Origin of the sequence: Macellibacteroides sp. (assembly GCF_050251695.1) — a bacterium.
Lineage (GTDB): Bacteria > Bacteroidota > Bacteroidia > Bacteroidales > Tannerellaceae > Macellibacteroides > Macellibacteroides fermentans.
On the sequence record NZ_JBFWMI010000012.1, the window covers coordinates 1 to 51,397 of the forward strand.

Sequence of the window (51,397 nt, forward strand, 5' to 3'; positions counted from 1 at the left end):
AATTTAAATTAATAAAGAATTGTCAGGGGTAATTATTTGATTACCCCTGACAAAAGATTTACTTATCGCCAGTTCCACAAGAGGAGCCGCAAGCCGAGGGCTTTGGCTGTTCATCAGATGCACCGCATGCTGAAGACTGAGGTTTCTTATCGTCACCTCCACAAGAAGAACCACAACCTGATGTTGCAAACGACATTTGTGATCCGGCAAAGAAACTTTGAGCACTACGACGGGTGAAATAACTATTGATTCCTGCCCAGCCATTTAAAACATTAAGTCTACTCATAATAATTACTGTTTTAACGATTACGAGGTAAAAGTAAGCTAAATGAAAAAAGTGGGCTATATGGTGTGTTACTTACTATTAAGGTTAGTAATATTGATTAATAAGACTTTATATCAATGTTAAATATAATTAATTGTTAAAATCTAAAATACTGACATCCAAAGTATTGTCTCAATGGAATTTTATATACCTTTGTGGCTAAATATACATATAAAATGTATGAGACAACTAGATTTGAAATATCCGACATGCCCGATTCGTAATATATTGAGTCGGTTTAGCGATAAGTGGTCTTTATTAGTATTATGCTCTTTAGAAGCAAATGGTACACTGAGGTATAAAGAATTGAATAAAGCAATACCTGATATATCTCAGAAGGTATTAGCTGGGACACTCAGAAAACTCGAAGAAGACAAACTAATTGTTCGCAAGGTATATGCAGAAGTACCACCAAGAGTTGAGTACTCATTAACTAAAATGGGGATGGATGTATTACCTGCTATTCAAATGATGATAGGTTGGGCCCAAGAACATTTTGATGAAATTGTTAATGAATAAATATATTGTAATGTCAACAGTAGTTCAAGACGATAAAAGAAAAGTTACAACACACCGCCTGAAAGAGAAGAAAGATCGTGGTGAAAAAATATCTATGCTCACAGCATATGATTATTCTATGGCTTCAGTAATTGATCAGGCTGGAATGGATGCCATATTAGTTGGAGATTCTGCTTCAAACGTTATGGCGGGTAATGTTACAACTTTACCAATGACATTGGATCAAATCATTTATCATGGTGTGTCGGTAATGAGAGCCGTTAAACGAGCACTAGTGGTTGTGGATATGCCGTTTGGAACTTGTTCAGGTAATCCTGAAAGATCTTTAGAAGCCGCCATTCGTATAATGAAGGAAACTGGTGCTGATGCCCTTAAAATCGAAGGAGGAGAAGAAATAATAGAAGATATTAAAAAGATTATTAGTGCAGGAATTCCGGTGATGGGACATTTGGGATTAATGCCACAATCCATTAATAAATATGGTACTTACACTGTAAGGGCCAGAGAAGAGGAGGAAGCTAATAAACTTGTACGTGATGCTAAATTGTTAGAACAAATTGGATGTTTTGGAATCACATTGGAAAAAATACCGGCTCAATTAGCAAAAAAAATAACAGAAACAGTCTCTATTCCAATAATAGGTATCGGAGCCGGATCATTTGTTGACGGACAAGTTCTTGTGATGCATGATATGTTGGGGATAAATAATAGCTTTTCTCCTAAATTCCTAAGAAAATATGAGAATTTGAATGAGATTATAACCAATGCTGTTAAGCATTATATTGCGGATATAAAAAGCAATGACTTTCCCAATGAAAATGAGTCGTATTAGAAGAATCTATATTGCAGCTTTGGCAGTTGAGAGGTTATTACCTGCAAGATTCATTTCTTCCCTTAAAATTTAAAATCTCAGCCTAATGCTGGGGCTTTTCTAGATACCAGCCATCATGGTGAAACCATGGCGATGAGCCCTTAGAGGTCACCGTATTCTACATCACTAAGGATGGCCAGGCCTTTTCCATACCTGAGAAATAAATTAAGAATAACTAAAAGAGAGAAAAGTAACAGTCAACATCCAAATGAAGTTCGAGAGATTTCCAGATACGTTCATCCAGGGTACCTGTGTTACCAATCCGATCCAGCTTGACGGCGGTGCTGTGATGGAGTCCAGCACTCATTGTTATGAGGAGGAGGGATACATGTTCCTTCAAGAACACCTGCTGCTCATGCTCCTTGAAGGAGAATTCACCTATTATTATGGTGACGAGACATTCGAGCTCCATCCTGATGAGATGATCCTGTTCCAGAAAAATACTCAGATACGCTATAAGAGGGTTGGTAACCATCAAAATGCTGACCGGATAGACTGTCTTATGTTTGCCATCAAGGATGATTTGCTTAGAGAATTTGTTTCTACCCAGCTGGTGGAGATAGAAAAAGACCGTGAGGACTATACCAATGGCGTATGCCGGATGGATGATCGTCTGATAGCAGCAGTTCACTCGCTCCGCCCGTTCTTTGAACTTCCATCTGGTATCAATCCCGGACTCATCCGCCTAAAGGTCATGGAAATATTATATGACGTAATGTTGTGCAGTGCGACGATGTTCAGTCGAATTCTGCAAATGCGAGAGCCTGTCAAGACAGATATCCACCGTATAGTGGAACTGAACTACACCTCCCCTATAACACTGGATGAACTTGCTTATCTCTCGGGAAGAAGTCTGTCAAGCTTCAAACGTGATTTTCAGGGCATTTATAATGAAACTCCGGCCAAATGGATCCGGGAGCGCAGGCTGGATCGGGCATATCACATGTTGAAGGAGACATCCATGACAGTAGCTGATGTATGCTATGCAGTAGGTTATGAGAACCCGAACCATTTCTCTCGGCTGTTCAAAAACAGGTACGGGAAAGCACCTTCAGAGGCCAGAAAATCGGGAAAAGAAGATTGATCGAAATAGTGAGAAAGGTTGAACCGAATAGTCACGTTGCATGAGCCTTGAGTTAGTACCTTTACATCCGTAAACTAAAGAAAGAAATTAAAAACATGCACTTTTCAAGTGACATCAACCGTCCGCCTTACGAGGCTCAGGACGCTTATCTTGAGGTAACAAGTGGTAGTAGCCACGACACATGTGATTTCAGTTCTTTCTACAAGGACGCACGCCTCAAGCCTGAGCATGTGACCATGCCTGCACCTATCCGTGGCTACCTTTCTAAGGGCCTAAGCCTTAAGATAGGCGAGCTTTAGCAGCTCATTGACCATGGTGAAACTTGGCTGCGCTACTGTCGTGATCGTGTCATGGACTGTAAACTATAATAAAAGAGTGGTATCTCCCCTGACTATGTCGATGCCATTATCATAGTGGACAACTGGCTGCCAGGGTTTGATATGAACCGCCAGATAAGTATAGACCCAGTCAAGCATGTCAACGAACGGTAGCAAGGATAGCTGAGGATTTGGATGAGCAAGTTGTTTTTACTCAACACTGTGTTTCCAACTTCTAGCATGGTCCGCATTTCCCAGTGGAAGCCCGGGCCAATTCACCATCACGGCTGCCTGTGTCGGCTGCGGTAGATGTACCAAAATCTTTTCATGGGGTAATTACAGGTTGGTTAATGGTAAGACAGAGGCCAGTGGTAAATGCGAATATTGTTTTGTCTGAGTGCAGAACTGTCCGCAGAAGGGCGATGTCCTGACTGATGGCGAAGTCAATCCGAAGACCTGTTATCGCAATCACAACATTTCATTAAATGAAATTATAGAATCAAATAATCAAAATTAAAAATTTAGAATTATGCCACACATTAACATTAAGTGCTATCCAAAGCACCTTTCAGAACAAGAGTTCAAGAACTTCATTACAGACTTAACCGAACTTGCAGAAAAGCATCTCAATGCTGGTGAGGGTGATATCTCTATCAACTATACAGAGGTTCCTGCAGAGAACTGGAAAGTCGAAGTATACGATAAGGATATCAAACCAAATCTCAACCATCTAGCCAAGAAGCCAGGATATGAGATATAATGATAGCCTTGCATCTGTTAAGCAAATTCCGTAACATTAAAAAAGACAATATTATGATCAGATTAAATGTAGTATTCACATTAAAGGGCAATGTAAATCCTAAGGATGTACTTGAAATCACCAACGAACTTGTTGCCAAGTCACGTCAGGATGAAGGTAATATCTCTTATGATCTCTACCAGAGTTCGACTGACCCGAAGGTCATGCTCTTCGTTGAAACGTGGGAAAATCAGGAAGTACTCGACAAGCATTCAGCAGCCAGTCACTTCATTTCAGCAGTACCAAAGATTTCTGCCTTGACAGTAGACGGACTGAAGATAGACCGTTTTGAGTTTTAAGTTATAAGATGATAACTTGGCTTCTAGCCCAACAGATAGCAGTACTCTTCCTGATGATGGGATTGGGGCTGCTGCTTGTGCTCTTCGGACTTAACCAGTCCGAAGACAGCTGTGTATTATCCCTTATCACTATCTATCTGATAACCCCTTGTGTAATACTTAAGGCTTTTCAGATAGATTATACACCAGAGGTACGTGATGGTTTTCTACTGGCCATAATAGCTGCCATAGCCATCCATGCCATTCTATTTATAGTTGTTTGGCTGCTATCGTTCATCTTTCATTTCGATGCAGTCGAGAAGACATCCATCATCTATTCCAACAGTGGTAATCTGATCATTCCGCTGGTGGTTTCTGTGCTGGGCAATGACTGGGTTATTTATGCAAGTGCGTTTCTTTGCGTGCAGCTGTTTTTCATTTTCACACACTGCCAGTCCATGATGAAAGGGCAGACGATGTTTAATTTTAAGCGTCTGCTGACCAATATCAACCTCATAGCTATCATTATAGGATTAGGACTGTTCATCGGTGGAGTACACATGCCAAAGATACCTTATGATGCCGTAAGTAATATTGCGGTATGTATCGGACCAGTCAGCATGATAATGTTAGGTATGATCATTGCCTCCGTGGACTGGAAACAAGTGATGACCTATAAGCGCCTGTATCTGGTAACGCTGATGAAGATGATTTTTATCCCTTTAATCATACTCCTATTTCTGAAATACTCGGGTATGGATGCAATGGCAAAAGAAGGCCGGATGATACTGCTCATATCCCTTCTGGCAGTCATCACACCGTCAGCCACCATGGTTACGCAGTTTGCCCAGATTTATCAAAGGGATGAGAAATATGCAGGTAGTATCTGTGCCGTGACAACTATTATCTGTATTATCACGATGCCGCTCATGATATGGCTGTATATGAACTAAAAAATTAATTTGACTAATAAGAATAGAATACAAGGCATGATTTATCGTTGATGGGGACAAGTGCATCAGCTGTGGAAAATGTGTGAACGTCTGCTCTGGAATGATTCTTGAGTTGCAAAATGGTATGATCAGGTAGACAGATCCGGATTCCTTTCTTTTGGTACTATTGTCAGAACAATTCAAACCCATTACCTGGAAATTGTAAACTTCTTTCATAACAGGGCAACCAATGCTGCCAGTGAATCTTTCAAAGCAAAGATTAAAGCTTTCAGAAGGGTATTTAGAGGTGTAAAGGACAAAGCTTTCTTTTTATTTAGAGTATGTAAATTAAATGCATAATATTAATCCCTCAACTTTTTACGTTGATCCGAGGGAAGGGGATAGGAGAGATGGATATACTAAATAAAAAAAGAGGAATCCGTTTGGATTCCTCTTTTGAGAGCGGAAGACGGGGCTCAAACCCGCGACCCTCAGCTTGGAAGGCTAATGCTCTATCAACTGAGCTACTTCCGCAAGTAGTTAGTGGGCAGTGATGGATTCGAACCACCGAAGACGAAGTCAGCTGAGTTACAGTCAGCCCCATTTGGCCACTCTGGTAACTGCCCCCATTATTTTCTATTGCGTTGCAAAGGTACGATTAATTTTGTAACTTGCAAGAAAAATCTATCATTTTTATTGCAGTAATTGCAGCTTCATCACCTTTATTTCCATGCTTACCTCCGGCACGGTCTTCAGACTGCTCCATAGTATCGGTAGTTAATAGCCCGAAAATGAATGGAATATCATACATAAGATTGAGTTCGGTAACCCCCTGAGTAACTCCCGAACAAACGTAATCAAAATGCGGTGTATCACCTTTTACTACACATCCAAGTATAATTACAGCATTTAAATCCTTGCTTTCGGCCAATCTTTTTGCTCCGAAAGTCAATTCGAAGCTTCCGGGTACGCGTCCAACAATGATGTTTTCTGATTTTACACCATGTTTTTCCAACGTGCTGATAGCTCCTACAAGTAATTTCTCTGTAATATTTTTATTCCACTCAGCCACTACTATACCAATAGTCATCTCCGATGCATCGGGAACGCTGTCGAAGTCGTAAGCTGATAAATTTTGATAAGCTGTTGCCATTCTTTTTTTTATTAAAAATTAGAGGATGCCCTGATAAAAGACATCCTCTGTTTATAATCTGTTTTTTATAATTATTTTGCCGATGCGCGGGCAATATACTTGTCTATGTCTGCTGCTTCAAGAGAATTGAAATATTTTTCCTTGATAGTAGTGTATGCCTTAACAGCATCCTTCGGTTGATTCAGGCTTTCGTAAGCTAAACCGGCCTTTTTCAGATAAACCGGACTGATAACTTCATTGTCTGCCTGTGAAGCTGCTTTTTCGAAATAGCCGATTCCATCTTTTACTTTGCCTTCGTTAACAAGACAATCGCCAATCAGACCTGTTACAGAAGGAGCAATCATTTTATCGCTTCCGTCGTACGATTTTAAAAGATCCAATGCTTTCTTAGTGTCTCCTAATTTAAAATAACAGATACCTGCATACGCCTTGGCAAGGTTTGCTGCGTCTGTTGTACCGTAATCGTCAATTATAGCTTCAAAGCCAGGATAATCAGCCCCGTTGCCGTTTAAGGCCAATGCAAAAGAATCCTGTGCGAAATATTGTTCACCTTTAAACATGGCTGCATTTGCTTTCTTTTCCTGAGGAACCAAATATGCATAGTTAAAGCCAACAAAAGCGCCAACAACAACTGCTATTGCAACAACGCCGTAAATAATTTTTTTAGTGTTCTTTTCGATGAATTCTTCAGTGCGCGAAACGATTACTCCGATTTCCGCTTCTGTGTGGGTGCCATTTCCGTTAGTAGCCATAATATTTTTTTGTTATTTATTAGTTTGCCTAATCGCATCAATTACTTTATTCAAAGCGCAAAAGTAAATTTTTTTAATGAAATAAGCTAAACTTATAGTATATTTTTTACGTATAAGATTAAATGCTCACTTGTTGGCATCTCTTTTTATTTTAACTTTGTAAATCAAAACGAGCAACAGATGATACTTAAGAGGCTTTCTATCCTAAATTACAAAAATATACGGCAGGCAGAGGTTGCTTTTTCACCCAAAATGAATTGTTTTTTTGGAAATAATGGAATGGGAAAAACAAACTTGCTGGATGCCATTCATTACCTTTCCTTTTGTAAAAGTTACCTGAATACTCCCGAAAGTCTACTTGTTACAACCGACGAAGAATTATGTGTCCTTCAGGGTGCTTATTTATATGAAGGGCGTGATGAAGATATTTTTTGCTCCATCCGCAGGAAGTCACGCAAACAATTTAAAAGGAATAAGAAAGAATACGATAAATTATCCGATCATATCGGATTACTGCCATTGGTCATGGTTTCGCCGGCCGATTCAGAACTGATTCAGGGTGGGAGCGACGAACGTCGTAAATTCCTTGATATGATCATCTCCCAACAAGATAAGAATTACCTGCATGCCCTTATTCAATATAACAAAGCATTGATGCAACGGAATGTGCTGCTTAAAAATCAGGTTACAGATTATTCGTTGTTCGAAGTTTTGGAAATGCAGATGGAGCTTTACGGCTCAAAAATATATAAGGATAGAGTCCGGTTGGTTGAAGAACTCACGCCTTTGTTCAACTCATATTATCAGACCATATGCAGTTCGTCCGAATGTGTGGGACTTACCTATATTTCGCAGTTGTCGGACTGCGGACTGGCCGAATTGCTTCAGCAATCCCGCGAAAGGGATCGTTACCTCGGTTATACGTCGTCTGGTGTACATAAGGATGATCTGGAAATGACATTAAGCGGGCAGCTGATTCGCCGTGTGGGGTCGCAGGGACAAAATAAAACATTTCTGATTGCTTTAAAACTGGCTCAGTTTGCCTTGTTGGCCAAAAAAGGAAATACGCTTCCGGTTTTATTGCTGGATGATATTTTTGATAAGCTGGATGCAAGCAGGGTGGAACAGATTATAAAGCTTGTTTCGGGCGAAGGCTTCGGTCAGATTTTTATTACCGACACCAACCGTAAATACCTCGACGAGATACTGGAGGCGATGGATCATGCGTATTGTTTGTTTAAAGTGGAACAGGGTGAGGTGTGCCCTTTGGAAGAAGAAAATGAAACGAAATAATACACAGAAGCTGGGCGAACTGCTCCGTGATTTTTTCGAAGATAATACGGAGCTTTACGAAAAGATGATGGAAATACGCATCCGGCGGGCCTGGCAGGAGGTGCTCGGTCCGATGGTTTTGCAATATACACGTAATGTATATGTAAAGGACAAAGTGCTTTATGTATCCCTTACATCCTCTGTATTACGGAGTGAACTGGTGCTGTGCCGCGAAAAATTAGTGAAGAGTCTGAACGACTATGCCGGTTCTCAGGTGATAAGAGATATCGTAATCCGTTGAATTTACTGTTATATAACCTTCGATTCGGTAATCACAACATCCATAGGAACATCGAACGACTCGGAGGGAACTTCTTCTATAAGCTGAAATTCGTAGCAGATTCCTATTTTACATGCCTGCGAATGTTTCAACAGCTTATCGTAATACCCTTTACCTCTTCCCATGCGGTTCCGGTTTTTATCAAATGCAACACCGGGAACAATTATGAGTGAAATATCACTTACATCTACGGGGTGATTACTTGCCGGTTCCAGAATTCCGAAAACTCCTGCTTTCAGGTTATCCGGACCGTGATAGGGTTGCAGCTTCAGGAAATCGTTCTCAATTACGGGCAGATATAATTGTTTTGTTTTGTGCCATTTGTTGATAAATGATTCGGTTTGTACTTCACCCGGTATGGCATGGTATATAGCAATCGATCTTGCATTTCTGAATTGGTCGGTTTCTTCCAGTTTAGAAAGAATCAAAGCCGACATCTTTTCCTGCCATTCCATTGTATGATTCTTTTTCAAATGGGCGATCTCTTTCCGAATTGTCTTCTTAATCTCTTTCTTATCCATTGACTATAGCATTTAATTTTATTTGTACGAAAATATAAAGGAGAGGGGTGATCCTCTCCTTTATACTGATATACTATTAAAAACAAATAGATGTCCTTATTGTTTTGCCTGCTTGGGTGCCTGCGGCATCGATTTTCCTTGCTCAATCACTTCAACAGCCTTAAGCAGGGTTACATCGTCCTTCAAAAAGATTGGGTAGAACCCTTCGTCATTAAAGAAGTTACGTACAATATACGAATGCAGCTGGTTCTCAATAAGCTTGGCCGAGATATTGATCAGGGTAACGCGCTTGCGAATGCCTTTGGATACTGCATAGTTTGTAAACTTGTCTAATAATGGCTGCTTTTTCAGGTAGTTATATAATTCCTGATAGGTTTTGAATGATGATAGTTTTTCTCTGTTATTATCAGAATATTCCAATGTAAAGAGATTCAATACGCCGGAATTTATCACATTGCTGAAGTAGGAGGTGACTCCCGAAGTATCGCGTGGAATAAAGATATCAGGCATGATACCTCCGCCACCATATACCGTTCGTCCCAGCGAGGTCTGATATTTCAACGAATTGTTAATCTTGATACTGTCGGCCGAATCAAACTCTCCATGCATGAAGCGGTTGAAAAGATCCTGATCGTATTCGTCAGTCTTACCCAGTTCGTAATCCTTTTGTATACATCTTCCCGAAGGGGTATAGTAACGGGCGATGGTAAGGCGCAAAGCCGATCCGTCACTCAGCGGAATCTGAGATTGAACCAAACCTTTACCGTAGGTACGTCTGCCGATTATAAGTCCCCTGTCGTTGTCCTGGATTGCTCCGGCAAAGATCTCGCTGGCAGAACCGGAGAATTCGTCCGTAAGTACAACAATAGGAGCATCCTGGCAAGTTCCGGTTCCGTTTGCATACACATCGTTTCTTGGGAAGGCTTTACCCTCTGTGTAAACAATCAGTCGGCCGTTTGCCATAAATTCGTTTATCATGTTGATAGCCGCATCCATATATCCTCCGGTATTACCCCGAAGATCTATAATGAAACTCTTGCAATTTTGCTGCTTCAGTTTTGCTATGGCTGTAATAAATTCGTTGTAGGTTGTTCTTGCGAATTTATTTACCTTGATGTAACCGACACCTTCGCGAACAACATAAGCTACATCTACCGAGTTAACCGGTACATCGCCGCGGGTAACATTAAAATAAAGCAGATCCTGTGAGGTGCTTCGCTTGATACCCAGTTTTACGACACTATTCTTTGCCCCACGCAAGGTTTTCATGATTTTACCCTGACTGCTGTTGTTGCCTGCAAACAGAGAGTCGTTGATGGTTATGATACGGTCGCCCGCCAATAATCCTGCCTTCTCGGAAGGACCTCCCGGAATAACACTTATCACCAGAATTGTATCGGTCTGCAGATTAAAAGACACGCCGATGCCGCTGAATGAACCTTCAAGCTCTTCGTTCACCATCTGTGCATCCGCAGCAGGTATATAACCCGAGTGAGGATCCAGTTCGCTGAAAATCTTTGGAATAGCTCCTTCCACCAGTTGACTCATATTTACCGTATCCACATACTGTTCGTCAATGATGTCCAGAATGGCATTGATCTTATTTCCGCTGGCATAGCTGCGGAATTTTCCGGTTGAAATGGAAAGATAGTGGTTCCCGATAAATATACCCAAGGCAATGCTTGCGGCAATGATGACAGGCAACCAGATAGCAATTCTCTTATTCTTATCCATAAGATTGTATCTATTATTCGTTTAAATCAATATAGGAAAGTTCAATGCCGGCACGGGATAGCAGATTGCATCCATCTTCTACGCGGTATTTCTCTGAATATACGACGCGCCTGATACCCGACTGAATAATGAGTTTGGCACATTCTATACAGGGGGCGGAGGTGATGTATATGGTGGCATCCTTGCTGCTGTTTGACGAAGCCGCTACCTTGGTGATCGCATTTGCCTCGGCATGAAGAACATAAGGTTTGGTAACATTGAATTCGTCTTCACATACATTCTCGAATCCGGATGGTGTGCCGTTATAACCATCCGAAATAATCATCTGGTCTTTAACAATCAGAGCGCCTACCTGTCTGCGTTTGCAGTATGAATTTTCAGCCCAGATGGCAGCCATTCGCAGGTATCGTTTGTCTAATTCCAGTTGTTTATCAGTCTTTTCGCTCATATGATCACATATTTTAAGGTACAGGTTAATGGTTGAGAGCGTACCATTATGAAAGAATAACGGTACGCTATTGAATTCTCTGTACATTCAAGCCACAAAAATAGCGATATTTAGCTTAGTTGTAGTCAGTTTTAGTATTAATTTTTAATACCATTCCTTTTTAACAATGCGTTAATTTCGGGTTTCTGACCGCGAAAGCGGATATACAGTTCCATAGGGTCTTCTGTTCCACCTTTTGAAAGTATGTTTTTGTAGAATGAGCCTGCCACCTCTTTGTTAAATATTCCGGCTTCCTTAAAGGCCGCAAATGCATCGGCATCAAGTACTTCGGCCCATTTGTATCCATAGTATCCGGCTGCATAACCTCCGGAAAAGATATGTCCGAAACTGCTGCTCATCAAAGTACCATCCACTTCCGGAAGTATAGAGGCTGCCGACCAGGCATTCTTTTCAAATTTAGTTACGTCTCCGTCAAAAGGTTGGGTTAGCGTATGCCAGGCCATATCGAGCATGCCGAAACTTAGCTGGCGGCAGCATTGATAGCCTGTATTGAAATTCGAAGCGTCTACCAATTTCTGTACCATCTCCTGAGGAATCTTCTCTCCGGTCTGATAATGGATAGCGATCTGGTCGAGGAATTCCTTCTCCGTAAGCCAGTTTTCCATTATCTGCGATGGAAGCTCAACAAAATCTCTGTAAACATTGGTACCCGACAGACTTGCATAGGTTCCCTTGGCAAGCATACCATGGAGTGCATGTCCGAATTCGTGCAAGAGTGTATTCACTTCATCGAAAGAGAGCAGCGATGGTTTCGTATCCGTAGGCATGGTGAAGTTCATCACGATCACAACCTGTGGACGGCTGTCTTTACCATTTTCGAAATATTGTTCTTTTACACTGTTCATCCAGGCACCGGACTGCTTCCCTTCCCTTGGGAAGAAGTCGGTATATAATACGGACAGAAATTTTCCATCGGCATCATATACTTCGTATGTATTTACATCGGGGTGATAGACCGGGATGTTTTTGTTTTCCTTAAATGTGATGCCATACAGTTGGGTAGCCAATCCGAACACACCCTTCTGAACCTGCTTCAGCTCAAAATAGGGACGGGTCATCTCGTCGTTGATGTTAAACTTAACATCTTTGAGTTTTTCAGAATAATAGCTCCAGTCCCAGGGCATGATGTCGAAGTTTTTCTTTTCCATTCCCAATGCAAATCCCTGTACCGCATTATATTCGTTCACTGCTACCGGTTTGTAAGCTGCCAGTAATTTGTCTGTCAGCTCGTATACCGCTTCCGGTTTTTGGGCCATTCTTCTTTTTAAGGTATATTCTGCAAAGGAATTATATCCCATCAGCCGGGCAATGGCAAGGCGCGTGTTTACAATATTCTTGATGTTTTCCTTGTTATCATACTCATCCCCTTTATTACCCACAGCCATATTTGCGAGGTAAAGTTCTTTGCGCAGCTCTCTGTTGTCTGCATACCGCATAAAAGGAACATAGCTGGGAGCGGACAGCGTGAACATCCAACCTGTCTTACCTTTCTCCTTTGCCTTTAGTGCAGCCGCATCAATCACTCCCTGAGGCAATCCGGCTAACTGATCCTCCGAGGTTAGCAACAGCTCGTATCTGTTTTCGTCTTTTAATACGTTCTGATCGAATTTAAGGGTGAGTTTACTTAATTCGGTACTTAGTTCCCTGTATTTTGCTTTATCTTCGGCCGAAAGGTTTGCTCCACGTACTGAAAACGCATAATAGGTCTCTTCCAGCAGTTTAGCCTCTTCTGTGGAAAGATGTAGTTTGTCTTTCTGTTCGTACACAGCTTTTACCCTGGCAAATAGCTTTTCGTTGAGGTAGATGTTGTTAGAGCTTTCCGACAACTTGGGTGAAATGCGTTCGGATATCTCCATCATTTCATCGTTGCTTTCCGCACTCAGTACATTATAGAATGCCGAACTTACTTTGGTTAATAATTTACCGCTGTATTCGAGCGCTTCTATGGTGTTCTTGAATGTAGCAGGCTGGGGATTGCCGGCAATGGATTCAACCTCCTGTGCTAATTGTTTTATTCCCTCATCAAAAGCCGGTTCGTAATGTTCCGTTTTGATTTTGTTAAAAGGCGGCGTTTCAAATGGCGTTTTATATTTACTGAAAAAAGGATTTGAAGCCGCTTGTGTCATATTTGTCATAGTTAAAAATAATACTAGGATAATAAATAATTGTCTCATAAGATATTGTAATTAAGGAAATGAATGCAAAGATGCGAAAACCTTTTCAAAAAACCGCCATATGTTCATACTATGTATTATCTCTCAATTCTAAAAAAAACTGAAAATGAATTTGTTTATTCTACATATTAGTGATATATTTGGTACATAAATAAGAAGAAAACCAGTTAGCATCTAACTTAAAACCAACTATCAGTATGAGTTATCTTAAATTCGATAAGACAGTAATGATAAACCTCGAGGAGTCTCTTAGACGGGAAATTCTGCGGACGAATCGAAACGGTGCTTATCATTGTACGACTGTGGTGGATTGCAACACTCGAAAATATCATGGGCTGCTTGTAATGCCCTTGCCCGAACTTGATGATGATAACCACGTTTTGCTATCGTCATTGGATGAAACTGTTATTCAGCATGATGCACCCTTTAATCTGGGGCTTCATAAATATGCCGGAAACAATTATAATCCCAAAGGTCATAAATATATCCGCGAATTTACATGCGATACCGTTCCCAGAACAGTCTATCGTGTGGGAGGTGTGGTGCTTGCCAAAGAAAAGGTGTTCTCCCTTTATGAGAACAGGATAATGATAAAATATACCTTGGAAGATGCCCATTCGGATACAACATTACGTTTCAAACCTTTCCTCGCATTTCGTAACGCAAACAGCCTTGCGCAGGAAAATGGATCTGTAAACAAACTTTATCAGGATGTGCCCAACGGAATAAAGACCTGTATGTACAAAGGGTATCCCGATTTATACATGCAGTTTAATAAGAAGGTGAAATTTGTTTTTGAACCCTATTGGTACAACGGCATCGAATACCTGAAAGAGCAGGAGAGAGGATATCCATATAAGGAAGATCTGTATGTGCCAGGTTATTTTGAAGTTCCGATCAAGAAGGGTGAAACAATCATATTCAGTGCGGGAGTAGGTCCGATTGCAACCAATCAGTTGAAGAAATTATTTGTGCAGGAAGCCGAAGCCCGTACACCGCGTACCAGTTTTTATAATTGTTTGAAAAATTCGGCACAGCAGTTTTATTTCCGTCCCAAGGAAGAAGATGCCTATTTGCTGGCCGGATATCCGTGGTTTAAAGTCAGGGCCCGTGACTTGTTTATATCGTTACCGGGATGTACCTTGTCTATCGACGACCCGGTGAGATTTGAAAAAATAATGCATACGGCCATGCCGGCTATACGGAACTTCATGCAGACCGGCAAGGGGGATGGAGTAATCAGGGAGATTGAGCATCCGGATGTATTCCTGTGGGCGATATGGGCCATTCACCAATATGCGAGAGCCATGGGAATTGACAAAGCGCAAACGCTTTATGCCGATTTCGTGGGAGAGATCATAACCTATTTCCGGGATCAAAAGCATCCGGATATGAAACTCATGGAAAACGGGTTGCTTTTTGCCGAAGGACGGGATAAAACCATTACCTGGATGAATTCAACTATAAACGGCAAACCGGTTGTGGCAAGATCGGGATATATTGTAGAGTTTAATGCCTTATGGTACAATGCGCTTAAGTTCTACAAGGAGCTGGCCGGGGATAAAGCGGACGAGTCTGCAGATGTTCTGATTAATAAGATGGATACCTCTTTTGTAGAGACATTCCTGAACGGATATAATTACCTGCTGGATTCGGTTAGTGGCGGGTATGTGGACTGGAGTGTGCGCCCGAACATGATTTTTACAGTTGCGTTTCCATATTCGCCTCTTAACCGTGTACAGAAAAGAGCGGTTATCGATATTGTAACCAAAGAACTTGTTACACCTAAAGGACTTCGCTCCCTCAGTCCCAAAAGCGAAGGTTATAGACCTAATTATGTCGGGACTCAGAATGAACGGGATTTAGCTTACCATCAGGGTACTGCCTGGCCGTGGTTGTTTGGTGCTTACCTCGAATCGTATCTGAAGATATTTGGAAAAGGTGGAATTTCGTTTGTAGAGCGCATGTTGATAAGTATGGAAGAAGAGATGTCTTTACATTGTATTGGAACCTTGGCGGAAATTTTTGATGGGAATCCTCCCTACACGGGAAGGGGTGCAGTTTCTTTTGCAATGAATGTGGCTGCCATTCTGAGGGTTCTGGAAATGTTGAAAAAGTATAACGCCGAATAAAAATTAAACGATTATGAAAGCACTAATGTTCGGTTGGGAATTTCCTCCGCATATTCTAGGAGGATTGGGAACCGCCAGCTATGGATTAACCCGTGGAATGGCGTTGCAGCCAGATATGGATATTACATTTGTAATTCCTAAACCCTGGGGTGATGAGGATCAGAGTTTCCTGAAGATTGTAGGGGCCTGTAATACGCCTATAGTTTGGCGGGATGTTGATTATAATTATGTGAAGAACAGATTGGGAGAGAAGATGTCTCCCGAGGAGTATTATAAATTAAGAGATAATATCTACGCAGATTTCAGTTATCGGGGGGTGAACGACCTGGGTTGCATTGAATTTTCGGGACGGTATCCCGATAATCTGCTTGAAGAAATAAATAATTATTCCATTGTAGCAGGCGTCATTGCCCGTGCTGAATCTTTTGACGTGATTCATGCACATGATTGGTTGACCTATCCGGCAGGGATACATGCTAAACAAATTTCCGGCAAACCCATGGTTATACATGTGCATGCTACAGATTACGACCGCAGCAGGGGGAATGTAAATCCGGAGGTGTACGCTATTGAGAAAAATGGAATGGATTTTGCCGATCATATTATTACGGTTAGTAACCTCACACGAAATACGGTGATCGAAAAATATCACCAGGATCCGTCTAAAGTAACCACGGTGCATAATGCGGTAGAGCCTTTAAGTCAGGATATTGTTTCCATTCAGGATAAACGGGGTGTGAAAGATAAAGTTGTCACTTTTCTGGGGCGTATCACCATGCAGAAGGGACCTGAATATTTTGTAGAAGCTGCAGCTAAAGTATTGGAAAAGGCTGATAATGTGCGTTTTGTTATGGCTGGCAGCGGAGATATGATGGATCAGATGATAAGACTGGCGGCTTCACGGAATATTTCCGACCGTTTTCACTTTACCGGATTTATGAAAGGGAAGCAGGTTTACGAGGTGCTGAAGTCGAGTGATGTTTATGTGATGCCTTCGGTGTCTGAACCTTTCGGAATCTCTCCCCTTGAAGCTATGCAATGCGGGGTGCCTTCTATTATTTCTAAACAGTCGGGTTGCGCCGAGATCCTCGATTACGCTGTTAAAGTGGATTACTGGGATATCGAAGCCATGGCAGATGCCATATATGGCATTATTACCTATCCGGCCATGTATCAATTCCTGAAAGAGGAGGGAAAAAGGGAAGTCGACAATATTAAATGGGAATACGCCGGACAAAAAGTGCGTCGTATTTACGATCAGGTAATGAATAAATAAAATACTAAAAATATAGATATGAAGACGATCTGCTTTTATTTTCAAATACATCAGCCGTTTCGACTTAAAAGATACCGCTTTTTTGATATAGGGAACGACCACTATTATTATGATGATTTCAGTAATGAGGAGATAATCCGCCGCATTGCCGAGAAGTGCTACATCCCTGCCAACCGGACAATTCTGGATATGATAAAAAGTAGCGGCGGAAAGTTTAAAGTGGCTTTCTCCATTTCGGGTACTGCTATCGAACAGATGGAAATCTACGCTCCGGAAGTGATTGATAGTTTCAAGGAGCTGGCTGCAACTGGTAATGTGGAGTTTCTTGCCGAAACTTATTCGCACTCTCTGGCATCGTTGGCCGACAAAGAGGAATTTAAGGACCAGATACGGATGCATAAAGAAAAGATACATTCATTGTTTGGTGTAACTCCTAAAGTATTTCGTAATACCGAACTGATTTATTCGGATACAATATCCGAATGGGTTTACAAGGCTGGATTTAAAGGAATGATCACCGAAGGAGCCAAGCACGTATTAGGATGGAAAAGTCCAAATTATCTATACACATCCAAGGTACAGCCGTTGCTAAAGTTATTACTCAAGAATGACCGGTTTAGTGAAGATATCTCCGACCGATTCAATAACTATGCCTGGAATGAATATCCGCTGACAGCCGATAAGTTTATTTCATGGATTGCAGAGACTCCACCCGAACAACAAATAATAAATTTATTTATGAATTACGAGGTTCTCGGATCATACCATCCCGCTGAATCCGGAATTTTTGATTTCTTTAAGGCATTGCCTCGTTTTGCTGCCGAAAAAGAAATCGGATTTATTTTACCGTCGGAAGCATTCAATCTCCTTAAACCGGTAGATTCGATTTCGGTTCCTTACCCAATGTCGTGGGTTGACGAGGAGCGCGACTGCAGTGCATGGCTGGGTAACCTGCTGCAACAAGAAGCTTTTACCAAGCTGAAAGAAATTGTTGAACGTGTTCGTTTGTGTGAAGACCGGCGCATCAGGCAAGACTGGAATTATCTGCAGAGCAGCGACCATTTTTACTATATGAGCACCAAACATATGGGAGGCGGTGCATTTAGTCCGTACGATAATCCATACGAGGCTTTCAATAACTACATGAATGTTTTATCCGACTTTATTTTACGGGTTGAAGCCCAATATCCAACATCTATAGAAAACGAAGAGCTTAATTCTTTGCTTACAACTATTAAGAATCAGGGATTGGAGATTGAATCACTAAAAAAAGAATTGGATAAATTTAAAAAGAAAGAAACCGTGACTGAAGTAAAGAAGGGTAAGAAATGAATCCTTTCGAACTCTTTTTGCTATATACAATAAAAGGATGAAACCATAAGTTTCATCCTTTTATTGTATATACAGTTGTCTCTTACTTTATGGCTTCGCGGATGCGAACCAGACGAGTGAGCAATCCTTCCAATAGATCGAGCTGCAGCATATTGGCACCATCGGATTTAGCAACAGATGGTTCAGGATGAGTTTCTATAAACAGGCCGTCTGTTCCAACTGCTATTGCTGCTTTGGCAATGGTTTCAATCAGCTGAGGTAAACCTCCGGTAACACCCGAAGTCTGATTCGGTTGCTGCAATGAATGGGTGACATCCATTATGACCGGAAATCCAAACTCCTGCATTTGAGGTATTCCCCGGTAATCGACCACCAGGTCGGTATAACCAAATGTAGTTCCTCTTTCGGTAATCATTACCTGAGGATTACCGGCGTCTACCACCTTCTGAACCGCAAAAGACATTGCGCCCGGCGAAAGAAATTGTCCTTTCTTAATATTAACTATTTTACCGGTTTGGGCGGCAGCAATAAGCAGATCGGTCTGTCTGCAAAGAAATGCCGGAATCTGCAACACGTCTACATAGTTGGCCGCCATAGCCGCTTCTGCACTTTCATGTATATCTGTTACAGTAGGAATACCGAATGTAGTTCCAACTTTTTGCAGGATTTTCAACGCTTTTTCGTCGCCAATACCTGTAAATGAATCGATACGCGAACGGTTTGCTTTACGGTATGATCCTTTAAAGATATAGGGAATCCCTAATTTGTTTGTAATCGTAACTACCCTTTCGGCAATGCGAAGGGCCATATCTTCTCCCTCAATCACACAAGGGCCGGCCATTAGAAAGAAATTATCGCCGGAAGTTAAATCCTTTACAGAAATCATATGTTTGAAGTTTATTGATTTAACAATGTTATAACAGCCTGGATGTTTTGTTCGGCCGGTAAGGTGGCATCCAGCCAATGGATGGTGAAACCTCGTCGTTCCATTCCCCTGAACCAGGTCATCTGTCTTTTGGCAAATTGATGAATCGCTATTTCAAGCTGCGACACCATTTCTGTATAGGAAAGCTCTCCCAGTACATAAAGGGTGAGGTATTTATATTCCAGACCATAATAAATAAGATCGTCCGGTTTCACACCCTTAGCCAGAATCCCTTTCACCTCGTCCACCATCCCTTCATCCAGTCGGCTTCGTAAGCGTCGGGAAATCTTTTCCCTTCTCAATTCGCGGGAAATATCCAAACCCACTATAAGGCTGCGGATTGGGTCATATCCGGTTGCATCCGGAGCCTGCGTCTTGTAGTATTCTTCAATCTCAATAGCTCTGATAGCCCGTTGAGGCGAATCTACATCCGTTTTATTATGTAATGTTTTGTAAGAGGAAAGCAGCTGTTCAAGTTCGGCAAGCGACTTCCCCTTCAATGATTCACGCAAAACCGGATTGGCAGGAACATCAAGGAGTTTATATCCTTTCAGCACAGCTTCAATATACATCCCTGTACCTCCGCAAAGGACAGGTAGTTTACCCCGATTGCGAATATCCTCGAATGCCCGGAAAAAGGCATGTTGATATTCGAATACATTGTACTTATCACCCGGATCGCAAATGTCAATCAGATGATAAGGCACAGGTTTGCCGTTAATGGTGTAATCGGCCAGGTCCTTTCCTGTACCAATATCCATCGAACGATAAATCTGGCGCGAATCGGCACTGATAATCTCCGAATCGAGACGGGCAGCCAGTGCTGCGGCAAATGATGTTTTGCCCGAAGCGGTTGGCCCTAAAACTGTAATTAATTGATAGCTTTCCATAGCGGAACAAAGGTAATAAAAAAAGCCACACCCCGGAGGATGTGGCTTTGAAACTATATAATACGATGATTATGCGTTTACTTTAGCCATGTGCTGGATCAATTCAACAACCTTGTTTGAATAACCCCACTCATTGTCATACCAGCTAACCAATTTAACGAAGTTTCCGTTCAATGCGATACCTGCTTCTGCATCAAAGATAGAAGTACGAGCGTCGCCAGTGAAGTCTGTAGAAACAACAGCATCTTCAGTATAACCAAGGATACCCTTCATTTCGTTTTCAGAAGCTGATTTGATAGCAGCTTTGATTTCTTCGTAAGTAGCAGCTTTTTCCAAACGAACTGTCAAGTCAACAACAGAAACGTCCAAAGTTGGAACACGGAAAGCCATACCTGTAAGTTTACCGTTCAACTGAGGAATTACTTTACCTACAGCCTTAGCAGCACCTGTAGAAGAAGGGATAATGTTGCCACCAGCAGCACGACCACCTCTCCAGTCCTTAGCAGAAGGACCGTCAACAGTCTTTTGAGTAGCTGTTGTAGCGTGTACTGTAGTCATCAAACCTTCAACGATACCAAATTTATCGTTGATAACCTTAGCCAAAGGAGCCAAACAGTTAGTTGTACAAGAAGCGTTAGAAACGATCTTCTGACCAGCATAAGTATCGTTGTTAACACCCATAACGAACATAGGAGTAGCATCTTTTGAAGGAGCAGACATTACTACATACTTAGCACCAGCCTGGATGTGAGCGTTTGCTTTTTCTTCTGTAAGGAAAAGACCAGTTGATTCAACAACATATTCTGCACCTACAGCATCCCATTTCAAATCAGCCGGATTTCTTTCAGCAGTAACACGGATTACGTTTCCGTTTACAACCAAGTTACCATCCTTAACTTCAACTGTACCATCAAACTGGCCGTGAACTGAATCGTATTTCAACATGTAAACCATGTAATCTACGTCGATCAAGTCGTTGATACCTACAATTTGAACATCGCTCTTAGATTGAGCAGCACGGAAAACTAAACGTCCGATACGGCCGAAACCGTTAATACCTACTTTAATCATTTTTATAAATCTTTATTTGGGTTTTTAAAAAAACTACGCAAAATTAGTGATTTCTGTAATATATGCAAAGTAACAATGTACAAAACGAATGCAAATTGTAACTTATCATCAACAGCCACAAGGAGTGGCACAAGACGCAAACACAACTAACATCAATAGACACAACACCCAGATTTTACTTTGTTTCTCCATATTTCATTCTTTGTATTACAGAAGTTATCTCGTATGCAAAGGTAGGATGTTTTTTGTTTATTTATGCTTATTCAGATAAAAAAATATGTCCTATAACATAAATTAATGGTATGGATTACATTTTTTTCTTAAAGAGAACTTTGGATAAAACAGAACCGGCTTTTTTAATTCCCCAAGAGATAAGAATCGGCTTGATAATATCCCATGCCACCGGCATCATACTCCTGCCCAGAGACAATATATCAGTCAGACCAAGTGTCTCAATATTTTGGTCTTCTTTAGTATAGGCCGTTTGCCCGGTATTGGGTGACGCCTGCTTTTGTTTAGGAAAAACCAGTGCAGAGAATCCAGACAATAAAAGTGATGCTGCATTTTCCTGTATATAGGTAAAGTCTGCATTTAATTTTTGTTCCTGTAAAAGGCAACGTTCCTGTAACCGGTTTTTGTCAGAAATCAGTTTCTCCAGCGGTGTCTGTTGTTTGTTCATTGTCGGACTCCTTTTTTTTATCTTCAATTGCTGTAAGTACAGAAATTATTTCATTTACAATTGCTTCACTAATTTTGTTTTTGTTGAAAATGATAATGGCAAATAATATCATATAGAGTAATGCTACGATAGCAAAACCTCCTGCCACATTGTCCAGAATATCGCCTAAAAAGAATCCCAGGGCAAGGAAAATAAATAAAATGGCGAAGAAAGCCAGAAACAGTAAAATTAAACCATACGAAAGAACGGAGACCAATTTCCCCGTCCTTTCGTATGCAGTTAACTTTAGGAGTTCAACTTTCAACTCCACATAAGCTGATAGATCCTCTTTAAGCTTCCGGAAGATTTGTTCTGCGTCTTTTCCCATAATTGCTTATTCGGAAACTACATCTTCAACCGCCTTTTCACAACCGCCTTTGGCTTCTTTGATTTTGGCCATTGCACCACTGAAGCCTTCTTTTACCTTGCCAACTACATTGTTTAGCTCATCCAGTATTTGTTCCTTCTTATCGGTTGCTACCAAATAACCAACAGCGGCACCTACTGCAGCGCCAACAACTAATCCCAATAACAATTTTGAATCGATACTTTTCATAACTTGTCTATTTTAAGAGTTACTACTATTGTAACCTTTTTTTTTACGGGTTAGTTCAATGTCCCGGCGATTTTTATAGATAATTTTCTGGATTATTGTTTTTCGACACGTACGGCGACCCAATTATTTTTTTCGTTGAACGAAACTAATTTTAATCCGTTGTTTGTGCAAGATTCCGCTATAACCGGAATGTCTTCACTATAAAACCCACTCATATACAAGATGCTTCCCGGCTTCATGCAGGCGCTGTAGGATGCCATATCGTTCAATAAAATATTTCGGTTTATATTGGCAAAAACAAAATCGAATCTGCCAAGTTCTGCAATTTTCTCGGCTCCCCCTAAATGAATGCTTACGTTAGGCGTATGATTTGTTGCAATATTCTCAAGTGCATTGTTATATGCCCACTCGTCGATGTCTACAGCCTCAATGCGCGACGCCCCTTTTTTCGCGGCAAGAATGGCTAATACTGCTGTTCCGCATCCCATATCAAGTACCTCTTTGCCTTCAAGATCGAGTTTGAGTATCTCGCTGATCATAAGAAAGGTTGTTTCATGATTCCCGGTCCCAAAAGCCATCTTCGGATCTATGATGATGGTATGAGTAATATCCGGAACCGCTTCGTGGAATGAAGCTCGTATGATACATTCATTTCCGATCCGGATGGGTTGGAAGTAATTCTTCTCCCATGCTTCGTTCCAGTTTTTGCTTACAATAAACTTTTCGATGTAAGCGAAAGTTACAGGCCCCAGAGGAAAAGAGGTAATTTTATCTTTAATAGCTTCCGTATCGTAAAGTTTCTCTGATATATAAGCTGTTAGTCCGTTTTCGTTTGAAGTAAAGCTTTCAAAGCCAATTTCACCCAATTCGGAAGCAAGCACATCGTTTATAATTTCGGTATCTATAGGAGATGTATATGTAAATTGTACTTCGTAATAGTTCATACTGCTTCTTATTTAATGTTTTACGCGTACAAAGGTAGTGAAAAAAGTTTGGCAAAGTTTGTTTGTTTTACAAACTTGTACTACTTTTGCAGTCTGAATTCTGCAGAGGGTAAATAAGCGAAGCCTGAAGAGGCATCCACCCCCGGGAGATAACCTGTATAATTAAAAGACAGATGTACGTAATCGTAGAAATTAACGGTCAGCAGTTTAAAGCCGAAGAAGGCAAAAAATTGTTTGTTCACCACATTCAGAATGTTGAAGGTGGAGCAGTTGTTGAGTTTGACAAAGTTTTGTTGGTCGACAACAATGGTGATGTAAAAGTAGGTCTTCCTACTGTAGAGGGAGCAAAGGTTGTTTGCGAAGTTCTTTCTCCGCTTGTAAAGGGTGACAAAGTTCTGATTTTCCACAAGAAAAGAAGAAAAGGTTACCGTAAGTTGAACGGTCACCGTCAGCAGTTCACTGAAGTGAGTGTTAAAGAAATTGTTGCATAACGATTAAAAAGGAAAGAAAATGGCACATAAAAAAGGTGTAGGTAGTTCGAAGAACGGCCGTGAATCACAAAGTAAACGATTAGGCGTTAAAATCTTTGGTGGTGAAGTTGCTAAAGCCGGTAACATTCTTATCCGTCAGAGAGGAACACAACATCATCCGGGTGAAAACGTTGGTATTGGTAAAGACCACACGTTGTATGCTTTGGTAGACGGTGTTGTAAAATTCCGTAAGAGAAAAGATAACAGATCATTTGTTTCAGTTGAAGAAATCAAAGCTGAAGCATAACATATCTTTCGCTAAAAAACAAAAAGCAGGGTATTCATCCATTGAATATCCTGCTTTTTTTATGCTTTAATGTTGCTTCTGTATGCCATATCAATAGGGATGATATATAAGGTGAAAAACTGCAGATGTTAAGGATAAATAATTAACATCTTTCAATTCAACAATATTATAGGAAAATAGGTTATACATTCAATTTATTATATTGTCTGTACTTATAAACTATTTTATTATGATTAAAAGGATTGCCTTTATATTCTTTGTTATATTTATCGCTTCAAGTGTTAATGCACAGGTTGCAAATCTGAATGAGGCACAGACCCAGGCAAGGAGTGAGAATAAATTGATTTTAGTTAAATTTTCGGGCTCAGATTGGTGCGGACCCTGCATCATGCTGAAAAAATCAATCTATGACACCCAGGAGTTTATATCATTTGCCAACGAAAAACTTATTTTACTCAATGCCGATTTTCCACGTCAGAAAAAGAATCAACTATCAAAAGAACAACAGGAGTGGAATGATAAACTTGCAGAAAAATATAACCCGGATGGACTTTTCCCTTTTATGGCGTTGCTCAATGCTGACGGAAATGTACTCTATACCTGGGATGGATACAATAAGAAGTTGGCAGTTTCTGACTATATATATGAGATAAATCAGCACATTAAATAAGCCGGGAATGAATTTGGTAAAGGTGCAAACCAAGTTAATGGGGAATGCGTTTGAATTTATCGCATTAAGCGAAAACGAACGTTTAGGAAAAGACCAGATAGCATGTGCTATTGATGAGGTTAAGCGCATAGAGAAATTGTTCACAACCTTCAGCGACGATAGTGTAACAAATAAGGTAAATGAAAATGCCGGCAAAAAACCAGTTGAAGTCCCGGAAGAGTTTTTTAGTTTAGTTTACAGGGCTCAAAAAATATCCGCTCTTACCCAAGGTTATTTTGACCTTTCTTATGGTTCTCTTGATAAAGATTTTTGGAATTTCAATCAAGAGATGACCTCATTACCCAATCCCGCAGATGCAAAGAAATCTGTTCATTTGATTGACTACCGGAACATCATTTTAAACAATGAAGATAGAACGATCTTTCTTAAAAATAAAGGTATGCGTATTGGATTTGGTGGAATTGGCAAAGGGTATGCAGCCGATTGCGCTAAACGGGTTATGCTTGGGATAGGGGTAAGCAGTGGGATTGTAAGTGCTTCGGGCGATTTAAATGCCTGGGGTTATCAAGAAGATGGATCACCCTGGACCATCGGTATTGCCAATCCGAATTTGAAACATTCATTTTTTTCTACGATTAATATCACAAACAAATCGATTGCCACTTCCGGTAATTATGAAAAATTTGTGATGATTGATAATCAGTTGTATTCTCATACCATCAATCCTAAAACCGGATATCCCATCAAGGGAATAAAAAGTGTCACAATTATTACTACCAATGCCGAACTTGCCGATGCGATGGCAACGCCCATAAATATTTTAGGTGTTGCCGAAGGGTTGAATCTTATCAATCAGATTAAAGGAATCGAATGTATCCTTATAGACGATAATAATAAGTTATTTGTATCAAATAATATTAAACTTATAAAATGAATAAAAAAGTAGTTTGCATTGTGTTTGCATGTTGTGTGATTCTGCTTTCTTCCTGTACAACCGTAAAACCATACCAGAAATCAAGGATTAACGATGCTGAAATGGTACTTTCAAGTCAGAAGATAGAGAAATTTCAAAACAACTTTTTATTGTATAGAGAGGGAGCCTCGGGCGGTAATGGTGGCAGAACTGGCGGTGGTTGTGGTTGTAATTAAGTAATAGAAACAAAGTATGAAGAAAATAGTAATTACAGTTGCAGCACTGGTAATGTGTTTGAATGTTGCTAAGGCGCAGAATGATAGCACGAGTAACCGGAAGCTAAAAATCGATGAAGTTAATTTTATTACGAGTTACTATCATCAAGATGGTAATAATTCGGCTGTTACAGGAGGTATCGGTAGCGAAAAGTTAGACGATTTTGGCAACTCGATCGATTTGCAATTAAGCCGGTTTGATAAGAAAAATAATAAGCATACGTTTGGCGTTGAATTAGGTATTGATGTTTACAGCTCTGCCTCTTCCGACAAAATTGATCCTACAACCATTTCATCAGCATCAAGTAAAGATGTACGCATTTCTCCCTCGCTCAACTATCTTAAAGAAAATGCAAAAAATAATACAGCATTAGGTGGTGGAGTCTCTTTTTCGCAGGAGTTCGATTATACATCCATTGGAGCTAATGTCCTTTTTGCGAAGGCGACGAAGGATAAAAACAGGGAATTCTCTGCTAAGGCATCCGTTTTTCTTGATACGTGGAGTGTGATACTCCCGGTAGAACTCCGTAATATTGAGACCAATTTTAAATACAAACAAGGAGATAATGCCCCTCGTAATTCCTATAACCTGGCTTTAGGTCTTAGTCAAGTGGTAAATCAACGGCTTCAGGTTTCTATTCTTACAGACATCGGATATCAGACCGGATTACTGGGTACAGCCTATCAGCGGGTGTATTTTGGGGATAATGGCAATAATGCCTATTCTGAAAAGTTGCCAGATAACCGGTTTAAGTTACCAGTGGGACTTAGGGCGAACTATTTTCTGGGAGATAAATTTATTCTTCGAAGCTTTTATCGTTTTTATACCGATAGCTGGAATTTAACGGCGCATACCGCCGAACTGGAAATACCATACAAAATTACACCCTTTGTTTCGGTTGCTCCATTTTATCGCTTTTACAGTCAATCCGGAGTAGACTATTTTAAACCTTACAAGGAACATTTGTTGTCTGATAACAGTGAATTTTATACCAGCGATTACGATTTGTCAAAATTTACAAGTCACCTGTTCGGACTCAATTTTCGCATGGTTTCGGCAAATGGACTTATGGGGGTTAAAAAGCTTAATGTGGTAGAGTTAAGATATAGTTACTACAATCGAAGTACGGATCTTACTTCGCATCTGATAACCCTGGCTCTTAAGTTTAAATAGTCCGGTTTCTTTTGTTGCAAAGCAAAACCTGTATAGAGGATACAACTCTCTATGCAATATGGCAATAACTTCCGCATTTTGCAGAACAATATAGTTCTACAAAGTATGGAAGTTATTATTTTTGCATATATTTGTATTAAACCTTCTATGTATGAATCCGATTAAACAAATCTATAAACTCTCCCCTTTACTCTTTTGTTTACTGCTAGTAGCTTGTGGAACCAAAAAGCAAGTGGAAAAGGAGCCGATAACCTCTGATAACCTTTCTCAGATATATGGTATGCGTATTACTTCCTCCGATAATGAAATGCTTTATGCGGAAGGTGCTAAATGGTTGGGAGTTCCTCATCGTTATGGCGGATCAAATAAGCAGGGAGTCGATTGTTCCGGCTTTGTATCTATTCTCTACGAACAGGTGTACGGTCGCCAACTATCACGTTCTTCGGCTGATATGCTGAAACACGACTGCAGGAAAATTTCCCGTGATGAGCTAAAGGAAGGAGATCTCGTATTCTTCCGGACGGAAGGTGGACGGAAAAAGAGTCCCAATCACTCCGGTATCTACCTTAAAAATGGCAAATTTATTCATACCAGCACCTCACGGGGGGTGATGGTGAGCAGCTTGAGTGAACCTTACTATCTGCGTACCTGGGTGGCTGCCGGGAGGGTTAAGTAACGTGTCCCTTGGTTCATTGCCAATTGATATTGTTGTGCTGTATCGATTTCCGTAAAGTTCATATAAAGTTTTTTTTCATTTGTTGTTTAAATAGTATGTTCTCTATAATTTGTTTAACTTTGTAGCTCAATTAAAAAGCATAGATAAAGTATGTTGACGCTTAAAGTAATTACGGAAAACCCGGACGAAGTAATCCGCAGGTTGGCCAAAAAGCATTTTGATGCGAAAGAGATTATCGGTAAAATTATCGAGTTAGATAAAACAAGACGTACTACACAGTCGGTTTTGGATGAGAATTTGGCTACGTTGAATAACTTATCGAAAACAATCGGTGCCCTGATGAAAGAGGGAAAGAAGGAAGAGGCGGAGCAAGCCCGAGCTAAAGTTGCCGAGATGAAAGAAGGTAACAAAGAGCTGGATGCCGCTAAAACCGCAGCAGAGCAGGAGATGAACAATCTGTTGGTACTGGTTCCCAACTTGCCTCACGATTCAGTACCCGAAGGTCGTGCAGCGGAAGATAATCTATGCGAAAAGAGTGGCGGAGTAGTTCCTCAATTACACGAAGGTGCAGTTCCTCACTGGGATTTGTGTAAGAAATACGACCTGATCGATTTCGAATTGGGTGTTAAGATAACCGGTGCAGGTTTCCCTGTATATAAAGGATATGGTTGCCGTTTGCAGCGTGCGCTCATTAATTTCTTTTTGGATAATGCGCGCGAAGCCGGCTATTTGGAGATACAACCTCCTTATGTAGTAAATGCCGACTCGGGTTATGGTACCGGTCAGCTTCCCGATAAAGAGGGACAGATGTACCACGCTACGCTTGACGATCTGTACCTGATACCAACAGCCGAAGTTCCGGTAACCAATATTTACCGTGATGTGATATTGAACGAATCTGAATTACCTATCAAGAACACAGCCTATTCGGCTTGTTTCCGTCGCGAAGCAGGCTCATACGGCAAGGATGTTCGCGGATTGAACCGTCTGCATCAGTTCGACAAGGTAGAGATTGTTCGCATCGATACTCCCGAGCATTCTTATGAATCATTGAAGGAAATGGTAGATTACGTACAATCGTTGGTAGAAAAACTGGAACTCCCCTGGCGTATTTTGCGCTTATGTGGAGGCGATATGAGTTTCACATCGGCCATCACGTTCGACTTCGAGGTATATTCTGCAGCACAAGAACGTTGGTTGGAAGTGAGTTCCGTATCCAACTTTGAGAGCTATCAGGCAAACCGACTGAAATGTCGTTACCGCGATGCCAGCAAGAAGACGCAGCTTTGTCACACGTTGAACGGTAGTGCCCTTGCTTTACCACGTATCGTTGCGGCATTGTTGGAAAACAACCAGACTCCCGAGGGTATCCGTATACCAAAAGCATTGGTACCTTACACAGGTTTCGATATGATTAAATAAGCTTCTTTGAAGTATGCAAAATAATAAAGGGTTGTCCGCAGCGGACAACCCTTTTCCTTTTATTACAACTATGCTGGTAATTACTAGATAAAGAGATTCACATTCGATTCTTCTGCACGTTCCAGATAAGAAGCCACCCCTCCGTAAACAACGTTGTCCAATAGTTCTTCCTCTTTTACGCCCATCACATCCATACTCATGGTACAGGCAATCATCTCCACTCCATTGTCAACGGCCTGTTGCATCAATTCTTCCAGACTGGATATCTTTTTGTTTTTCATGATCAGGCGCATCATCCAGCTACCGGCTCCACCCATATTTAATTTGGATAGTTTCAGCTTACCGCTGTGCGAAGGCAACATCATGCCGAACATCTTGCCAAAAATATCTTTTGCTACCGAAGGTTTTTCACGTTTCTTGATTACGTTTAGTCCCCAGAAAGTAAAGAACATACTCACTTTCTTTCCAGTAGAGGCTGCCCCGTTGGCAATTACAAATGAGGCGAGTGCTTTATCTAAATCATCGCTGAACACGATGAAGGTTTTATTATCTCCGTTACTTATCATTTTATTCTGATTTTGAGATTCTGTTTTTTCAATCGTTGCGTGAATAACACCGGCCTTGTTTTCGACCGACAGTAAGTTGGCTCCGGTAATTTTGCACCACGCCACCACATCCTTGGCAAAGCCAGGATCGGTTGCGGTAATGTGTAATTGCTCGCCCAAACCTATTTCTCCATAGTTCTTTTTTAGCTGCATAACCGGTCCCGGACATTGTAACCCGCAGGCATCAATCATTTTCAACTCTTTTATTTCCTTCAGAGCCGGAATAACAACCTCTTCTGTACCGTCTTCGTTAGCCGGCTTTGAGGTGATGTGCTGATTTATATTCGGTTCGATACGGGCCAACGACCATGTTTTGTATCCACCGGATAAGTTTCTTACCCTTTCGTATCCATTCTGAACCAGAATACGGTAAGCAACATAACCACGTAATCCAACAGCACAAGTAACCACTATGTCTTTATCCAGCGGAAGCTCTGGAAGACGGCTGCGTAGTTCATCCACCGGAATATTCACAGATCCGGGTATGGAACCCAATGCAAATTCCTCCCGTGTACGTACGTCTACGATAAGAGCCTCTTTCGATAGACCCTCTATGTCTCTCCACTGAGCCGTCTTTACTTTACCGGTAAGGATATTTTCTGCTACAAAACCAGCCATATTAACCGGATCTTTAGCCGACGAGTAGGGAGGAGCATAGGCATGTTCCAACTCCATTAAATCGTATACAGTACCATTGTTACGGATAACCTGAGCCAACATCTCGATACGTTTGTCAACTCCATCAAAACCTACCACCTGCGCACCCAGAAGTTTGCCTGTCTTTGGAGCAAATAATATCTTGATGGATAAAGAAAGGGCACCCGGATAATAGCCAGCATGCGATCCGCTGTGGGTAAACGATTCATGGTAAGGAATACCCTCTTTGGCTAGTAATTTACTGTTGGCTCCGGCTGCAGCGACAGTAAGATGAAATATCTTCGCAATGGATGTGCCGATTGAACCTTCGTATACCTTCTTATTTCCATAAACGATGTTGTCGGCAACGATACGTCCCTGTTTATTTGCAGGACCTGCCAGCGGAATCAATGCTTTACTACCGGTAACAAGATGAGTTACCTCAACGGCATCACCCAATGCATAAATATCCGGATCTGAAGTCTGCATATATTCATTCACTTCAATTCCTCCCAGTTTACCAAGAGCAAGACCTGCCTCCTTGGCAAGAAGAGTTTCCGGACGAACCCCGATACTTAGTATCACCATATCTGTTTCCAGCTCTTTGCCGCTGGCCAATACTACGGCAACCCCGTTTTCTGTTTCTTTGAAGCTTGCAACGCCATCACCAAGATATAAGGATACGTTGTTTTCAACCATATGATGATGAACGATGGCGGCCATCGAATAATCCAGCGGAGCCATAACCTGGTTGGCCATCTCAATAACACCTACTTCGATACCCAGTTCATGAAGGTTCTCGGCCATTTCCAAACCTATAAAACCACCCCCAATCACCAAGGCCCTTTTGGGTTTAATTGTGTTTATATATCCTTTAATCGTATCGGTGTCCGGCACATTTCGTAGTGTAAAGATACGGTTACCGGATATTCCGTCAACTCGCGGACGAATGGGCTCGGCCCCCGGCGATAGTACCAGCTTGTCGTATACTTCAGAATAAGTTTCGTTTGTTACCAGATTCTTTACCAACACCGTTTTGCCTTGGGGCTGAATGGCAACAACCTCTTGTTTTGTACGGATGTCGATATTAAAGCGAGCTGTAAATCCCTGAGCTGTCTGAACGAAAAGATTGTCGCGCTGGGTAATGGTATCACCAATATAGTAGGGGAGTCCGCAGTTTGCATACGAAACATAGGCTCCGCGTTCAAAAAGAATGATCTCAGCCTGTTCATCCATTCTTCGCAAACGGGCTGCTACCGTAGCCCCTCCGGCTACACCTCCGATAATAAGATACTTCATATATTTATAATTTGTAATGCTAATAGTTTGTAATGGAAAATAAATGGGTAAAAAAAGGGAATTAATCCCTTTTCATACATTCTGTAAGCTTTTCAAACAGACTTTCAATCTGAAGTTCGGCTGTCATCATCTGAGCTACTTTAGTTTTGCCGGTTTCAGACAATTCAAATATCATCTGACGTTTGTCTTCTTTGCATATAGTTCTGTTTATTAAACCTTTGTCTTCAACCGAAGTGATAATTTTAGATACCCTCGAATTAGACAATCCGATAAAGTCGCATATCAGTCCGGCCGACTTACATTCGCCGTCTTTCAGGCAACAAAGCAGCATTGCCTCATTGATTGTAAGTTCGTACGCATCCAGAAAATCCTTTTCGAACTGGTACAAGGTCTTATATATATCTTTAATTACACAAATTGGTTCCATACTATTCCTATTAATTCGTTGCAAAGATAAACATATATTCTTTAATGTAATAATTTTTAGTGGAAAATATTTCAAATAATTGTTAGCTATATATAAAAAAGGGCAGTTCATTTAGTTGAACTGCCCTTTTTATGGATTAATCCGTATTAATCGCGGTTTGAAAAGTACTTCATAAACTGAGCACGTTCGTAGCGAGACGGATCACTAATATTTTTATAATTTAATTTACCACGGAATTCTTCGATGGTTTTAATGCGCGACTGATGCATCCATTCCTCAATGCAGGTAAGGATCTGCGAGATAATTTCGGATCCGTGCGTATACAAAGCACTGGTTAGCTGTACAGTGGATGCTCCTGCAAGTAAGCACTTAATCACATCTTCCCAATCGTGCACACCGGTTGAGGCGGCAATATTAATTCCCGGGATTTGTCCGCTTACGATACCAGTCCACCGCAAGGTATCACTCAGGTCCGAATGGTTACTGAATACATTGCCCGAAACAATCTGCATCGTATTGATGTCTATATCCGGCTGGTAGTAGCGGTTAAACAACACCACAGCATCAGCACCATTAACCTTCAAGGTGTTTACAAGTGCAGGTATGTTGGCAAAGTTCTTTCCTATTTTGATAATGATCGGAATACGAACTGTCTCCTTTACCTTACGTATAATGTTGACATACGTCGTCTGCATCTTATAATAATCGTGGGTGAGGGATGTTTCCAGGTAAAAAACGTTTAGCTCCAGAGCGTCGGCTCCGGCAAGTTCAATCTGACGGGCAAAGTCAATCCAGTTATCGGCTTTATAGCAATTGATGCTGGCAATAATTGGAATTGTACACAATGCTTTTGTTTTTTTGATAAGTTCGAGGTATTCGTTTACCTGATTCACCTTTACATATTCCTGTACATAGTCTGATGCTTCCGGATAGTCGGAATCCTTTAAAAGGTTGGACGACTGCATCTCAATTTGCTCTTCAAAGAGTGATTTCAACACAATGGCGCCTACACCAGCCTTTTCAAATTCTTTATTTCTTTCCGGATTGTTTGTCAGGCCGGAGCTTCCGGCTATTAGCGGATTACGAAGTTTTAATCCGGCATATTCAGTTTTCAAGTCAATCATGATCCCGATTTATTTTAGTTCAAGTTTACAAAGATAACCATTAATCCTAACCAAAAAACAGGCAAGCTATTTAATAAGGTTAAAACTAGTAAGAGCGTTCCCCAAAAATACTGCTTCCAACGCGTATCATTGTGCTCCCTTCCGCAATGGCAAGCTTATAATCGTGGCTCATTCCCATTGAAATTTCCCGGAAGGAATCCTGGGTTGAAAAGTATGATGCTTTTACTGTTTTAAAGAACGTATTCAGTTTGGCAAATTCATCACAGATTTGAGTTTCGTTGTCGGTATTGGTGGCCATGCCCATCAATCCGCAAACCTCTACATGCTTACAGTCGGCAATAAGGCCACTTTCCAGTAATTCGATGCACTCTTCAAAGCTAAGTCCGAATTTAGTATCTTCCCGTGCGATGTAAATCTGTAGTAAAACGCGTATGGTGCGGTTAAACCTGGCAGCCTGCTTGTCCACCTCCTGTAATAATTTAGCAGAATCAATACTGTGGATCGTATGAATAAACGGAGCAATTGTTTTTACTTTATTACTTTGCAGATGCCCTATAAAGTGCCACTGAATGTCTTTTGGCATCACTTCCTGTTTTAAAAGCAGTTCCTGTGCTTTGTTTTCTCCAAAAACACGCTGACCGGCAGCATAGGCTTCCTGCAAAGCTTCCACAGGATGAAACTTTGAAACAGCAACAAGCGTTACCCCTTCAGGGATAGACGCTTGTAACTGTTTTATGTTAGACGATATGCTCATGTCGGTTAACGAGCCTCTTTTGTATCGTCAACAGCAAAAGGAAATACATCCATCAGCATGGTTTCGGCAACAGATCCGATGGAATAATCAGCCATAGTGCTCTTCATGCCCTCTTCCAGAACCGCAATAGCCTCTTTCAGGGTACAAGCCTGTGCAAGCATATTGACAGCAGTCTTCTTCTCTGCGCCACTCTTTTCGTCAAGCGTGATGAAGTAAACCTTAAACTTAAAGAAGCGGTCGCCGGCCTCATTGAAGAAAAGCTCCGAAATCTTGGCGCGCTTGATATCAGCTACAGTGAAATCGCCTGTAATATAGGGCTGGATCTCTTCGATAATCCGAGCTTCGGCTTCTGTAAACGACAAGGCATCAACCAAGTAAGGTTCCGTTACTTTCTTCTGCATCCCGTTTTCCATCATCTTCTCGTAAGTTACCTTACACTCAAACCAATTATGCATATTCAATTTTTTTATGGATTGTTTATTACTAAAACAGCACACAAAAGTAGCTGCTATCCTTAAATAATCCAACTTAAAACATGAAAAACAATTAAACTATTCCGTACACCCGTATGTTATAAATATACAGTATAGTGTTTTTCATGGTATTAGATTTTTAAGATTAGTAAAGAGAATGATCATCCAATTCGTGAGAACAGGATGAATTGCATGAGATAGCAACCGGAGTTAGAAAGCTTTTATTTCTTTCCCGGTTGTTTTCGTTTGATAAAATCAAACCTCATCAATCGCATAAAGGCTTGAAAAGCAAAGACGTTTGTAATCAAATATCTCTGAAGGATCAAAGAAACGATTCAATTCGATTTTTGCTGTTTCGATAGAGTCGGATGCGTGAACCATGTTTTCCTGTATACTCATGCTATAATCTCCTCTGATGGTTCCCGGTTGAGCGATTCGCCCGTTTGTAGGTCCGGATATAGTTCTTACAACCTGAACAGCATCCACGCCTTCCCAGCAACAAACAATAACAGGACAAACTTCCATAGCATCTTTGATTCTACCAAAAAACGGCTTATCAAGTAAATGTGCATAGTGTTCTTTAAGAATCTCATCTGTAAGCCAAATCATTTTCGCGCCTACAAGTCTTAATCCTTTTTTTTCAAATCGTGAGATGATTTCTCCAATCAAACCTCGCTGTATAGTACAAGGTTTTAGAATAACAAGTGTTCGTTCCATAACAATTTTATATTAGAATATTTAGACGGTTAATTCTTCGCGCCAAAGATACCTTTTTTGGCTATGGTTCCAAATAGTTTGTTTAGAATTTGAGTGATAAATTTGATTTATTTTGAAGAAAAGCCTGGAAATATAGCCAAAGCCGGAACGAAAAGGTCGTGCGAAGGTCAAAAATGACCTATCGCACGACCTTAAATTTGTTTATGTTTGCGGGAAGCGTTTAGGGCAGCTTCCGTACCCGATATAAATCTTATTCCTTAATCGAGTGAATGAATCACCAGACCCGAACGGAGCTTAGGCTCGAACCAGGTTGTTTTAGGAGGCATGATGTTGCCGGTGTCGGCAATGTCGATCAATTGCTTCATTGATACGGGATACAATGCCAGAGCCACACGCATTTCGCCACTGTCCACCCGTTGCTTCAATTCACCTAAACCACGAATACCGCCTACAAAATCGATACGCTTGTCGGACCGGAGATCCTTGATACCAAGAATTTCATCCAAAATAAGATTGGAAGAGATGGTTACATCCAGTACACCGATGGGATCGTTATCGTTGTAAGTTCCCTGTTTTGCCGTAAGTGAGTACCATTTACCAGACAGATACAATGCGAAGTTGTGAAGCTGGCCGGGCTTGTAAATAGCCTCTCCTTTTTCTTCCACTACAAAGTTTTCGGCAACTTTTGCAAGAAACTCTTCGTCGGTCAGACCGTTCAGATCTTTAACCACACGGTTGTAGTCGATGATAGTAAGCTGATCAGCGGGGAAACATACAGCCATAAAATAGTTGTACTCTTCCTTACCTGTATGATTTGGATTTTGTTGAGCTTTTTCGGCACCTACCAATGCGGCCGCGGCCGAACGGTGATGACCGTCGGCAATGTACAGCGAAGGCATAGCGGCAAACAGTTCCGTGATACGGGCCATATCAGCCTCGTTGTCGATAATCCAGAACTGGTGACCAAATCCGTCGTGTGCAGCAACAAAATCATAAACCGGCGTCTGAGCCGTATATTTCTTTACCAGTGCATCCAGTTCGGCATTGTCGGGATAAGCGAAAAACACAGGTTCTATGTTAGCATTGTTTATACGTACATGCTTCATGCGGTCTTCTTCCTTGTCGCGACGGGTAAGCTCATGCTTTTTGATGTTACCCTTCATGTAGTCGTCCACATAAGCACAAACCACCAGTCCGTACTGGGTACGGCCGTTCATAGTTTGCGCATATACATAATACTGTTCTTTTTCGTCTTGTACCAACCATCCGTTTTTTTGGAACTTGGCAAAATTCTCTGCTGCTTTTTGATAAACAGCTTCATCGTGCTCATCAGTACCCACCGGAAAATCGATCTCCGGTTTGATGATGTGATACAACGATTTCTCGTTCCCTTCAGCCTCTTTGCGGGCCTCTTCAGAATTCAGTACGTCGTAAGGGCGTGAAGCCACTTGCTCAATTAAAGCCTGCGGGGGTCTAATTCCCTTAAACGGTTTAATAATTGCCATGGTTATCTTTTTTATTTATTTACCTGATACTTGCGAACTCCGTTTGCAATGAATTCAACAATCTGCTTAGCTGCTGCAATACCAGCATTGATATTGGCCTCGGCAGTCTGGGCACCCATCTTTTTCGGAGTTCCGAAATAGCGTGCACCGTATTTTTCGGCCAATTCGGCGTCGTTGGATGGCTTGATATCGGTGAGGTAAACAAAATCCGGACGCTCTTCAAACATCTTAACCAATCCAGCCTCGTCAACCACCTCTTTACGAGCCGTGTTGACAATAGTAGCTCCCTTGGGCATTTTAGACATCAGATCGAAGTTGATCGAATTCTTTGTTTCGGGAGTAGCCGGAATATGCAAAGAAACCACCTGGCATTTTTCAAACAACTCTTCGGTAGAACCAAGAGCCTTTACTCCGTCGTTCTCGATGATGGCAGCCGGACAGAAAGCATCGTAAGCATATACCTTCATACCGAAACCTTTAGCGATACGTGCAACGTTGCGGCCCACGTTACCATAAGCCAGAATACCTAATTTCTTGGTAAGCAGCTCGGTACCCGATGTTCCATTGAAATGGTTACGAATAGAATATACCAACATACCGAAAACAAGTTCAGCTACAGCGTTGGCATTTTGTCCCGGAGTGTTCATTACACACACATTGTGAGCCGTGGCGGCATCCAGGTCTACGTTGTCGTATCCCGCACCAGCGCGTACCACGATCTTTAGATTTTTGGCCGCTTCAAGTACCTCGGCATCAATAATGTCGCTTCGGATAATGATCGCGTCTACATCCTTCACAGCATCAAGCAGCTGTGCTTTTTCCGTATACTTTTCAAGGAGTGCCAGTTCAAAACCGGCAGCCTCCATGATTTCACGGATTCCTTGTACAGCTACTGCTGCAAAAGGTTTATCTGTTGCAATTAATACTTTTGTCATCTTAGTGAAGTTTTTCAAATTCCTTCATTGTGGCAACCAAAGCCTCTACACTGCTTTTTGGCATTGCATTATAGATAGATGCTCTGAAACCTCCAACCGAACGGTGACCTTTAATACCTACCATACCGGCAGCTGAAGCAAACGAGTTGAACTCAGCTTCCAGTTCCTGGTATTCTTCATTCATAACAAAACAAACGTTCATGATCGAGCGGTCTTCAACAGCTGCAGTTCCTTTGAAAAGTTTGTTACGATCTATCTCATCATAAAGAATAGCTGCTTTCTCAAGATTAATCTTTTCGAGCGCAGCCACACCACCCAATTCCTTATACCATCTCAATGTTTGCAAAGCTGCAAAAATAGGCAATACAGGAGGAGTGTTAAACATAGATTCTTTTTTGATATGTGTACGGTAATCAAGCATGGTTGGAATCGGACGCTCTACATTGCCCAGGGCACCTTCGCGAACAATTGCCAACGTAACACCTGCCGGAGCCAGATTTTTCTGAGCGCCTGCATAAATGACATCGTATTTTGAAACGTCGATGGGACGGGAGAATATGTCTGACGACATGTCTGCAACCAGCGGACAGCCAACTTCCGGGTCATAACGCATCTCTGTACCAAAGATCGTATTGTTTGTAGTAAAGTGAAAATAATCGGAATCCGGCGAAACTGTGAAGTTTTTGGGAATAAAAGAGTAATTTGAATCCTTCGAGGAGGCGACAACTTCTACGTTGCCAAAGAATTTAGCCTCTTTGATCGCATTTGATGCCCAGGTGCCAGTGTCTAAATAAGACGCTTTTTTGTTTAACAAGTTAAACGGTACCATACAGAACTGTAAACTTGCCCCGCCGCCCAGGAATACAACTTCGTAGCCAGCCGGAACATCTAACAATTCTTTAATAAGTGCACGTGCTTCGTCGCTTACGGCCACAAACTCTTTGCTTCTATGCGAGACTTCAAGAATCGATAACCCGGTGCCGGCGAAATTTTCGACAGCTGCGGCTGTGTTCTTGATTGTGTACTCGCTCAGAATAGAGGGACCAGCATAAAAATTGTGCTTTTTCATACCATTGTTTTTTAATATTATTTTATAGAAAGTAACATTCTTCGTTATTTAGAGCCGCGAAAGTACTGCTTTTTTTGAAATCAACCATCTAAATTTATGAAAATTGTTCTTCAAAATGCGTTTTATTGTAACAATACTCAAGTAAAACCCGTGGAAAAGGTAACAGAATAATACTAAAACCTGTCTCCCCATAAGCTTTTCATATATTGGATAAGTTTGCTTTCCGACGCATTTGACTGGCCAATCCAAAGCCTTTCGTTCTCTACTTCGTGGGGAAGATAGGCCTGTTTTACGAAGTGACCTTCGTAATCGTGGGCATATTTGTACTCTTTCCCGTAATTCAATTCGGACATCAGCTTGGTGGGGGCATTGCGCAGATGAAGGGGTACAGGCAGGTTGCCCGTACGATTTACAAGAGCCAGGGCCTCGTCTATGGCCAGGTAGGCCGAATTGCTTTTTGCACTGCAGGCAAGGTAGACTGTTGTTTCGGCCAGAATGATCCGTCCTTCGGGCCATCCTATCTTCTTAAGTGCATCAAAACATGCATTTGCCAGCAATAAGGCATTTGGGTTTGCCAGTCCGATGTCTTCCGCAGCCGATATAACCAACCGGCGGGCAATAAATTCAGGATCTTCGCCACCGGCCACCATGCGGGCAAGCCAGTAAATGGCAGCATCGGGGTCGCTACCCCGGATCGACTTAATAAATGCTGAAATAATATCGTAATGCATTTCGCCGCCTTTGTCGTACGCCGCCGGATTTTCCTGCAGCCGTTCAACCACAGCCTCGTCGGTCACCTCAACCACTTCATCCTCATTGGCCGAAACCAGCAAATCTATTATATTAAGTAGTTTGCGGGCGTCTCCTCCGGAAAAACGAAGTAAGGCATCCGTCTCCTTTATATCAAATTTCTTCTCTTTCAATAGTATATCCTCTGTGATTGCCTTGTGCATCAGAGAAAGGAGATCTTCCTTATCCAACGACTTGAGCACATAGACTTGGCAGCGCGAGAGCAGGGGACGAATCACTTCGAAGGAGGGATTTTCGGTAGTTGCACCTATCAGGGTAACCACACCGGTTTCTACCGCGTGAAGCAGCGAATCCTGCTGAGACTTGCTGAATCTGTGAATCTCGTCGATAAACAGAATGGGCGATACCGTATTGAAAAACCGGTTGCTTTTAGCCTTGTCGATTACTTCGCGTACATCCTTTACACCAGAACTGATGGCACTTAACGTATAAAAAGGAGCTTCCAGGCGCGAAGCGATAATCTGAGCCAGGGTTGTTTTCCCCACACCCGGCGGACCCCAAAGAATAAATGACGGAATACGTCCGGATTCAATCATTTTACGCAATACCGCACCTTGTCCAACCAAGTGTTTTTGTCCCACATAGTCGTCCAACGTTCTGGGTCGCATACGTTCTGCCAACGGTTGATTCATGCTCACAAAATTGGGATTTTAAATTTACTTATCAAAACAACTCACCGTTAAAAAACAAGCAACAAATGCGCACATGTTTTCTAACGGTGGTACTATAGGGTAGGATATAGGGGGTGTACCTATATCCAGAGCCGATGAATCGTTATCAGCGATTGTGGTACATCTGTTCGTAGTACTTCAGGTAATCGCCGCCGGTAATTTCTTCAACCCACGACTGATTTTCAAGATACCAGCGGATCGTCTTTACAATGCCAACTTCGAAGGAAGTTTCAGGCAACCAACCCAGTTCGGTGCTTATTTTAGTAGGATCGATGGCATAACGCTGGTCATGCCCCAAACGATCTTTTACAAAGGTAATCAGGTCGTAGTTTATCCAGCTTACCGAGATTTCGCCGTTTGCATCCAACTCCTGTTTCTTAAGCACCTTACGGTAGCGAGGCTCCTCAGTCATCAGTTGGCGAATCGTATCAATGGTAAGCTTTACAATTTCTATGTTCTGCTTCTCGTTATGTCCGCCTACATTATATACTTCACCCACACGACCTTTGCGAACAACTGCATCAATCGCCTTGCAATGATCTTCTACATACAACCAGTCGCGTACATTGGTACCATCTCCATATACCGGAAGAGACTTGCCTTCCAGAATGTTCTTTATAATGAGCGGAATCAATTTTTCGGGGAAATGATAAGGACCGTAGTTATTTGAACAGCGGGTGATGCTCACCGGCATTTTGAACGTTTCGAAATAAGCCTTTACAAACAGGTCGGCACTCGTTTTAGAAGCACTATACGGACTGCGGGGATCCAGAGGCGTAGTTTCATGGAAATACCCTTCGGCACCCAAACTGCCATACACCTCGTCGGTAGACACCTGATGGAATCTCACCCCTTCACGCCAGGTAGGATAACCCTGTTCGTCCTTGCCTGTAACCCAGGCACGGCGTGCTGCATCCAGCAGATTCTGAGTTCCCAGAATATTTACCTTCAGGAAAAGCTGCGGATTTTCGATGCTACGGTCTACGTGACTCTCTGCGGCGAAATTCACTACGTAATCAAACTTATATTTGTCAAACAAGCTATCGGCCAATTCTTTGTCGCAGATATCCCCTTTCACAAATTCGCAACGATCCCCATCAATATCTCCGGCAATCGTACCCAGGTTTCCTGCGTAGGTAAGTAAATCCAGCACTACAATCTTGCAATCGGTATAGGTTGCAAGCATATACTTAACATAGTTAGCTCCAATAAAACCGGCAGCACCGGTAACGAGGTAAGTTTTCATTGTTTATCGTTGATGTATATTAGTAAATATAATTAATGTCGGCTTCCGCCAGCAGCGGTGCAGTTTTATCTTTTTCAGAGAGGATAACATTTTCCGGATCTGTAATCTGCCAGTCAATCCCAATCTGCGGATCATCAAAACGCAGACTACGTTCGTGCGACGGCATATACGGATTATCCACTTTATAGGTAAAAACAGCCCTTTCGCTAAGAACATGAAAGCCGTGGGCAAACCCCTGCGGAATATAGAACTGGCGTTTGTTTTGTCCGGATAGCTCTACAGCCATATACTTTCCGAAAGTGGGCGACCCTTTCCGTAAGTCCACCGCCACATCAAGTACCGTGCCCTCAATCACCCGCACCAGTTTGGCCTGCGAGTAAGGAGCCAGCTGATAATGCAAACCACGCAACACACCACGGGAAGAGCCTGATTCATTTTCCTGAATAAAGTCTACCTTCCCCACATTCTGATTAAAAACCTCCTGTTTAAACGATTCCATAAAGTAACCTCTCGAATCGGAAAGAACTTTTGGCTCAATAATCCACAACCCTGCTATTTCTGTCTGAATATATTTCATTCTGTATTCTCTGTAATAAAAAACAAAGTAAATCATTTTTGCCAACATGTGCAATAAAATATTTTCTTAACAAAAGTTGACCGAACTCTTGCAAGATTCAAAAAGATTGCCTTACTTTGCACTCGCAATTCGGGAGAGACTTGCAATAATGTAATGATCCACCATTTGCAATGAATGGTTCCTTGGCCGAGTGGCTAGGCACCGGTCTGCAAAACCGTTTACGGCGGTTCGAATCCGCCAGGAACCTCAAAAGCCCCATTTTCAGGAGTGGGGCTTTTTCTATTTAGTTCAATCCCAATCACTTACATTTTCATTTATGGTGTCTTACACGAAAAATATGTAGCCCGGTCGTAGAAAAACGGGGTCGTGTAGACCGATTATAGCCCGGTAATTTGCATGTCAACAATTCGAATCTATTTACGAAAACAGACTAAACCCATGGGATTCAGGTAATGTGGAAAAATGTAGATAAAATGATTTTGTGAATTTCTTAATTGTTTGTTAATCTATATTACATTCGGGAATGTCCAAGAGGTGAATAATTATTTAAAAATAAATGCTATTTATGTATTTAATAAGTAACTTTACTTTTTTAAACCTAATTAAATCAAATCCAACTTATTATGAAACGACTGTTTGTTATTTTATCCGGCTTGTTTCTTGCGCTGTCTGCAAGTGGACAGGATTTGCCGGCTGCCTGGGAAGAACTTACTTCACCAGATTTTGTAAAGGCAACTCAGAAATCCGAAGGTGTTTGTATAATTCCGATGGGAGTAATCGAGAAACATGGTCCGCATCTACCTTTGGGAACCGATGTGTTTACAGCAAGAGCTATAAGCTTAAAGTCGGCATCTACGGAATACTGCATCGTTTATCCTTTTTATTTTGCCGGACAAATATTTGAAGCCAAGCAACAATCCGGAACCATTGCCTATAGTCCGGAACTGCTTTACAAGATGCTTGATGAAACCTGTAAAGAGATAGCCAGAAATGGTATTAAGAAGATACTCCTTGTAAATGGTCACGGTGGTAATACAAACTTTCTTCAATATTTCTGTCAGTCTCAGCTAGCAGAAGCAAAGGACTATGCAGTCTACCTTTTCACCCCTTCGGTTGATGCCGCAACCAGAACTAAAATAACTTCTATGCGTAAAAGTACTACCGGAGGACATGCAGATGAAGAAGAATCGAGTGTAATGATGCTAATTAAACCAGATCTGGTAAAAAAAGAGCAGGCTACCAGTCAGTCGGGTGTCGACCAGAATCGATTACAATTACCCAATGCCTATACAGCTATCTGGTGGTATGCGAAATACCCCAATCATTATGCGGGAGATGCTAAAGATGCGGATGCAGAATTAGGAAAGGTGATCTTTGATCAGCGTTGTAAACAGCTTTCGGAAGTGATTAAAGCCGTTAAAGCTGACAAAATTACCCACAAGCTGCAGAACGATTTCTATCAAGAATCCGCTTCACCTCAGGCTACGAAGGTAAAGCAATAAAGATTAGGCAAGTATATTTTTTTAATTAGTATAGAAAAGCCAAGCAGTTAGCTGGATTGCCCCAATACCAGGCAGAAAATCAATTCTGCCTGGTACATAAGTTATTCTAATTCTACAATATCATCAATTTTAATGATATCGTTAAGTATTGCTATTTTTAAAGGGATAATTACACAATGTTGATCATATGAATTATAGTAAGATACAGCATACCAGTCACCTTCAATGTGTTTTACAGCCAATGATTTTACTCCTGTTTGATCAAAATCTTGAGCATAAATAACCAAATCATAACCATTTGTTTGAGCAACTCTTTTCTTTTTGTCAATCAATTTATTCGTCAAATATTGTGTAACAAGTTTATCTCCTGTAGTTTTATCTATACCTCTATCCATCCAAGTACAATAGGCGACATAGAAGTTCTTAATATGTTTTTCTACTTCTTTTATTTTATCTGATTGTTGATTCCCTAGTATATTCCTACTATCAGATATTTCCGAAGATATATTGTTGAATATCAAGAATGTGGCAAGAAAAAGTAATAATATTCTTTTCATAATGTAATTATTGTGTTCGTAAAATTGTAATTTTGAGCGCGACTATTTCTATATGCCGAACCTCCATATTAACGAATATATAGATATTTGTAAGGATGTTCTTTCTGAATTTGAAACAAAGTTAAGCAAAAGCTTCAAAGTTTAATCATTGAAATACATCAAGAAATAAATGAATGATAAAATATTGAAAATTCTTGAAAACAGGAATATTAAACCTACCTCCAATCGTGTGCTGGTTTTAAAAGCAATGTTAAACTTTGATTGGGCGTTTACCTTGGCTGATTTGGAAAATGAATTAATAAGCGTTGATAAATCTACTATTTCGCGTACCATTCATCTATTTCGTCATCAACAATTAATACATAGTTTTGATGATGGTTCGGGATCTGTAAAATATGCTGTATGCAATACTGAATGTAATTGCAGCTTAGACGAATTGCATGCACACTTTTATTGTAATTATTGTAAAAAAGCATTTTGTCTTAATAACATCCATATCCCACAATTCGATTTGCCAACGGATGTTGAAATTGAGGGTGTGAATCTGGTTATTAAAGGTTTTTGCGGAAAATGTAGTAAAATTGCAACTTAGTTGCAGAATCTTAATTGTATCTTTGCATAGTTAAAGGTTGAAAATAGTTTGAAAAAGAATTTATCCATATCATTCATTTCTCTATCAACGATGCTGTTGTTGTTGCTTACTTTTGTACCGCACCATCATCATCATGGTATCGCCTGTGTGATAATGGAACATTGTGAACAGGATAATGCTGTAAACGATAAGCATACCAGCCACAATGACGCGCCAGATAAAGGGCAGCAAGGGCAATCTTGTGTGGCGGAGCTCGAATACATTGCTTCTACATCCGATAAAGAAGTAAATTGTACGGTTTCGTGCGATAATCACCACCATACACACTTTTATCCTATCTTAATCCTTGTTGCAGATTTTTTGATTTATAATACCGACAACTCCGGGATTCTCGAATCCGAATGGGGAGAATATCTTTTATGTTACAAATCTGCTGAAACAAGCAGCTTCCTCAATCTAAGGGCACCTCCGGCTCTTATTTCTTGAATTATTGACCATTCCTGGACAATAGTTACTTCTGAATTTAATTCAGGAGTTCGCTATCTATTCCGTATTTTTTACTAATCAAGGATAATATCCCGTTTACGGCCTATACAACAGGCTGTAAACTGAGTTGCCCTTATTCAACAATTCAATATTAAAATGAAAACGTATATATCATTTGTAACCGTTATAGCCGTGCTATTCTTCACCTCCTGTAATCAGGGAAAGGAAGAACATAATGAAGATTCTAAAGGTATCCACACGCTAGCTGAGGGAGAAAGCCATAATCACTCTGAAGATGACGGACACGATCATGCCAAAGGTGAGAGTAATCATACCGACGAAATTTCCTTTACCAAAGCGCAAGCCGAGGCTGTTGGCTTAATTGTAGAGACAGTATCTCCGGGTGCATTTCAGCAGGTAATCAAAACAAGCGGACAAATACAAGCTTCGCAAGGTGATGAGGCCACGATAGTATCAACTTCCAACGGTATTGTATCTTTTTCCAATCGATCCATTACAGAAGGGGCAGCTGTTAGATCTGGTGAGGCTATTGTAACAGTTTCAGCAAAAAATCTGTTAGAAGGTGATCCTGCAACCAAAGTAAAAATCGTTTACGAAACCGCTCAAAAAGAGTTTTCACGTGCCGAAAAATTGATAAAAGATAATATCATTTCCGCTAAAGAATACGAACAAATCCGTTTACGTTATGAGACTGCCAAAACAGCTTATGAAGCACAGGCAGCTAATATCACCTCAAGTGGTGTACGGATTACATCACCTATAAGCGGTTTCATCAAAAATCGTTTGGTAAGCCAGGGTGACTATGTTTCGGTAGGTCAACCCATCGCAACTGTTTCGCAAAACAAACGCCTTCAATTGCGTGCGGAGGTATCAGAGAATTATTACAAATCACTGAAAAATATAGGTGGTGCTAATTTTCAGACATCATACGACAATGAGGTGTATAAGCTTTCTGACCTGAACGGACGTTTACTGTCGTTTGGTAAAGCATCAGGTGGACAATCATTCTATATCCCGGTAACGTTTGAATTTGATAATATAGGCGATATCATTCCGGGTTCATTCGTATCGGTATATTTGCTTTCCAACCCTCTGGAGAATGTAATTTCTGTCCCGGTATCGGCTTTAACTGAAGAGCAAGGATTGAATTTCGTTTATCTGCAATTGGATGAAGAGGGTTATAAAAAACAAGAGGTAACTCTTGGGCAAAGCAACGGAGACAGAGTACAAGTGCTTTCCGGCCTAAAAGCGGGCGACAAGGTGGTAACCAAAGGTGTTTATCAAGTCAAATTAGCTGCCGTTTCGTCTATCATGCCAGAAGGACATAGTCACAGTCATTAACTCCTAAAATGAATTTTATGCTAAACAAGATAATAAAATTTTCGCTTAATAACCGGATGGTTGTGCTGGTAGCATCCCTGCTGTTGATGTTAGTGGGAACCTATACTGCCACCAATATGGAAGTTGATGTATTTCCTGATCTTAATGCCCCAACCGTAGTTATAATGACTGAAGCCAAAGGTATGGCGCCTGAAGAGGTAGAGCGTTTGGTTAGTTTCCCGGTAGAAACTGCTGTAAACGGAGCAACTGATGTGCGTCGTGTACGTTCGTCGTCTACCACCGGGTTTTCAATTGTGTGGGTCGAATTTAACTGGGGAACGGATATTTACCGCGCCCGCCAAATAGTTTCCGAAAAATTGGCCGTAGTTAAAGATGCTTTACCTTCTAATGTGGGTAATCCTACCTTAGGTCCGCAATCGTCCATTTTAGGAGAATTAATGATTATAGGGTTGACGGCCGATACTACATCTTTGCAGGATTTGCGTACGTTGGCAGACTGGACTATACGTCCGCGACTGCTTTCTACCGGAGGAGTGGCACAGGTAACCGTATTAGGCGGCGATATCAAGGAATACCAAATTTTGCTCAATCCTGAAAAGATGAAGCATTACGGTATCAACCTGGATGAAGTAATAAAAGTAGTAACGGAAATGAATCAAAATGCTTCGGGGGGAGTACTGTATGAATACGGAAACGAATATATAATCCGTGGTTTACTCTCCACGAACAATATTGCTGCTTTGGGTGCAACTGTTGTCAAAAGTATGAACGATGTACCCGTGTTGCTTGAAAACATTGCACAGGTAAAAATTGGCAATAAAGCTCCCAAGTTAGGTATCGCTTCAGAAAAAGGAAAAGCTGCTGTATTGATAACTGTTACCAAACAACCGGCTACCAGCACAATCGAACTGACAAACAAGCTGGATCAATCGCTGGCCGAACTTAAAACAACATTTCCCTCGGATGTGAAACTATCCACGGATATCTTCCGCCAGGCACGTTTTATCGATAATTCTATCGGTAATGTTCAGAAATCGCTCTACGAAGGAGGAATATTTGTTGTTATCGTTCTATTTGTTTTCCTTATGAACGTTCGTACAACCCTAATTTCATTAATAACGATTCCTCTTTCGTTGGTTGCTTCGATTTTGGCCCTTAAATTAATGGGACTAACCATCAATACCATGAGTTTGGGTGGTATGGCCATTGCTATTGGTTCGTTGGTTGACGATGCCATTGTAGATGTAGAAAATGTTTTTAAACGATTGCGTGAAAACAGGCAGAAACCTAAGGACGAGCAAAAAACTGTGATGACAGTGGTCTTTGAGGCTTCAAAGGAGGTTAGGATGCCAATATTAAATTCGACTCTAATTATTATTGCCAGCTTTGTTCCACTATTTTTCCTTTCAGGAATGGAAGGCCGTATGCTGGCTCCACTTGGTATTGCGTTTATCGTGGCATTGATTGCATCGACAGTGGTGGCGTTGACGCTGACTCCCGTTCTATGTAGTTATTTATTGGGTAAGCCGAAGAAAAATAACGATAAACCCGAAAGTGAGCCTTATGTAGTGCGTAAACTGAAAAACGTATATGGTAAAGCATTGAAATGGACGCTTAACCATCGTAAATTGGTGCTTGGCGGAACGGGAGTGGTGCTGGTGGCAACGGTTGTTATATTCTTTACATTGGGACGCAGTTTTCTCCCGCCGTTTAATGAAGGTTCGTTTACAATAAATATTAGTACACTTCCCGGTATTTCGTTGGAGGAATCAGATAAGATGGGGCGTATCGCCGAAAACATATTGTTGTCTATTCCCGAAATACAAACTGTAGGGAGAAAGACGGGGCGTGCCGAGTTGGACGAACATGCTTTGGGTGTGAATGTATCGGAAATTGAAGCCCCTTTTGTACTTAAAAAACGTTCGAAAGATGAAGTATTAGCCGAAATTCGTGAAAAACTTAAAGTCTTGTCGGGTGTGAATATTGAAATTGGACAACCTATTTCACACCGTATTGATGCGATGTTGTCCGGTACACGGGCCAATATTGCCATTAAACTTTTTGGAACAGACTTGAATAAAATGTTCACAATAGGCAATCAAATCAAAGCGTCTATTCAGGATGTGGAAGGTGTTGCCGACCTTAATGTGGAACAGCAAGTGGAACGTCCGCAATTAAAAATAGAACCCAAACGTGAAATGTTGGCTAAATATGGTATTACACCTCCCGAATTTGCTGAGATTGTTAATGTAATGTTGGCCGGGGAAGTAGTTTCGCAGGTTTATGAAGGCAACAAATCCTTTGATTTAACGCTGAAAGTAGACGATGATTATCGCACAACTACTGAACGTATCCGCAACCTGATTGTTGATGCCGGTGGACGGAAAATTCCGTTTAGCTATATTGCCGAAATCTCTTCATCTACTGGTCCCAATACAATTAACCGTGAAAATGTGGCGAGAAAAATCGTTATTTCTGCCAATGTAGCCGGGCGAGATTTACGGGGTGTGGTAAACGATATGCAGAAGAAAATAAATTCGGAAATAAAATTGCCCGAAGGTTATCATATTGAATATGGCGGACAGTTCGAGAGTGAACAGGCGGCGTCTCGTATTTTACTTATTACTTCCATTTTTTCTATCATGGTTATATTCATGCTGTTGTTTGCTCAGTTTAGAAGCGTTACCCAATCGGCAGTCATCCTGTTGAACCTTCCGTTGGCACTTATCGGAGGCGTGTTTACTATCTTCTTAACAGACGGCGTTATCAGTATTCCTGCAATTATTGGGTTTATATCATTGTTTGGTATCGCCACGCGTAACGGCATGTTGCTTATTTCGCACTATAACGATCTTCAAAATGATGGAATGTCGGCATTTGAAAGTATAATGCATGGTTCGCTTGACCGTTTGAATCCGATTTTGATGACTGCGCTAAGTTCGGGATTAGCTCTTATACCATTAGCATTAGGTGGTGATTTACCGGGTAACGAAATTCAAAGTCCTATGGCGAAAGTAATTCTTGGAGGATTACTTACATCAACCTTCCTTAATGGATTTATTATTCCTATTATGTATCTCTTAACCAATAAGAAAATTGTGGAAGAGGTAATAACAGACGATGAAGTAACAGAGTAAAACTTAAAGAATATGAAAATATTAATAATAATATCGACAATATTGGTGAGCATTCCGTTGATTGCCCAGAATAATATAAATTCAGTATTAGATTCGATTGAAGCAAACAATACAACGCTGAAATCGTTACGCCTGACTGCTGATGCGCAGAAGTTAGGAAATAAAACAAGTATATACCTTGACAATCCTGAAGTTGAATTCAACTATTTATGGGGAAAACCGGGTAATATTGGTTCCCGAACTGATATCAATATAAAGCAGACTTTCGATATCCCGACTATTTCGGGAATGAAAAGCCGCTTAGCGAACGGACAGAATACTTTGATAGAATTTCAATATAAAGCCGATCGCATGAATATACTGTTGGAAGCGAAGCGATATTGCATTGATTTAGTCTACTTTAACGCCCTGAAACGAGAATTGGATGTGCGTTTGCAACACGCTGAAACCATTGCTAAAGGTTATAAAGACCGATTGGATAGAGGAGATGCGAACCGTTTGGAATATAACAAGATTCAATTGAATCTCGCCTCTGTTCTAGGCGAGCTTTCTCGTGTTGAGGTAGAACGCAATGCTTTATTGTCGCAATTGAGAAGGCTTAACGGCGGTGTGGATATAGCGTTGGACGAAGACCAATTTGTACAAACACAATTACCGCTGAATTTTAATGATTGGTATGCAGAGGCTGAACAAAAAAATCCGGTGCTGGCTTATATCAAGCAGGAAATTGAAGTTGGAAAAAGTCAGGTTAGCCTTAGTAAGGCTTCAAACTGGCCTACTTTTTCGACAGGTTATATGAGTGAGAAAGTTGTTGGTCAGCAATATCAGGGATTTACTGTTGGTATTTCCATCCCTTTGTGGGAAAATAAAAACCGTGTGAAACAAGCAAAAGTTGCTGTTTCGGCAGCCGAATCGCGAGAAGCTGACCGTAAACAACAGTTCTACAGTCAACTTCAATCTCTTTACAATAGGGCAAATGGATTGAAAGTAATTGCCGAAAAGTATCGTCAGTCGCTGGCAAACGTAAACAATACAGATTTACTGAAAAAAGCACTTGACACGGGTGAAATTTCACTTTTGGACTATATAGTTGAAATTGGTTTGTACTATACAACCGTAAATCAGGCATTGGAAGCCGAACGTGATTATCAGAAAGCGATTGCTGAACTATCTGCAGTGGAACTCTAAAGGTGTAATGTGTTGATATTGCACCTTCGATTTCCTGAGGTTTAGGGATCTATTTATCGTATGTTAGTTATGTGTAAATTTATATGCCGTAAAATAAGCTTTTACATTAAGTAAACTAATTGTTTTATAGCTATATAGAATGTTTTTTACTTAAGTGGTTGAATCGTTTGACATATGTCGAAATTGATTTTGATATATGTCGAAATGTATTGCGACAGCTGTCAAAATGCATTTCGACAATTGTCGAACGATTTTTTCTCTTAAGCCTAAGTAAGTATTCGGTGTAGTACGTGTGATAAAATAGTATTATTCTATTTATAGCTTTAGCAAGATAATTTTTTAGATTACTTTTTCCAGTTATGAGGTAATAGTTCCTTGTAATTTTTGGGATCACA

General features: G+C 41.1%; 53 protein-coding genes, 3 tRNA genes and 1 pseudogene. 28 read left to right on the forward strand and 29 right to left on the reverse strand.

Features of this window, described 5'->3' with window-relative positions; translation table 11 throughout:
• Positions 1-58: 58 nt before the first annotated feature.
• Positions 59-286 carry a hypothetical protein gene (locus AB7E53_RS03255; RefSeq protein ID WP_446774147.1) on the reverse strand — a complete coding sequence of 76 codons (228 nt, stop codon included), beginning with the start codon at positions 284-286 and terminating at the stop codon, positions 59-61.
• Positions 287-505: 219 nt separating this feature from the next.
• Between AB7E53_RS03255 and AB7E53_RS03260 the strand changes: the two genes are divergently transcribed.
• From AB7E53_RS03260 to AB7E53_RS03295, 8 genes and pseudogenes are all read left to right on the forward strand, one after another.
• The gene (locus AB7E53_RS03260; protein ID WP_446774149.1) at positions 506-844 is read left to right on the forward strand and encodes a winged helix-turn-helix transcriptional regulator; all 339 of its coding nucleotides are present in this window, start codon (positions 506-508) and stop codon (positions 842-844) included.
• Positions 845-854: 10 nt separating this feature from the next.
• A complete protein-coding gene (gene panB, locus AB7E53_RS03265; RefSeq protein ID WP_446774151.1) occupies positions 855-1,676 on the forward strand; it encodes a 3-methyl-2-oxobutanoate hydroxymethyltransferase in 822 nt (273 codons plus the stop codon).
• A gap of 394 nt (positions 1,677-2,070) precedes the next feature.
• Complete coding sequence (locus AB7E53_RS03270) at positions 2,071-2,799, forward strand: helix-turn-helix domain-containing protein (RefSeq protein ID WP_446774152.1); 729 nt, start codon at positions 2,071-2,073, stop codon at positions 2,797-2,799.
• An 846-nt stretch (positions 2,800-3,645) separates the two neighbouring features.
• On the forward strand, positions 3,646-3,876 hold the full coding sequence (gene pptA, locus AB7E53_RS03275; protein ID WP_446774154.1) for a tautomerase PptA: 231 nt from the start codon (positions 3,646-3,648) through the stop codon (positions 3,874-3,876).
• 53 nt (positions 3,877-3,929) lie between these two features.
• Positions 3,930-4,214 carry a putative quinol monooxygenase gene (locus AB7E53_RS03280; protein WP_446774156.1) on the forward strand — a complete coding sequence of 95 codons (285 nt, stop codon included), beginning with the start codon at positions 3,930-3,932 and terminating at the stop codon, positions 4,212-4,214.
• Between the two features lie 8 nt (positions 4,215-4,222).
• Positions 4,223-5,146 carry an AEC family transporter gene (locus tag AB7E53_RS03285; protein WP_446774158.1) on the forward strand — a complete coding sequence of 308 codons (924 nt, stop codon included), beginning with the start codon at positions 4,223-4,225 and terminating at the stop codon, positions 5,144-5,146.
• Between the two features lie 43 nt (positions 5,147-5,189).
• Complete coding sequence (locus tag AB7E53_RS03290; RefSeq protein WP_446774187.1) at positions 5,190-5,282, forward strand: 4Fe-4S binding protein; 93 nt, start codon at positions 5,190-5,192, stop codon at positions 5,280-5,282.
• A pseudogene (locus tag AB7E53_RS03295) lies at positions 5,273-5,485 on the forward strand (transposase); the annotation flags it as partial. The gene AB7E53_RS03290 and the pseudogene AB7E53_RS03295, both read left to right, overlap by 10 nt.
• 101 nt (positions 5,486-5,586) lie before the next feature.
• On the opposite strand, the gene AB7E53_RS03300 reads toward AB7E53_RS03295, so the two are convergent.
• The 4 genes from AB7E53_RS03300 to AB7E53_RS03315 all read right to left on the reverse strand — a co-directional run bounded on the left by AB7E53_RS03300 (position 5,587) and on the right by AB7E53_RS03315 (position 7,030).
• Positions 5,587-5,659: transfer RNA gene (locus AB7E53_RS03300), tRNA-Gly, on the reverse strand.
• 10 nt (positions 5,660-5,669) lie between these two features.
• A tRNA-Tyr gene (locus AB7E53_RS03305) sits at positions 5,670-5,751 on the reverse strand.
• A 32-nt stretch (positions 5,752-5,783) separates the two neighbouring features.
• Positions 5,784-6,278, reverse strand: coding sequence for a 6,7-dimethyl-8-ribityllumazine synthase (gene ribH, locus AB7E53_RS03310; protein WP_446774160.1), 495 nt, complete (start codon positions 6,276-6,278; stop codon positions 5,784-5,786).
• Positions 6,279-6,349: 71 nt separating this feature from the next.
• The gene (locus tag AB7E53_RS03315) at positions 6,350-7,030 is read right to left on the reverse strand and encodes a tetratricopeptide repeat protein (protein ID WP_068186757.1); all 681 of its coding nucleotides are present in this window, start codon (positions 7,028-7,030) and stop codon (positions 6,350-6,352) included.
• Between the two features lie 180 nt (positions 7,031-7,210).
• On the opposite strand from AB7E53_RS03315, the gene recF reads away from it, so the two are divergent.
• Positions 7,211-8,323, forward strand: coding sequence for a DNA replication/repair protein RecF (gene recF / locus AB7E53_RS03320; protein WP_446774162.1), 1,113 nt, complete (start codon positions 7,211-7,213; stop codon positions 8,321-8,323).
• Complete coding sequence (locus tag AB7E53_RS03325; RefSeq protein WP_179398750.1) at positions 8,310-8,603, forward strand: DUF721 domain-containing protein; 294 nt, start codon at positions 8,310-8,312, stop codon at positions 8,601-8,603. Before recF ends, AB7E53_RS03325 begins: the two co-directional genes overlap by 14 nt.
• 8 nt (positions 8,604-8,611) lie before the next feature.
• Here the strand turns inward: AB7E53_RS03325 and AB7E53_RS03330 are convergent, their stop codons facing one another.
• The 4 genes from AB7E53_RS03330 to AB7E53_RS03345 all read right to left on the reverse strand — a co-directional run bounded on the left by AB7E53_RS03330 (position 8,612) and on the right by AB7E53_RS03345 (position 13,531).
• Entirely contained in the window at positions 8,612-9,163 is a 552-nt protein-coding gene (locus AB7E53_RS03330; protein WP_179398749.1) for a 5-formyltetrahydrofolate cyclo-ligase, read from the reverse strand.
• 96 nt (positions 9,164-9,259) lie between these two features.
• On the reverse strand, positions 9,260-10,897 hold the full coding sequence (locus AB7E53_RS03335) for a S41 family peptidase (RefSeq protein WP_350457208.1): 1,638 nt from the start codon (positions 10,895-10,897) through the stop codon (positions 9,260-9,262).
• A 13-nt stretch (positions 10,898-10,910) separates the two neighbouring features.
• Positions 10,911-11,345 carry a dCMP deaminase family protein gene (locus tag AB7E53_RS03340; protein WP_079682944.1) on the reverse strand — a complete coding sequence of 145 codons (435 nt, stop codon included), beginning with the start codon at positions 11,343-11,345 and terminating at the stop codon, positions 10,911-10,913.
• A 137-nt stretch (positions 11,346-11,482) separates the two neighbouring features.
• Positions 11,483-13,531 (reverse strand): M3 family metallopeptidase, encoded by a 2,049-nt coding sequence (locus AB7E53_RS03345; RefSeq protein WP_446774189.1) that lies wholly within the window; start codon positions 13,529-13,531, stop codon positions 11,483-11,485.
• A gap of 245 nt (positions 13,532-13,776) precedes the next feature.
• Here AB7E53_RS03345 and AB7E53_RS03350 point away from each other — a divergent pair, with 245 nt between their 5' ends.
• From AB7E53_RS03350 to AB7E53_RS03360, 3 genes are read left to right on the forward strand one after another with little or no spacing between them, the layout of a single operon-like run.
• Positions 13,777-15,711, forward strand: coding sequence for a glycogen debranching enzyme N-terminal domain-containing protein (locus AB7E53_RS03350; protein WP_446774164.1), 1,935 nt, complete (start codon positions 13,777-13,779; stop codon positions 15,709-15,711).
• A 13-nt stretch (positions 15,712-15,724) separates the two neighbouring features.
• Positions 15,725-16,987 carry a glycosyltransferase gene (locus AB7E53_RS03355; protein WP_079682947.1) on the forward strand — a complete coding sequence of 421 codons (1,263 nt, stop codon included), beginning with the start codon at positions 15,725-15,727 and terminating at the stop codon, positions 16,985-16,987.
• Positions 16,988-17,005: 18 nt separating this feature from the next.
• On the forward strand, positions 17,006-18,319 hold the full coding sequence (locus AB7E53_RS03360; protein WP_079682948.1) for a glycoside hydrolase family 57 protein: 1,314 nt from the start codon (positions 17,006-17,008) through the stop codon (positions 18,317-18,319).
• A gap of 82 nt (positions 18,320-18,401) precedes the next feature.
• Here AB7E53_RS03360 and kdsA read toward each other — a convergent pair whose 3' ends face one another.
• The 7 genes from kdsA to prmA form a co-directional block, all read right to left on the reverse strand.
• A complete protein-coding gene (kdsA, locus tag AB7E53_RS03365; protein ID WP_079682949.1) occupies positions 18,402-19,205 on the reverse strand; it encodes a 3-deoxy-8-phosphooctulonate synthase in 804 nt (267 codons plus the stop codon).
• 11 nt (positions 19,206-19,216) lie between these two features.
• Positions 19,217-20,134: a tRNA (adenosine(37)-N6)-dimethylallyltransferase MiaA gene (miaA, locus tag AB7E53_RS03370; protein WP_179398745.1), complete on the reverse strand. Its 918-nt coding sequence runs from the start codon at positions 20,132-20,134 to the stop codon at positions 19,217-19,219.
• A gap of 69 nt (positions 20,135-20,203) precedes the next feature.
• Positions 20,204-21,205 carry a type I glyceraldehyde-3-phosphate dehydrogenase gene (gap, locus tag AB7E53_RS03375; RefSeq protein ID WP_079682951.1) on the reverse strand — a complete coding sequence of 334 codons (1,002 nt, stop codon included), beginning with the start codon at positions 21,203-21,205 and terminating at the stop codon, positions 20,204-20,206.
• A gap of 307 nt (positions 21,206-21,512) precedes the next feature.
• The gene (locus AB7E53_RS03380) at positions 21,513-21,884 is read right to left on the reverse strand and encodes a hypothetical protein (RefSeq protein WP_179398744.1); all 372 of its coding nucleotides are present in this window, start codon (positions 21,882-21,884) and stop codon (positions 21,513-21,515) included.
• The gene (locus tag AB7E53_RS03385) at positions 21,844-22,251 is read right to left on the reverse strand and encodes a phage holin family protein (RefSeq protein ID WP_079682953.1); all 408 of its coding nucleotides are present in this window, start codon (positions 22,249-22,251) and stop codon (positions 21,844-21,846) included. The genes AB7E53_RS03380 and AB7E53_RS03385 overlap by 41 nt, the downstream gene beginning before the upstream one ends.
• A 6-nt stretch (positions 22,252-22,257) precedes the next feature.
• The gene (locus tag AB7E53_RS03390) at positions 22,258-22,479 is read right to left on the reverse strand and encodes a YtxH domain-containing protein (RefSeq protein ID WP_079682954.1); all 222 of its coding nucleotides are present in this window, start codon (positions 22,477-22,479) and stop codon (positions 22,258-22,260) included.
• A 92-nt stretch (positions 22,480-22,571) separates the two neighbouring features.
• Positions 22,572-23,423 carry a 50S ribosomal protein L11 methyltransferase gene (prmA, locus tag AB7E53_RS03395; protein ID WP_421466899.1) on the reverse strand — a complete coding sequence of 284 codons (852 nt, stop codon included), beginning with the start codon at positions 23,421-23,423 and terminating at the stop codon, positions 22,572-22,574.
• A gap of 173 nt (positions 23,424-23,596) precedes the next feature.
• Between prmA and rplU the strand changes: the two genes are divergently transcribed.
• The 8 genes from rplU (at position 23,597) to serS (ending at position 29,330) form a co-directional block, all read left to right on the forward strand.
• Positions 23,597-23,914 (forward strand): 50S ribosomal protein L21, encoded by a 318-nt coding sequence (rplU, locus tag AB7E53_RS03400; RefSeq protein WP_068186790.1) that lies wholly within the window; start codon positions 23,597-23,599, stop codon positions 23,912-23,914.
• A gap of 19 nt (positions 23,915-23,933) precedes the next feature.
• Complete coding sequence (rpmA, locus tag AB7E53_RS03405) at positions 23,934-24,200, forward strand: 50S ribosomal protein L27 (protein ID WP_079682956.1); 267 nt, start codon at positions 23,934-23,936, stop codon at positions 24,198-24,200.
• A 229-nt stretch (positions 24,201-24,429) separates the two neighbouring features.
• Positions 24,430-24,870 carry a thioredoxin family protein gene (locus tag AB7E53_RS03410; RefSeq protein ID WP_321719652.1) on the forward strand — a complete coding sequence of 147 codons (441 nt, stop codon included), beginning with the start codon at positions 24,430-24,432 and terminating at the stop codon, positions 24,868-24,870.
• Positions 24,871-24,877: 7 nt separating this feature from the next.
• Positions 24,878-25,804: an FAD:protein FMN transferase gene (locus tag AB7E53_RS03415; RefSeq protein WP_446774166.1), complete on the forward strand. Its 927-nt coding sequence runs from the start codon at positions 24,878-24,880 to the stop codon at positions 25,802-25,804.
• Positions 25,801-26,019 (forward strand): DUF4266 domain-containing protein, encoded by a 219-nt coding sequence (locus AB7E53_RS03420; RefSeq protein ID WP_079682959.1) that lies wholly within the window; start codon positions 25,801-25,803, stop codon positions 26,017-26,019. The genes AB7E53_RS03415 and AB7E53_RS03420 overlap by 4 nt, the downstream gene beginning before the upstream one ends.
• Before the next feature lie 16 nt (positions 26,020-26,035).
• On the forward strand, positions 26,036-27,232 hold the full coding sequence (locus AB7E53_RS03425; protein WP_446774168.1) for a DUF3570 domain-containing protein: 1,197 nt from the start codon (positions 26,036-26,038) through the stop codon (positions 27,230-27,232).
• A 151-nt stretch (positions 27,233-27,383) separates the two neighbouring features.
• Positions 27,384-27,908, forward strand: coding sequence for a C40 family peptidase (locus AB7E53_RS03430; protein ID WP_350456631.1), 525 nt, complete (start codon positions 27,384-27,386; stop codon positions 27,906-27,908).
• Positions 27,909-28,058: 150 nt separating this feature from the next.
• A complete protein-coding gene (gene serS, locus AB7E53_RS03435; protein ID WP_079682962.1) occupies positions 28,059-29,330 on the forward strand; it encodes a serine--tRNA ligase in 1,272 nt (423 codons plus the stop codon).
• 83 nt (positions 29,331-29,413) lie between these two features.
• On the opposite strand, the gene AB7E53_RS03440 is transcribed toward serS, so the two are convergent.
• The 12 genes from AB7E53_RS03440 to rfbC form a co-directional block, all read right to left on the reverse strand.
• The gene (locus AB7E53_RS03440) at positions 29,414-31,870 is read right to left on the reverse strand and encodes a DsrE/DsrF/DrsH-like family protein (RefSeq protein ID WP_446774170.1); all 2,457 of its coding nucleotides are present in this window, start codon (positions 31,868-31,870) and stop codon (positions 29,414-29,416) included.
• 61 nt (positions 31,871-31,931) lie between these two features.
• Positions 31,932-32,297, reverse strand: a complete 366-nt coding sequence (locus AB7E53_RS03445; RefSeq protein ID WP_068186807.1) for a MarR family winged helix-turn-helix transcriptional regulator — start codon at positions 32,295-32,297, stop codon at positions 31,932-31,934.
• Between the two features lie 146 nt (positions 32,298-32,443).
• The gene (locus tag AB7E53_RS03450) at positions 32,444-33,421 is read right to left on the reverse strand and encodes a dihydroorotate dehydrogenase-like protein (RefSeq protein ID WP_350456629.1); all 978 of its coding nucleotides are present in this window, start codon (positions 33,419-33,421) and stop codon (positions 32,444-32,446) included.
• A gap of 85 nt (positions 33,422-33,506) precedes the next feature.
• Complete coding sequence (locus AB7E53_RS03455) at positions 33,507-34,175, reverse strand: YggS family pyridoxal phosphate-dependent enzyme (RefSeq protein WP_446774172.1); 669 nt, start codon at positions 34,173-34,175, stop codon at positions 33,507-33,509.
• A 5-nt stretch (positions 34,176-34,180) separates the two neighbouring features.
• On the reverse strand, positions 34,181-34,630 hold the full coding sequence (locus tag AB7E53_RS03460) for a DUF4494 domain-containing protein (RefSeq protein WP_068186816.1): 450 nt from the start codon (positions 34,628-34,630) through the stop codon (positions 34,181-34,183).
• Between the two features lie 273 nt (positions 34,631-34,903).
• The gene (ndk, locus tag AB7E53_RS03465) at positions 34,904-35,365 is read right to left on the reverse strand and encodes a nucleoside-diphosphate kinase (RefSeq protein ID WP_068186818.1); all 462 of its coding nucleotides are present in this window, start codon (positions 35,363-35,365) and stop codon (positions 34,904-34,906) included.
• 257 nt (positions 35,366-35,622) lie between these two features.
• Entirely contained in the window at positions 35,623-36,870 is a 1,248-nt protein-coding gene (locus AB7E53_RS03470) for a DUF1015 domain-containing protein (RefSeq protein ID WP_068186820.1), read from the reverse strand.
• Between the two features lie 11 nt (positions 36,871-36,881).
• The gene (locus AB7E53_RS03475) at positions 36,882-37,805 is read right to left on the reverse strand and encodes an NAD(P)-dependent oxidoreductase (protein WP_068186821.1); all 924 of its coding nucleotides are present in this window, start codon (positions 37,803-37,805) and stop codon (positions 36,882-36,884) included.
• A gap of 1 nt (position 37,806) precedes the next feature.
• Complete coding sequence (serC, locus tag AB7E53_RS03480) at positions 37,807-38,874, reverse strand: 3-phosphoserine/phosphohydroxythreonine transaminase (RefSeq protein WP_068186823.1); 1,068 nt, start codon at positions 38,872-38,874, stop codon at positions 37,807-37,809.
• A gap of 173 nt (positions 38,875-39,047) precedes the next feature.
• Positions 39,048-40,316 carry a replication-associated recombination protein A gene (locus tag AB7E53_RS03485; protein ID WP_179398952.1) on the reverse strand — a complete coding sequence of 423 codons (1,269 nt, stop codon included), beginning with the start codon at positions 40,314-40,316 and terminating at the stop codon, positions 39,048-39,050.
• Positions 40,317-40,461: 145 nt separating this feature from the next.
• Positions 40,462-41,601, reverse strand: a complete 1,140-nt coding sequence (rfbB, locus tag AB7E53_RS03490; protein ID WP_446774174.1) for a dTDP-glucose 4,6-dehydratase — start codon at positions 41,599-41,601, stop codon at positions 40,462-40,464.
• Positions 41,602-41,620: 19 nt separating this feature from the next.
• A complete protein-coding gene (rfbC, locus tag AB7E53_RS03495; RefSeq protein ID WP_068186833.1) occupies positions 41,621-42,178 on the reverse strand; it encodes a dTDP-4-dehydrorhamnose 3,5-epimerase in 558 nt (185 codons plus the stop codon).
• 176 nt (positions 42,179-42,354) lie between these two features.
• On the opposite strand from rfbC, the gene AB7E53_RS03500 reads away from it, so the two are divergent.
• Positions 42,355-42,425, forward strand: a tRNA-Cys gene (locus AB7E53_RS03500).
• Between the two features lie 376 nt (positions 42,426-42,801).
• Positions 42,802-43,680: a creatininase family protein gene (locus AB7E53_RS03505; RefSeq protein WP_446774176.1), complete on the forward strand. Its 879-nt coding sequence runs from the start codon at positions 42,802-42,804 to the stop codon at positions 43,678-43,680.
• A 101-nt stretch (positions 43,681-43,781) separates the two neighbouring features.
• Here AB7E53_RS03505 and AB7E53_RS03510 read toward each other — a convergent pair whose 3' ends face one another.
• Positions 43,782-44,237, reverse strand: a complete 456-nt coding sequence (locus tag AB7E53_RS03510) for a hypothetical protein (protein WP_446774177.1) — start codon at positions 44,235-44,237, stop codon at positions 43,782-43,784.
• A gap of 169 nt (positions 44,238-44,406) precedes the next feature.
• Between AB7E53_RS03510 and AB7E53_RS03515 the strand changes: the two genes are divergently transcribed.
• The 5 genes from AB7E53_RS03515 to AB7E53_RS03535 all read left to right on the forward strand — a co-directional run bounded on the left by AB7E53_RS03515 (position 44,407) and on the right by AB7E53_RS03535 (position 51,002).
• On the forward strand, positions 44,407-44,829 hold the full coding sequence (locus tag AB7E53_RS03515) for a Fur family transcriptional regulator (protein ID WP_421466919.1): 423 nt from the start codon (positions 44,407-44,409) through the stop codon (positions 44,827-44,829).
• A 48-nt stretch (positions 44,830-44,877) separates the two neighbouring features.
• A complete protein-coding gene (locus AB7E53_RS03520) occupies positions 44,878-45,315 on the forward strand; it encodes a hypothetical protein (RefSeq protein WP_446774179.1) in 438 nt (145 codons plus the stop codon).
• A 156-nt stretch (positions 45,316-45,471) separates the two neighbouring features.
• Positions 45,472-46,677: an efflux RND transporter periplasmic adaptor subunit gene (locus AB7E53_RS03525; RefSeq protein ID WP_446774181.1), complete on the forward strand. Its 1,206-nt coding sequence runs from the start codon at positions 45,472-45,474 to the stop codon at positions 46,675-46,677.
• A 17-nt stretch (positions 46,678-46,694) separates the two neighbouring features.
• Positions 46,695-49,814, forward strand: coding sequence for an efflux RND transporter permease subunit (locus AB7E53_RS03530; RefSeq protein ID WP_446774183.1), 3,120 nt, complete (start codon positions 46,695-46,697; stop codon positions 49,812-49,814).
• 12 nt (positions 49,815-49,826) lie between these two features.
• Positions 49,827-51,002, forward strand: coding sequence for a TolC family protein (locus tag AB7E53_RS03535; RefSeq protein WP_446774185.1), 1,176 nt, complete (start codon positions 49,827-49,829; stop codon positions 51,000-51,002).
• Positions 51,003-51,397 lie beyond the last annotated feature (395 nt).

Coding starts and splice junctions, on each gene's coding strand:
- AB7E53_RS03255 (WP_446774147.1), bottom strand. CDS start 286: ATGAGTAGACTTAATGTTTTAAATGGCTGGGCAGGAATCAATAGTTAT.
- AB7E53_RS03260 (WP_446774149.1), top strand. CDS start 506: ATGAGACAACTAGATTTGAAATATCCGACATGCCCGATTCGTAATATA.
- panB (WP_446774151.1), top strand. CDS start 855: ATGTCAACAGTAGTTCAAGACGATAAAAGAAAAGTTACAACACACCGC.
- AB7E53_RS03270 (WP_446774152.1), top strand. CDS start 2,071: ATGCTCCTTGAAGGAGAATTCACCTATTATTATGGTGACGAGACATTC.
- pptA (WP_446774154.1), top strand. CDS start 3,646: ATGCCACACATTAACATTAAGTGCTATCCAAAGCACCTTTCAGAACAA.
- AB7E53_RS03280 (WP_446774156.1), top strand. CDS start 3,930: ATGATCAGATTAAATGTAGTATTCACATTAAAGGGCAATGTAAATCCT.
- AB7E53_RS03285 (WP_446774158.1), top strand. CDS start 4,223: ATGATAACTTGGCTTCTAGCCCAACAGATAGCAGTACTCTTCCTGATG.
- ribH (WP_446774160.1), bottom strand. CDS start 6,278: ATGGCAACAGCTTATCAAAATTTATCAGCTTACGACTTCGACAGCGTT.
- AB7E53_RS03315 (WP_068186757.1), bottom strand. CDS start 7,030: ATGGCTACTAACGGAAATGGCACCCACACAGAAGCGGAAATCGGAGTA.
- recF (WP_446774162.1), top strand. CDS start 7,211: ATGATACTTAAGAGGCTTTCTATCCTAAATTACAAAAATATACGGCAG.
- AB7E53_RS03325 (WP_179398750.1), top strand. CDS start 8,310: ATGAAACGAAATAATACACAGAAGCTGGGCGAACTGCTCCGTGATTTT.
- AB7E53_RS03330 (WP_179398749.1), bottom strand. CDS start 9,163: ATGGATAAGAAAGAGATTAAGAAGACAATTCGGAAAGAGATCGCCCAT.
- AB7E53_RS03335 (WP_350457208.1), bottom strand. CDS start 10,897: ATGGATAAGAATAAGAGAATTGCTATCTGGTTGCCTGTCATCATTGCC.
- AB7E53_RS03340 (WP_079682944.1), bottom strand. CDS start 11,345: ATGAGCGAAAAGACTGATAAACAACTGGAATTAGACAAACGATACCTG.
- AB7E53_RS03345 (WP_446774189.1), bottom strand. CDS start 13,531: ATGACACAAGCGGCTTCAAATCCTTTTTTCAGTAAATATAAAACGCCA.
- AB7E53_RS03350 (WP_446774164.1), top strand. CDS start 13,777: ATGAGTTATCTTAAATTCGATAAGACAGTAATGATAAACCTCGAGGAG.
- AB7E53_RS03355 (WP_079682947.1), top strand. CDS start 15,725: ATGAAAGCACTAATGTTCGGTTGGGAATTTCCTCCGCATATTCTAGGA.
- AB7E53_RS03360 (WP_079682948.1), top strand. CDS start 17,006: ATGAAGACGATCTGCTTTTATTTTCAAATACATCAGCCGTTTCGACTT.
- kdsA (WP_079682949.1), bottom strand. CDS start 19,205: ATGATTTCTGTAAAGGATTTAACTTCCGGCGATAATTTCTTTCTAATG.
- miaA (WP_179398745.1), bottom strand. CDS start 20,134: ATGGAAAGCTATCAATTAATTACAGTTTTAGGGCCAACCGCTTCGGGC.
- gap (WP_079682951.1), bottom strand. CDS start 21,205: ATGATTAAAGTAGGTATTAACGGTTTCGGCCGTATCGGACGTTTAGTT.
- AB7E53_RS03380 (WP_179398744.1), bottom strand. CDS start 21,884: ATGAACAAACAACAGACACCGCTGGAGAAACTGATTTCTGACAAAAAC.
- AB7E53_RS03385 (WP_079682953.1), bottom strand. CDS start 22,251: ATGGGAAAAGACGCAGAACAAATCTTCCGGAAGCTTAAAGAGGATCTA.
- AB7E53_RS03390 (WP_079682954.1), bottom strand. CDS start 22,479: ATGAAAAGTATCGATTCAAAATTGTTATTGGGATTAGTTGTTGGCGCT.
- prmA (WP_421466899.1), bottom strand. CDS start 23,423: ATGAACTATTACGAAGTACAATTTACATATACATCTCCTATAGATACC.
- rplU (WP_068186790.1), top strand. CDS start 23,597: ATGTACGTAATCGTAGAAATTAACGGTCAGCAGTTTAAAGCCGAAGAA.
- rpmA (WP_079682956.1), top strand. CDS start 23,934: ATGGCACATAAAAAAGGTGTAGGTAGTTCGAAGAACGGCCGTGAATCA.
- AB7E53_RS03410 (WP_321719652.1), top strand. CDS start 24,430: ATGATTAAAAGGATTGCCTTTATATTCTTTGTTATATTTATCGCTTCA.
- AB7E53_RS03415 (WP_446774166.1), top strand. CDS start 24,878: ATGAATTTGGTAAAGGTGCAAACCAAGTTAATGGGGAATGCGTTTGAA.
- AB7E53_RS03420 (WP_079682959.1), top strand. CDS start 25,801: ATGAATAAAAAAGTAGTTTGCATTGTGTTTGCATGTTGTGTGATTCTG.
- AB7E53_RS03425 (WP_446774168.1), top strand. CDS start 26,036: ATGAAGAAAATAGTAATTACAGTTGCAGCACTGGTAATGTGTTTGAAT.
- AB7E53_RS03430 (WP_350456631.1), top strand. CDS start 27,384: ATGAATCCGATTAAACAAATCTATAAACTCTCCCCTTTACTCTTTTGT.
- serS (WP_079682962.1), top strand. CDS start 28,059: ATGTTGACGCTTAAAGTAATTACGGAAAACCCGGACGAAGTAATCCGC.
- AB7E53_RS03440 (WP_446774170.1), bottom strand. CDS start 31,870: ATGAAGTATCTTATTATCGGAGGTGTAGCCGGAGGGGCTACGGTAGCA.
- AB7E53_RS03445 (WP_068186807.1), bottom strand. CDS start 32,297: ATGGAACCAATTTGTGTAATTAAAGATATATATAAGACCTTGTACCAG.
- AB7E53_RS03450 (WP_350456629.1), bottom strand. CDS start 33,421: ATGATTGACTTGAAAACTGAATATGCCGGATTAAAACTTCGTAATCCG.
- AB7E53_RS03455 (WP_446774172.1), bottom strand. CDS start 34,175: ATGAGCATATCGTCTAACATAAAACAGTTACAAGCGTCTATCCCTGAA.
- AB7E53_RS03460 (WP_068186816.1), bottom strand. CDS start 34,630: ATGCATAATTGGTTTGAGTGTAAGGTAACTTACGAGAAGATGATGGAA.
- ndk (WP_068186818.1), bottom strand. CDS start 35,365: ATGGAACGAACACTTGTTATTCTAAAACCTTGTACTATACAGCGAGGT.
- AB7E53_RS03470 (WP_068186820.1), bottom strand. CDS start 36,870: ATGGCAATTATTAAACCGTTTAAGGGAATTAGACCCCCGCAGGCTTTA.
- AB7E53_RS03475 (WP_068186821.1), bottom strand. CDS start 37,805: ATGACAAAAGTATTAATTGCAACAGATAAACCTTTTGCAGCAGTAGCT.
- serC (WP_068186823.1), bottom strand. CDS start 38,874: ATGAAAAAGCACAATTTTTATGCTGGTCCCTCTATTCTGAGCGAGTAC.
- AB7E53_RS03485 (WP_179398952.1), bottom strand. CDS start 40,316: ATGAATCAACCGTTGGCAGAACGTATGCGACCCAGAACGTTGGACGAC.
- rfbB (WP_446774174.1), bottom strand. CDS start 41,601: ATGAAAACTTACCTCGTTACCGGTGCTGCCGGTTTTATTGGAGCTAAC.
- rfbC (WP_068186833.1), bottom strand. CDS start 42,178: ATGAAATATATTCAGACAGAAATAGCAGGGTTGTGGATTATTGAGCCA.
- AB7E53_RS03505 (WP_446774176.1), top strand. CDS start 42,802: ATGAAACGACTGTTTGTTATTTTATCCGGCTTGTTTCTTGCGCTGTCT.
- AB7E53_RS03510 (WP_446774177.1), bottom strand. CDS start 44,237: ATGAAAAGAATATTATTACTTTTTCTTGCCACATTCTTGATATTCAAC.
- AB7E53_RS03515 (WP_421466919.1), top strand. CDS start 44,407: ATGAATGATAAAATATTGAAAATTCTTGAAAACAGGAATATTAAACCT.
- AB7E53_RS03525 (WP_446774181.1), top strand. CDS start 45,472: ATGAAAACGTATATATCATTTGTAACCGTTATAGCCGTGCTATTCTTC.
- AB7E53_RS03530 (WP_446774183.1), top strand. CDS start 46,695: ATGCTAAACAAGATAATAAAATTTTCGCTTAATAACCGGATGGTTGTG.
- AB7E53_RS03535 (WP_446774185.1), top strand. CDS start 49,827: ATGAAAATATTAATAATAATATCGACAATATTGGTGAGCATTCCGTTG.